Genomic DNA, 41,550 nt, shown 5'->3' on the forward strand with positions numbered 1-41,550 from the left:
TTTTCGACGGCCGCAGCCACGCCGCCGACACGGATCTGGGTCGTGGCGCGCGACAGGCGCCGGTCCTGGGCCGCCCGCTCGGCCGAGGCCAGGGTGTCCTGCCGTTCGGCGAAGACATGGATGGCGATGCGCGGCACCGACACTTCGCCGATGTTGCTGGCCGGGGCCAGACCGGTGAAGGCCAGACCAGTATCCATCAGACTGGCCTGCGCCTGAGCCACCACGTCGCCGACGGGATTGAAGCCGGCGTCGGGCGTATAGGCCGGCCCGGCCGGAACCGGCGCCAGAGGCGCGGCCTGGAGCGTAGTGTGGAGCGGCGTTTGGGGCTGAGGCGCCGTCCCGGCCGGTTGCGCCGACGGCGCGGCCGTGAACTGAAGCGGCGTACGTGTCGCGACGGCTTCGTCAATCGGGGGCGCGAACTCCATATCGACATCGAACGCGTCGTCGAAGGTGTCGAACTCGCGGGGGGCGGGGGCTGTGCTCATGGGTCAGTTCACCGCGCGGGACACGGCGGTATCCCGGATCAGGTCTTCACGCTCTGCCGACGTCGGCTTGCCGCCGCGATAGGCATCGAACACCACGGTACGGCGCCCGGCGTCCGTCGGCGTCATGGCGCGTGGCCGCTGGATGTCGCGCGGATCCTCGATCTGAGCCGCCAGATTGGCCGTCACGGCGCATCCGAAGTTCGATGCCGACTGATTGTCGCTGGTCCGGCTCAGATTGCCCCAGTTCGCGCCGCACCGCGGCACCGCCGCACGGATCGTTTGATAGCCCACGACCACAGGCGCGCGCGGATCCGGCGCGGCGTAACTGACGAGCGTGATCCGGTCCGGCGATACGCCATAAGCTGCCAGGGCCGATTGAACGTCATAGGCGGTCTTCAGCGCCACCGGATCATTTCCGGCCGGAGCTTCGATGACCATCGGCACGGCATCGACGTAGCGATAGCGGCTGACCAATTCCTGCAGCGCGCCGTGTTGCGCCGGCGACAGACCGGTTTCGTGAACCGCGAGGGCGATCCGGTCCAGATCGGGTTCGACCTGAAGCTGATAGCGCGAGGTCGGCGTCAGCGGCGGCTCGCCGCCCAGGCTGGCGGGGCCGCCGACGCAGGCGCCCAGCGCCAGGACCGTGGTCGTCAGAAGCGTGGCAATCAGAGTGCGAGTCATGAATGTGCTCACTCGATCACATAGCCAACCGAACCGGCCGGGGGCGCATTCGGCAGCCCGTAGACCTGGTTCAACTGGCCAAAGAGAATGGTCTGGCTGTCCTCGGCGATCCGCAGGCCATCGGCCGGCGTCTGCATCCGATCCGGCGAGGTCGGACTGACGATATAGGGTTCGACGATGACGACCAGTTCGGTCTCGCCCATCAGATAGTCGCGCGAGCGGAACAGCGATCCAAGCACCGGCAGGTTCGTGACCCCCGGCAGGGAGTCCACCGTCTGTCGGCTGTTTTCCTGAAGCAGGCCGGCGATCATCATCGATCCACCCGAAGGGATTTCTATGGTGTTTTCGCTGCGACGTACCGTCAGACCTGGCAGGGTGATCGACGAAGCCGTTCCCGCGCCAATCGTCAGGCCGCCTTGGGAGGACAGTTCCGAAACCTCCACCTTGACCTGCAGGCTGATGCGACCTCCGGACAGAACCACCGGGCGGAAAGACAGGCCGACCCCATAGGGCTTGTACTGGACGGTGATCTGGCCCTGCGAATCGCGGCTGGCCGGCACGGGGAACTCGCCCCCGGCCAGGAAGCTTGCGGCCTCGCCGTTGACCGAAGTGAGGTTTGGCTCGGCCAAGGTGCGCAGCAGGCCCACACGCTCAAACGCCTTCAGCGTAGCCTCGCCCTTGTTCAGCCCATCCGAGCCAGGGCCCGTGCCGGGTTGCGCGGTATCCCAGTTAACAGAATCCTCCGGGCCTTTGACCGTGAACGGGCACAGGGCACCGGGCTGCCAGCCCGGGCCAATGCAGGGACGCTGCATCTGATAATTCTTCGTCGTGTCGATCGACGTTCCGGCGCTTATGCCGCCCAACAAGGCGCCGTTGACGCCCCACGTCGCCGCATTGCCCAAGAGCCACTGTGCATCACCCAACTGCCCCAGCACCGCCGAGGTATTGAAGCCCAGTTGCTTGATGACATTGCGCTGCACCTCGACCACACGCACCTTCAAGGTCACCTGATCCGAGCCCGGCACGGTAATCAGGTTCAGAACCTTTTCCGGCGCCGAAACGAAGGCGGCGGCGATGCGGCTGGCCTGGGTCGATTGGGCCGGATTTTCGGCGACCCCGCTCAGGATGATGCTGTCGTTGACGGCCTCGGCCCTAACGCCGCCCCCTGGGATCATGCGATCCAGAGTGTCCTGGAGCGCGCTGGTGCCGGCGTCCACCCGAACCCGCAGGCTCAGGATGGTGCGGCCGGCTGCGTCCAAGAAGACGGCGTCGGTTTCTCCTGGCGCGATGCCGATGACGGTGATGCGGCGCGGCGAGTGCAGCATGGCCTCGGCCACCTGCGGATTGGACACGATCACGTCGCGCGCGTCAGCGGGCAGATCCACCGCGAACGAGGTGCCGCGCGGCAGATTGATCAGACGCTGCGCCGCACCCGTCGATACGGCGGCGCGGGTCTGGGCGACGCCGACCGGGGCGGCGGCCAAGGTGGCGAGCAGGGCGCAGGCGGCTGCGGCGGCGGCCTTGCGCATCGTGGATCGGCGCATCGGTTGGGTCCTCATGGCACGGCCACCACTTCCGGCGCGCCGCCGCGATAGATGCGCACGGCCTGGGGTTGGGAAACGGCTGCAACGGGGCGGCGCGTGGCGCCGGACGGTCCGGCGGTGTCGGCATAGGATCGCAGTGACAGCGACAATTCGCCCTCGGACTTGGCCTGGGCCAGCAGCACCGAGTCCTGCGGTCGGACTTCCAGGGTCGCGGTGGCGCCCACGACGGCCTGGGCGTCGTCGCCGACGCGGGTGGCCTGGTCGATGGCCAGGACCTTGATGTTCTGCAGCACAACGCCCGAGGCGAACTTGGACTTGGTGGCCCCCTCGACGGCGCCGTCGCGGTTGGTTTCGGCGGTCAGCACCACATCGACGCGGTCGCCCGGCAGGATGAACCCGCCGGCGGCGGATTCCACCGTCACGGCGATGGCCATCGCCCGCATGCCCGGCTCCAGATAGGCGGCCAGATAGCCGCTGTCGCCGGCCCGCACGATCTTGCGCGACACGATCGGTTCTCCGGCCAGAATGGGTTCGCGGACCACCGAGCCGATATAGTCGGACTTGGCGCCGGTCGTGGCCAGCTCCGTCGCCGCTTTGGTCACGCGGTTCACGGCGTCCGTCGCCTTCTCTGCCGCGCTTTCCGCAGCGGGCTTGGCCGGAACCGGGGTGGAGCCATCGGTGATGAAGACGGGATTCACTTCATCGACGGGCCAATCTTTCCATTCGAGGTCAGCCTCAACCAGACGCTTGCCGGGTTCCAGGTCTTTGGCGGCGACCAGCACCTTGGCCATCGGACGGACTTCGACGGGCGCGGCGGCGGCGGGTGCAGCGGGTTCGTTCGACGACGACCCCATGGCCCGGACCACCAGGGCCAGACCAATGGCCGAGACGGCGGCGATGCAGATGACGACGATGCGGGCGGGCTTCATCCAGGATGTCTCCAGCAGGCGCTGTGTTTCGGATTCATCCCCCGACGCCTACCGTTAACGATCATGGGCCTTGCGGGTTAACGCTTCCTAAGCGCCGCGAACGCCGGTCAACGGGGTGTCAGCGACCCGAGGCGAAGGTCAGCAGCAGCCCGCTCTCGGGCAGGGCCAGCAGGGCGCCGATGGCGATGGCGACGCCGTAAGGAATATCGCCCTTGGGCTGCATCAGAGTGATGACCCAGCCCTGCGACACCGACGGGGCGACCATTGGAAAATACTGACGCGCGGTCATCAGCAGCAGGCAGAAGGCGCCGCCCGCGATGCCGGTGTAGACCAAGAACGGCGCGACGCCGCTCATCCCCATCCACAGACAGCTCGCGGCCAACAGCTTGGCGTCGCCTCCGCCGATCCAGCCGGCGGCGAACATGCCCATGCCGACCAGCAAGGCCGCGAACCCGATGCCGACATGGACGGCGACATCGATCGGCGCGGCGCCGATCAGAAAGGCGATGGGGAAGAAGGCGCCGATCAGGGCCAGCGAGATCCAGTTGGGGATCTTCATCGTGATCAGGTCGTGCAGACCGCCGACGATGACCAGGGCCGGAAAGACGCCGAGCGATAAGAGCAGCAAGATATCCATGGCTAAGATATTATCCGACAGGACTTAAGGTTGGGTTTCCGGAATGCGAAAAGGGCCGAGACTTTCGTCCCGGCCCTCGAAACAGACAGAAGGTTCTGTTGTTATTTGGCGTTGTTCGCCTTGGTCAGTTCGGTTTCAACCTTGGTGAAGGTTGCCTTCAGCTGGCCGCTCATGGTTGTGAGCACAGTGATCAGGGCGACGGCGACCAGGGCGGCGATCAGGCCGTATTCGATGGCGGTGGCGCCCGATTCGTCTTTGGCGAAGCGCGAAATGAACTTGGTCATGGGTGGTTCCTTTTTCAAATGGTCTAGCGAGCAACTTGGCGGGGGGAGCCGGTAGCCCGCTTGACCCCCAAACGCAGGATCAAAATGCACGAGGCCCGTTAAATCTGAGTCACGAGGTTTGGTTACGCACGGATTTACCAAAGAAAATTCTCATACCTGCGCTTCAGCCTTTGTTGAGGATCACGGCTGCATCATGCGCGCGTTCGCGTCTGCACGCGCCACTATCAAGAGCCGCCGATGTCTCGCATCCCATCCTTCCTGATCGCCGCCGCCCTCGTCGTCTCTCCGTTTGCAGCCACCGCCCAGGACGGTGCGCTGAACGTCGAGATCGATCGCTCGGCGCGCGTTCAGCTTCGCGGCGCCGCCGCTTCGATCATTGTCGGCAACCCGCAGATCGCCGATGTCTCTCTGGTCGACGCCAACACCATGTTCATCGTGGGCAAGGGTTATGGCGTCACCGAGGTGGTCGCTGTGGACGGCGTTGGCCGCACCCTCTTCCAGCGTGAGATCGTGGTGACCGGCGGCTCGACCGGTTCGGTTCGGGTCTGGCGGGGCGCCCAGGCGACTGAGATGGCCTGCGGCGCCTCCTGCACGCCCAGCGTCCGATCTTCATCCTCGTCGGCCGCCACCGCTTCGACCGCGCCCTGACTTCTGTCATGCCGGTCTGGAGATCATCGACATCGCATCCGGCGCGCTCGAAGCGCAAACGCGAAGGCGCGGCTGCGGTCGAGTTCGCCATGGTCGCCATTCCCTTCTTCCTCATGATCTTTTCGATCCTGGAACTGGGCGTCGTCTTCATTCTGGATTCCGTTCTGGAAACGGCGACGATGGAGAGCGGTCGCCTGATCCGAACGGGACAGGCCGAGGCGAAGGGGTTCGACAAGGCGGCGTTCAAGACCGAACTTTGCAATCGCATGATCCTGTTCAAGAGCGATTGCACCAGCCGCGCCACCGTCGATGTGCGGGTCATCCCGGCGTTCTCGAAGCCGGACACGACCGATCCGATTGCGAACGGCGGCGTAGATGACACCAAGACCATCTATAATGGCGGCAAGCCCGGCAACATCATTCTGGTGCGTGTCTGGTATGTTCATCCCCTCGCCACGCCATTCGTCAGCCAGGCCGTGTCGCGCGTGGGCGCCGGCAAAGTGTTGCTGACGACAGCGACCGCCTTCCAGAACGAGCCTTGGAATGCTTCGTAAGCCCGGCAGAGATTTTGACTGGCGGATGCTGGCGCACGACACGCGCGGCGTCGCGGCGATTGAATTCGCCTTTCTCGCGCCGATCCTCATTCTCATGTATTTCAGCATGGTCGAATACTGTCAGGCCTATATGGCGCTGAAGCGGACGGACCACGTCGCGGCGATGGTCGCAGACCTGACATCCCAGAACGACAAGATCACCAAGAGCCAGATCGGTGATGTTTTCGCGATCGGCGATGTCATCATGTCGCCGTTCGCCACGGCAACCCTGAAGCAGAGGGTGAGCAGCGTTACCCGCGTTGACGCCACCAGCTACCGGGTGGATTGGAGCATCGGGGATGGGATTGCAAACAAGTTGACAGTGGCGGAGGCGAAGATCCCCGCCGACATGCTGGCCGCCAACGAGTCAGTCATCATCGCCGAGGCCAACTACGACTTCGATTCGCCTTTCGATCAGATCGCGCCCGCCGCCACGCGCTTCAAGCGAATGGCCTATCTGCGTCCTCGCACTGCGGACGTGATCGTCTGCACTGATTGCTAGCCTTATAGGCCGACCAGCGCCTGTCGCATCGCTGACATCTTGACGTCCGTTTCGGCCTCCTCGGCTGCCGGATCGCTGTCCGCGACGATGCCGGCGCCCGCCAGCGTGCGATAACCCCATAAGCCGTCGTTCCGTTCGAAACCGGCGGTTCGGATCAACACCGATGCGGTCAAGGCGCCGTCGTCGCCGATCAGGAACAACGACCCGCACCACGGACCGCGCGGCGGCTCGTGCGCGGCGATCACCTTCATCGCCTGGTGTTTGGGCGCGCCGGTGATCGAACCGGGCGGGAAGGTCGCCTCCAGCAACTCGGCCGGACCCGCTGCGGGCTGGGCCTCGCCCGTCACGGTCGAGACCAGATGATGCACCGTCGGATGGTGTTCGACTTCAAACAGCGTCTCCACCTGGACCGATCCGGGCCGTGACACACGCGCCAGATCGTTGCGCATCAGGTCCACGATCATCAGGTTTTCCGCCCGATCCTTCAGGCTGGCCCGAAGCTCGCTCGCCAGGGCCTGGTCCTGATCGGGGTCGTTCGCGCGCGCGCGCGTGCCCTTGATCGGGCGCGCCTCGATGCGGCGGCTGGCGGGATCGAAGGCGAGAAACAGTTCGGGGGAGTTCGACACCAGCGCCCGATCCCCGACCCGCCAATAGGCCCCGAACGGCGACGCCCGCTCCTTTTGCAGCCGCAGGAACACCTCGAACGGATCCCGGCCGGGGCTCAGTTCCCCGAACCAGGCCCGGGCGATATTGGCCTGAAACAGCTCCCCCGCCCCGATGCGCTCCACCACATCCGCGACCGCGTCGCGATAGGCGCCTGCCGGCGCCTCGGCCTCGAACCGGTCGGCCGGCGCGGAGGGGGTCACGACCGGCGCGGCCGTCGCCAGCCAGGTCAGGGCCCGCTCGGCCGCCGCCGTCGCCTGCTCCGCCGTCGCACCTCTTCCTGTGGCGCACACTGAGCGCTCAAGATGATCGAAACTCAGCATGGCGGGATAGCGCGCCAGCATCAGGTCGGGCCAGATCGTCTCGCGCGGTCCGGTGGCCGGCCGGGCGCCCGCGTCATAGGCGGCCAGACCGACGGCGCCGGCGGCGAACAGCGGATCCCGCAGCGCCTCGAACGGCGCGGCGTCATCCACAGGGCCGACGCGCACCACGTCCGGCGTCTGGGCGACGTGGGACCAGCTCCCGCCCGGCCCGCCGTCCGACAGCAGGGCCAAGGCGCCGTCGCCGCCGCCGAGACCCGCCGCCACGGCGACCGGATCGATCCAGGGTGCGTCGCGCGTGACGGTGTGGCTGAAAACCTCGCTCACGCGGTCAGCCGCTCCACGATCCGATCGCGACGCGCCGTATCGACGCCCAGCGCCTCGCTCAGATAGGCGTCCACCGATCCGTGCCGCGCCTCGACCTCGGCGAAGGCGGCGTCAAGATAGGCGGCCTCGACCCTCAGGAAGGCCACGATCGCGTCGTCCGACGCGACCCGACCCGTCATCTTGTGCAACTGTCTGGCGATGCCGGGCGCCCGGCCCGCCAGATCGACGGCGGTGTTGGTCAGCAGATAGTCCTCGACCATGTCGTCGCGCGACACGCCCAGCAGGTGGTGGGTCAGGGCGGCGAGAAAACCCGTCCGATCCTTGCCCGCCGCGCAATGGATCACCACCGTCCGGTCCTGATCCGCCAGGGCCTGGAAATAGCGGCCGAACACGTCCTGATGCGAGGCGTCGAACGGCAGGCTGCGATAGGTCTGGGTCATGAAGCGCCGCCCGGAGTCCGGCGTCAGGTCGGCGGTCTTCAGAAAGGTGATGTGCGGCGCCTCGGCGCCGTCGTCCACGCCGCCTTCGATGATCTGCCCGCTGAAGCCGTCGGGCCGGCGTGATGGCTGGTCGCGGCGCTCGCCGGGGCGGCGCAGATCGACCACGGCTCCGATGTCCAGCGCCTTCAGCCGCTCCAGGTCCGCCTCGCTGGCCCGGGCGTGGTGGGCCGAACGCAGCAGTCGACCGGGCTTTATGCGCCGCCCGGCCGCCGTGGCGTAGTCGCCATAGTCCCGAAAGTTGTCGATGGCCTCGAAGGCGTGAAGGCGGTCGGTCATGACCGCGCTTCTAGCCTATGTTCACCGCTGTGGCAGCAGGCCTGCCATCGCGTCCAGATAGGCGACGAAGGCGTCGCGTCCCTGATCGGTCAGACTGGCCTCCGTCAGCGGCTTGCGACCGTTGAAACTTTTGGAGACGACGACGAACCCCGCCTCTTCCAGCTTTCGCAGGTGGACCGACAGATTGCCGTCCGTGGTCTGCAACCGGGTCTTCAGGGTGGTGAAGTCGGCCGATCCGGCCCCGGACAGATAGGCCATGATCCCCAGCCGGATGCGCCCGTGAATGACGTCGTCGATCCGGCTGATGTCGAAGTCGTCGGCCATGCTCAGACCACCTCCGACGGTTCCTGACGCATCAGGACGATGCCGGGGACCAGGGCCACGGCCAACAGGATCACGGCGAAGACCGGATAGATCGTGGCGCTGCCCATGAACCAGGCGACGGCGACGGCGCCGACGTAGGAAGCCAAGGCCGTGTAGGACATCCAGCGCGTTTTGGTCATGGCCGCGCCGATCATCCAGGCCGAACCATAGGCGACCAGAACCACTGTGGGCATCACCGCCATCCAGGACCACTGGCCGGTCTTTAGGGATAGAGCGACAAGCGCCAGCCAGGTGACGAAGATCCCGTAACCCACGCCCTCCCACGCCGCTCCGACCGCCTTGTTGCCGGCGGAGTTGACGCCGGGCTTGGACTTGATGCGGCCGATCAGGACGGTCAGGGCGATGGCGAACACCACGCCGGCGACGATCCAAACCCACAGTTGGGACCAGGGGTTCAGCCGAATGAGGCCCGACTGGATGGCCCATTGGATCAGACTGGTCGCTCCGAACACGATGCCGGCCGTCACCAGGATCGGGCCGGCCAAAAGCGGTGCGTGCCGCCCTTCGTGGGCCAGGCTGCGCATATAGGCGATGTCGTCCTGAATGGCTTGGGTCTCGCGGGTCATGATGCTCTCCTCCTCGAACCGTTGAGACAGGATCGCCCATTTGCTTTGTGTTGTAAAGTTCTTTCTTTCGCGTCCACGCTGCGCATGAAAAAGGGGCGAAGCCTTCGGCTCCGCCCCTCATTCGACTTCGTGTCTGCAGCCTAAAGTCGTGGTGCGCCGCGTCCACGCAGTCCGCCGGCCACCAGGGCGATGACGAACAGGATAATGGCCACGACGGCGACGAACTTGGCGATCTCGAACGAGAAGTTCGCAATGCCGCCAAAGCCGAGAACGGCCGCGACTAGGGCCACGACGAGGAAGATAATTGCCCAGCGCATCATGGGTTTAGCTCTCCTGAGTTGATGTTGCCGTCGGCGACCCGGGAGCCGTTCGTCGGTCTGTATCATCAACGCCAGGGTCGCCCCACCGTTCCATCGCCTATCGACGGCGACGCCGCGAATAGCCGCCCTGATCCATCTTGCGATCCGCGACCATGCTGGCGACGATCGCCGCCAAGGCCGGGTTGCGTAGCAGCAGGAAGGCCGCGCCCAAACCGCCCACGGCGCCCACGACCGGACGCTCGCGCACGATGTGGATGATCTTGCCTAGCAGACCTTCCGGCTCGTCCTCTTCGTCCGCCTCGTCGTGCTTGTCGCCCTTCAGGAAGACCAGCGCCACGATCAGGGCGACCAGGGCGAACAGACCGAATGTCACCGCCGCCGCGCCGAGCGGCGTCAGCGCCAGGCTGAGCGCATAGAAGATAGCCACGCCCAGAAACACGACGGCCAGAAACACGCTGGCGGCGACGACAGCCGTCGCCACCAGCTTTTTGACGATGCTCTTGAACATCAGCGGCGGCGGCCGGCCAGCAGCATGCCGAGGATGACGCCGACGCCGAGCGCCACGGCGGTCGATTGCAGCGGACGCTCCTGCACGCGTTCGACGACATAGCGTTGCGCCTCGTCGAAGCGTTCGGCCGCGTCGTCGTAATACTCGCGACCCTTCACGCGGGCCTCGTCGTAATAGCTGCGGGCCTGCTCGCGGACTTCGTCGCTCTTGGCGCGCAGCTTGGCTTCAGCCTCGGCGGCCTTGTCGCGCAGGCGTTGGGTCTCTTCGCGGGCGCCGGTCTTCAGATCCTCCTTGAGGGTCTTCAGGTCGGCCTTGATATCTTCTCGGGCCTTGGTGGTGGCCATGGTGCGCGCTCCGTTGAAAGCTTGGCGGTAGAATAGAGAACCCCGTGTTGCAACGCCACATGCGCAACGAGGTTCCTTTAGTTGGGTCGGACGTGCGCCTCTCGCCACGGGCTTTTCGCCGCACTAGAACGGTCGCCATGACCAAATGGCTGTTCGCGCCCCGCCCCGCCCCGTCCTTGCCGATCGTCGGATCGGACCAGCGCTTCCCCGTTCGCCGCATCCTGTGCGTGGGCCAGAACTACGCCGCCCATGCGCGCGAAATGGGGTCGGACCCCGACAAGCAGACGCCCTTCTTCTTCACCAAGCCGGGCGACGCCATCGTCTCGGACGGCGCAAACCCGTCCTATCCGTCTGCGACCGCAAACCTGCACTACGAGGCCGAACTGGTCGCCGCGATCGGGCCGAGTGAAGACGGCGGAGTCGCCATTATCGGCTGGGCCGTCGGCTGCGACCTGACCCGCCGTGATCTTCAGGCCGAGGCCAAAAAGACCGGCCGGCCCTGGGACGCCGCCAAGGGGTTCGATCAGTCCGCGCCCTGCGGGTCCATCACCCTGGGCGCCCTGCCGTCGCCCGACGGCGCCATCCGCCTGAGCGTCAATGGCGAAACCAGACAGGACAGCGTCCTGAACGACATGATTCTGAACCCCGACCGGATCGTCGCGGCCGCCGCCGCCCTGTGGTCGCTGCAACCCGGGGACCTGATCTTCACCGGCACGCCGTCCGGCGTCGGCCCGGTTCAGGCGGGCGACCGCGTCGTTGTCACCATCGACGGTCTGGAGACGCTCAATTTCGAGATCCAGCCATGATCCTGCACGGCTATTGGCGGTCGGGGGCCAGCTACCGCGTTCGCATCGCCCTGAACCTTAAGGGGCTGGCCTTCGACAACGCCGCTCACGACCTGCGCAAGGGCGAGCAGAAGGCGGCCGACTATGTGGCGCTGAACCCGCAGGGCATGGTCCCCGCGCTTCAGGATGGCGATCTGATTTTGACCCAAAGCCCGGCCATTCTGGAATGGCTGGAGGAAACCCACCCCGCACCGGCCCTGCTGCCGAAGGGGGCGAACGACCGGGCGACCGTGCGCGCCATGGCCGCGCTGATCGGCTGCGACATTCATCCGCTCAACAATCTGCGCGTGTTGAAGGCCATTCGGTCTGAGTTCAACGCCGATCAGGCCGCCGTGGACGCCTGGGCCGCAGGATGGATCGCACCGGGCTTCGACGCACTGGAGGCGCTGGTCGCGCGTCACGGCGCCGGCTGGAGCTTCGGCGACGCCCCGACCCTGGTCGATTGCTATCTGATTCCACAGATGTATTCGGCACGACGCTTCAACATGGACCTGTCGCCCTGGCCCCGCCTGCTGGCGGTCGAACAGACCGCCCTGGCCCACCCCGCCTTCGCCTCGGCCCACCCGGACTTGCAGCCTGACGCCGACGCCTGATTTTCGCCTCAGAGCGCATATCAGCGGTGGATAAGTAGGGTTCGCTTAAGGTCTCGCTCAGCGTCCCTTAAGCATTGGCGATCATAGTGCCGGACGTGTCGTATTCCCCCGCCACACCTTCGGCGTCGTCGCCCATCCATCGCCTGGCCCTCGCCGTGGTGACCGAGCCCGAGCGCGCGCCCGGCGCCTTCATGAGCGCGCCTTCCGGCGCTCGCGAAGAAGCCATGCGTTTCCTGCTGCAAACCGGGGCCGACGCCGGGGTCAAACTGATCGCCACCCGGCCCGAGGGCGACGGCGAACGCCTGCTGGGCCAGGCCTGGCCCTTCCCCTCGCCTTTCCAGGTCACGGTCCGCACCGTGCCGCTCAGCGAAGGTCTGGACCGGGTCGAGGCCCGCGCGCGTCGTTCGCTGGAGCGGATGGGCCTGCCGCGCGGCGATGTTCTGCTGATTTCCAACGCCGCCGATCTGGCCGGCGCCGAGGGCCGCGCCCTGTGGGACCGTGCCCGCAGCCTGAAGGATCGCGGCCTGTTCCGCCGCATCGGTTTCTGCGCCACGATCGAGGACGGGCCCGCGCTTCTGGCGCGTCGTCTGGAAGCCGACGTGGTCCAAGTGCCGTGCAGCCTGCTGGATCAGCGCGCGGCCCAGGACGGCGTGCTGGAAGCCATCGCCGACACGGGCGCCTCGGTCCATCTGTCTTCGGTCTTCGCTGGCGGCCTGCTGTTCGCCGGCGGCGACGATCTGCCCGCCGAACTGGCAAGTCACGCCCAAGCCCTGTCGCGCACCCGCCGGCGTCTGGCCGAGCAGCGTTGCGATCCGATGCAGGCGGCTCTGGGTTACGCCCTGGCCCTGCCCGGCGTCGACAAGGTCGTGGCCAGCGTCGCCTCCGCCGCCGAACTGCGCGCCATACTGGCCGCCGCCCACGCCCCCTGCCCCAATCTGGACTGGGCGGCCCTGGCGCTCGAGGCGCCGGCGGCCTTCACCGCCGACGCCCGCGCCCGGATCAGTAGCGCAGCCTGATCCCGACATAGCCGGACCGTCCCGGCTCGCCGTATCCGAACACCTGCTGATAGTGTTCGTCGCCCAGGTTCTCGATCCGCGCCGTCAGGGTGACCTGGTCGGTCAGTTCATAGGCCGCGTTCAGATTGGCGGTGACGAAACCGTCGCGCGCCACGGTCGAGAAGCCGCCGCTGTCGTCCTGATCGCCTTCCGCCCGCACCGTCAACGCGCCAGACAGACGGTCGCCCGTCCAGCCCAGGGTCGCCGAACCGGCGTGTTCCGGCACGCGCAGCAGGCGCGCGCTCGTCGTGCGATCCGTCGCGTCGGTCCAGGCATAGGCCAGGGTTAGGTCGAACCCGCCGCCCAGCAGGGCGCGGCCTTCCAGCTCGAACCCGTCCGAACGCGTCTTGGCGACGTTGATGTAGCGACCGGCCGAATAGGTGATCTGGTCCTCGACGTTCAGGCGATAAAGGGTCGCCCGCCCGTCGAACCGACCATCGGCCGACGCCCAGCCCAAGGCGAGCTCGACGCTGTCGGCCGTTTCCGGCTTCAGCTCGGGATAGGGCCGAGGCGCAAAGCAGAAGTCGCAGACCGCCTGGCTGACCGTCGGCGACTTGAAGCCCGTGCCGTAGGCGCCCGACAGGATGAAGCCGCCGGCCAGATCATAGGCCGCCGACACCCGCCCCGTCGTCTTGGAGCCGAAATCGTCGGTGTCGTCGTAACGCAGCCCGCCGGTCAGGTTCAGCGCGCCGACATCGTATTGGGCCACGCCGAACACCGAGGTGATCGACAGGTCGCGCGACAGGCCCGACGACAGGGCCGCCGAGGCCTCGTTCCGCTCCACGCCGAACGCATAGTCGATGTCCTGCGCCTGGCCGTTCGCCTGCCAGCGATAGGCCTGACGGTCGCCGGTAAAGGACGAGCCGAAGCCGCCGCTGACCGAGCTGCGATCGAGATCCGACGCCGAAACGCTGAACTGATGCGTCAGGCCAAACGCCTTGGCCGTCACCCGGCCAAGGCCCGACCACTGCTCGCTTTCCTGGGTGTCGTCGGTGTCGGCCAGCGCATAGTTCGGCGCCGGGAAGCCGTCGATATCGGCCTTGGATTTGTTCCAGCGTACCGATCCATCGACCTTGACCGCATCGGACAGGACATATCGCCCCTTGGCGCCGAGCGTCGTGCTGCGGAACCCGTCGGCCTCGGTGTTGCCGTCCGCCTCGTCCGCCGCCGAAATCCCGTCGGTGTCGAAGCGCGACGCATAGGCGCTGAAGGCATAGGTCTCGTTGGCGACCCCAGCGGACACGCGGCCCCGCACGGTGTCGAAGCTGCCGGCCTCGGCCTCGGCGCGCAGGCCCTCGATCTCTTGCGTCGTGAACGAAATCACCCCGCCGATGGCGTCGGATCCCCACAGCGACGACTGCGGGCCGCTCAGCACTTCGATCCGCGCGATATCGGCCAGTTCGAAGCTGGAGAAGTCATAGGCGCCGTTCGGCTCGGCCGAATCGTTGACCGGCGCGCCGTCGACCAAGACCAGGGTCTTGCCGGGCGTCGCCCCGCGCATCCGCACCTGGGCCACGCCGCCGAAGGCGCCCGAGCGCGTCACCGAAAGACCCGGCACATCGGCCAGGATGTCGGCGGCGAAGATCGCGCCGCGCTGCGCGATGGTCTTGCCGTCGATGACGCGGGCGCCGGGCGTGTCGGCGACGATGGCTGGGATGCGGGTGGCGGTGACGATGACCTCGTCCAGCTGGGTCGCGTCCTCGGCAGAGGCAGGCGCGGCGAAGGCGGCCGCAATCGCGGCCGTCGAAAGAAGAATGGAACGCTTCATTGAGCGATACCCCGTGTTCGGTCCCGCGAATGCGCGCGAGAGACCGTCATGAGCGAACCGACCCGCCAGACCGCTTCAGGTCTGGACGGCGCAAGGTCGGGTCGCTTCCACGGAGAAACCGCGCTGCTGTCTGGTCCCGGACAGGAGCGAGCGACGTCGGCGGCCAGGTCTCCTGGCTTGCGGGTCGTAAACCGCCGTCCTCGCCTTCCCAGCTTCCCAGTGGCGCCGGGATTGAAACCCCGGACGGACGACGCTCTCGCCGCCTACAGTTGCGGGCACAGCCACGGCGTCACACCGTGTTCCCTTAACCGCCTGACGCGGCCTATCGCAGGGCCGACAAGCCTGTGCAAGAGCCGGTCAACGGCCTTGAGCCGCCGGGCGCGATCCGTCACCCTGCAGCCACATGAATGCGCCCGTCTCCCACCCCCCGGAAATCGCCGCCTCGCTGGAAGGCGCGACGCCGTTCATGGCGCAATATCTGACGGCCAAGGCGGGCCAGCCGGACGCCATCCTGTTCTTCCGCATGGGCGACTTCTACGAGCTGTTCTTCAAGGACGCCGAGGTCGCGGCGGCCGCGCTCGGCATCACCCTGACCAAGCGCGGCAAGCATCAAGGCGAGGACATCCCGATGGCCGGCGTGCCGGTCCATGCGATGGAGGGCTATCTCGCGCGCCTGATCCGTATCGGCCACAAGGTCGCCATCTGCGAACAGCTGGAAGACCCGGCGGAGGCCAAGAAGCGCGGCGGCAAGGCCGTGGTGCATCGCGGCGTGGTGCGGGTCGTGACGCCCGGCACCCTGACCGAAGACAGCCTGCTGGACGCGCGCGGCGCCAACCGTCTGGCGGCGGTCGCGGTGCGTAAGGGTCGGGCGGCCGTCGCCGTGGTCGAACTGTCGTCCGGCGCGGTCGACAGCGTTGCCTGCGCCATCGAAGACCTGGGCGCGGCGCTCGCCGCCTTCCGCCCGTCCGAAGTCCTGGTCACCGACCGGATGTATTCGGACGAGACCACCCGCGACGCCCTGGACGGCTCGGGCGGCGTGGTCCAGGCGCTGGCGTCGGCCATCGCCGAACCCCACGCCGCGCGCGCCCGCGTCGAACGGCTGTACGGCGTCTCGGCGCTCGACGGCTTCGGCGCCTTCGAGGAGGCCGAGGTCTCGGCGCTGGGTCTGATCGCCGCCTATCTGGAGACGACCCAGGCCGGCAAGGTCCCCGCCCTGGCCCCGCCCCGCCGTCTGGGCGAAAGCGGCTTTCTGGCCATCGACCCGGCGACCCGCGCCAGCCTTGAGATCGACCGCACCCAGCGGGGCGAGCGCGAGGGCAGCCTGCTCGCCTGCATCGACCGCACCGTCACCTCGGGCGGAGCCCGGGCCCTGGCCGAACGGATCGCCCGGCCCCTGCGCGATCCCCTGGCCATCAATGAACAGCTCGACGCCGTCGAATGGCTCTTGGAGCGCCGCGACCTGCGCCGCGACTTGCGCGACGCGCTGAAAGCCTCATCCGACATCGCCCGCGCCGTCGGACGACTGGCGCTGGGTCGGGGCGGTCCGCGCGACCTGGCCGCCGTGCGCACCGGCCTGTCGATCGCCGAGGGTGTCGCCGGCCTGTTCGTCGGTCAGGTCGATCCCCTGACCGGCCAGCCGCGCCGCATCGCCTCGGCGCTGGACCGGCTGACCCTGTCCCCCGACGTCTCGCGGCTGAAGGCCGACCTGATCGACGGCCTGGTGGACGAGCCGTCCCATCTGGCGCGCGACGGCGGCTATGTGCGCCCCGACTATCGCCCCGAACTGGACGCCGCCCGCACTCTGCGCGACGACAGCCGCCGCGTCGTCGCCGATCTGGAGGCCCGCGCCGTCGCCGAGTCCGGCGTGCCGTTCAAGATCAAGCACAACGCCGTCCTGGGCTATTTCCTCGAAACCAGCGCCAAGGCCGCCGAAGCCTTGCTGCGCGCCGGTCCCGATAGCCCCTTCATCCATCGCCAGACCCTTGCGGCCCAGGTCCGTTTCACCACCGTCGAACTGTCGGAACTGGACGCCAAGATCAGCCAGGCCGGCCACCGGGCGCTCGCTATCGAAGGCGAGACGTTCGAGGGCTGGCGACGCGAGGCCGCCCGCCTGGCCCAGCCGCTGCAGGCCGTCGCCGAGGCGCTCGCCGAACTGGACGCCCACGCCGCCCTCGCCGAATGGGCCCAGGAAGTCGGCGCGACCCGCCCCATCGTGGACGACACCCTGACCTTCTGCGTCGAGGCTGGCCGCCACCCCGTCGTGGAGGCGGCGGTCAAGGCGGGCGGCGATCCCTACACCCCCAACAACGCCCGGCTGGACGGGTCGGGTCAGGACGGATCGCGCCTGGCCATCGTCACCGGGCCGAACATGGCCGGTAAGTCGACCTTCCTGCGCCAGAACGCGCTTCTGGTGATCCTGGCCCAGGCCGGCGCCTTCGTGCCCGCTCGCTCGATGCGGCTGGGCGTGGTGGACCGGCTGTTCAGCCGCGTCGGGGCCGGCGACGACCTGGCGCGCGGCCGCTCCACCTTCATGATGGAGATGGTCGAAACCGCCGCCATCCTGACCCAGGCCACGCCGCACAGCTTCGTGGTGCTGGACGAGATCGGGCGCGGCACCGCCACCTATGATGGTCTGGCCATCGCCTGGGCCACGGCCGAGGCTCTGCACGAGACCAATCGCGCCCGCACCCTGTTCGCCACCCACTATCACGAGCTGGCCCAGCTGGAGACGCGGCTCGACCACGTCTGCAACCTGTCCATGGTCGCGCGCGAGTGGAACGGCGAACTGGTCTTCCTGCACGAGGCGGCGCCCGGCGCGGCCGATCGCTCCTACGGCGTCCAGGTCGCGAAACTGGCCGGCGTTCCCGGCGCCGTCGTCGCCCGCGCCCGCTCGGTGCTGAACCGGCTGGAGGGCGAAAAGGCCGCCGCCGCCCGCCTGGACGACCTGCCCCTGTTCGCCGTCGCCGAGCCGGAGCCGATACGCGGTCCCTCGCCCGTGGAACTGGCCCTTCGCGACGTCGACCCCGACGAAATGACCCCGCGCGAGGCGCTGGAGGCGCTCTATCGGCTGAAGGGTCTGGCCTGAAAATCCTCCCCCGAGCAGCGCAGCGAAACGGGGGAGGGGGACCATGCGCAGCATGGTGGAGGGGGCGGATGCCGCATCCATCGCTTAGGTGGCGACGGCAAACCTGGCATCGACGGCGGAGACGTATTCGCCCCCTCCACCGCTTCGCGGTCCCCCTCCCCCGCCAAGGCGGGGAGGATCATCAAAATCAGGCCTGCATCATCCAGCCTTCGACATCCATGGCCGCCTGACGGACGGCTTCCGAACGGGTCGGGTGGGCGTGGCAGGTGCGGGCGATGTCTTCCGACGCGCCGCCGAAGCTCATGGTGATGGCGGCCTCGTGGATCATCTCGCCGGCCTGCGGGCCCATGATGTGGACGCCCAGCACCTTGTCGGTCGCGGCGTCGGCCAGAACCTTCACGAAGCCGTCGGTCTCGTGATTGATCTTGGCGCGGCTGTTGGCGGTGAAAGGGAATTTGCCCTTCTTGTACTGAACGCCGGCCGCCTTCAGCTGGTCCTCGGTCTGACCGACCCAGGCCACTTCGGGGAAGGTGTAGACGACGCTCGGCACCAGCGCATAGTCGACGTGGCCGTATTTGCCGGCGATGGTGTCGATCACGGCGACGGCGTCTTCTTCCGCCTTGTGCGCCAGCATCGGGCCGTGGGTCACGTCGCCGATCACCCAGACGCCGTCCGCCACCTTGAAGTGGTCATGATCGATGAAGCCGCGCTTGTCCGGCGTCACGCCGACGTTCTCCAGGCCCAGACCGTCCGTGTACGGACGACGGCCGATGGCGACCAGCACAACGTCGCCCTTGATCGTCTCGGCGGCGCCGCCGGCCGACGGCTCGACGGTCAGTTCCACCCCGTCCTTGCCCGACTTGGCGCCGGTGACCTTGGCGCCCAGTTTGAAGCTCATGCCCTGTTTGGTCAGGGTGCGCTGGAAGGTGGTGGCCACCTCGGTGTCCATGCCGGGCGTGACCCGGTCCAGGAACTCGACCACCGTCACCTCGGCGCCCAGACGGCGCCAGACCGAACCCAGCTCCAGGCCGATGATGCCGGCGCCGACCACGATCAGCTTCTTGGGCACGGCCGGCAGCGACAGGGCGCCGGTGGAATCGATGACCTTGCCGTCTTCAAAGGCGACGCCCGGCAGCGGGGTCGGCTCCGAGCCGGTGGCGATGACGATGTTCTTGGCGTCCAGCGTCTGGACCGAGCCGTCGGCCGCGGTCACCTCGACCTTGCCCTTACCGACGATCTTGCCCTTGCCCTTGATCCAGTCGGCCTTGTTCTTCTTGAACAGGAACTCGATCCCCTTGGTCAGGGCGGTGACGCTGTCGTCCTTGGCCTTGTGCATCTGGTCCAGGTGCAGCTTGGGCTGGACCTCGATGCCGATCTTGGCGAACTCGGTGTTTGCGGCGTTCCACAGTTCCGACGCATGCAGCAGAGCCTTGGACGGCATGCAGCCGACGTTCAGGCAGGTGCCGCCCAGCGTCGAACGCATCTCCACGCAGGCGACTTTCAGGCCCAGCTGGCCCGCCCGGATCGCGGCGTTATAGCCGCCAGGGCCTCCGCCGATGATGACGACGTCGTAGGCGGCGGTGGCTTCGGCCATGGTATCCTCTGGTCTTTTGGCGCGCGGGGAAAGGCGCGCGGACACTAGCGCCGACCCCGCACGGGTCAACCGCTGGAGCCCATATGGGGCCGCGTTTCGACCAATTGGAGAGGCGGAAACCACGAAAAAGGGCCGGACGTCGCCGCCCGGCCCCTTCGATCATGTCTGATCGCCGCGCTCAGAGCTTGAAGCGCACGCCCAGGAAGACGTTGTAGCCGAACTTCTCGTACTCGTAGGTCCGCTCCTTGACGCCGTAGTAGCGCACGCCCGCGCTGTCGGTCAGGTTCTTGGCCTCGCCGAACACTTCCACCCCATTGCCGAAGTCGTAGCTGGCGGTGAAGTCCAGCTGGCCGCGCCCCTCGACATACAGATCCTTGCCGGGGTTGGTCGCGTCGATCGCCTCCAGGAAGTCGCTGCGATGCGTGTAGGAGACGCGCGCGCTGAAGCCGTACCTTTCGTAGAACAGGGCGGCGTTATAGGTCTCGTCCGACTGACCCGGCAGCACGAAGGTGTCGCGACCGGCGAAGGCGCGGCTGGTTTTGATCTCCGCATCCGTCAGGGTGTAGTTGGCGAAGACGCCGAAGCCCGACGCCCAGCCCGGCAGGAAGTCGAACGTCTGCTGCCAGTTGAACTCGATGCCGGCGATATGGCCGTCACGGGCGTTGCGGGCCTCGGTGACCTGGGCGACCGTGGTGGTCGGGGTGACATAGGGCACGCCGTCCGTCACCAGGGTGAAGCGGTAGTTCGACAGGTCCTTGTAGAAGGCGTTGGCCGAAATCACGCCCAGCGGACGCAGATAGTATTCCAAGCCCAGATCGACGTTGTTCGACAGGGTCGGCTTCAGGTCGGGATTGCCGCGCGTGACCGTCGTGCGGCCGCTGTCGGTGGTTTCCAGAACGCGCGGAACGATGTCGGTATAGTCCGGGCGCGAAATGGCGCGGGTCAGGGCGAAACGACCGACCAGCTGATCGCTGAAGCTGTGGCGCAGCGTCAGGTTCGGGAAGAAGTCGGTCTGGTCGCGCTCGACCTTGACCGGAGTCTGCGCGCCGGACAGGGCCACGCTGGTCGCCGAGCCTTCGAAGTCGGTCTTCTCGACACGCAGGCCGACCAGCACATTGGTCGCACCGATATCGAACCGGGCCTGCCCGTAACCCGCCAGAATATCTTCCTGCGCCGTATAGTCGGCGGTGATCGATTGCGGAATGCGGCGCACGCCGGCGGCCGGATCGGGATTGGTCGAGCCCGCGCGGACGCGATCGAAATAGTCCGTCACCAGACCCGCATCGAACTTGAGACCCAGATTGTAGTCGTAGTTCTGCGACGGACGATCGCTCAGCAGCGGCGCCAGGGCGCCGGCGCTGGCGGCCGCGCTGCGGTCACGGAACCGCTCTTCATCCGCCGTCACGTCGCGGGTGCTGTATTTGGCGCCGAACTTCAGCTCGACCTCGCGGCCGCCGATGACAGTGGGCAGCGACAGATTGGTCTTGAACGCCACATCGTCCTGCTCGGTCGTGTTCGAGCGGAAGGTGTTTTCGCGGAAGCTGTAGTTATTGGCGTTCAGATAGAAGCCGGTCGGCTCGCTGAAGGCCGAATAGGTCGGATGATAGTGGTCGGCCGTGTTGTAGGACAGGGTCGTCGCATTCGAGCGATAGACCAGTTCGTCGCGGTGCGGATAGGTCTGTTTGCTGTTGGCGAACGACAGGGCGCCGTCCCAGACCGCCCCATTGCCGAACGTCTGCTCGCCGCCCAGCACCAGCGTGGAGATGTCGTTTTCCTGGGTGCGGTGACGCAGCTGCTTGTAGATGCGGGCGTTGGTGAAGGTCGCGCTGGTGTCGGTCGAACCCGGCTGCAGCGTGCCGTCGCTATAGGTGAAGTTCAGCGTGTTGCGGAACTCGTCGTCGCGGAACTGGGCGTAGGAGCCCTTGACCCACAGGCGGATCGCGTCGCTGGGCCGCCATTCAAGCGCGCCGGTCACGGCCTTGCGGGTCCGTTCGGTTTCGTAATCCTTGAACAGGGTGTTCTCCAGACCCCAGATCTGGCCGCCGCCCTGCGCGGCGTTGCGATTGATCAGGACCCAGCCGTTCTCGACGTTGTCCGGCCGGCGGTTGGTTTCGGAGAAGCTGACCGACATCAGGGCGCCGAAGGTCTGGTCCGGGCCGAAGACGTTGGAGACGTTCGCGCCCGCACGATAGTCCTGGCCGCCGTAGTCGTTGTAGCTGCCGCCGGCATAGCCGCTGACGGCCAGGCGGCGCTTGTCGAAGGGCGAACGGGTCTTGATGTCCACGGCGCCGGCGATGGAATCGGCGTCCTGGGCGGGCGTCAGGGTCTTGGACACCTCGACGCTGGAGACGATGTCCGACGGCAGGGTGTCCAGATCGACCGCGCGGGTCGTCGGCGACACGGCCGGAATGGCGACCCCGTCCACCGACACGGCGGTGAAGGCGGCCGGCGCGCCGCGCACATTGATGTAGCGGCCTTCGCCCTGGTCGCGCTGGATGGCGATGCCCTGAACGCGCTGCAGCGATTCCGCGACATTGGGGTCGGGGTAACGGCCGATGGCGTCGGACGACAGGACGTTGACCGTGCCGTCGGCGTTCTTCTGCTGGTTCAGCGAACGGGCGACGCCGTCGGTGATCACGCCGGTCACGATCACGTCGGCCACGTCGGTCGCAGACTGCGCGCCCAGCACGATGGCGACATTGGCGTCTTCGCCCGGCGTCGTCACGACCGTCTGGCTGGTCGAGGGCAGGCCCAGATAGTTGACCTCCAGCACCATGGCGCCGCTGGCGGTCGGCAGGGTGAACTCGCCCTGGGTGTTGGTCACGGCCCGCTGGCTGGTCCCGCGCACCAGAACCTCGGCGCCCGGCAGGGGCGCGCCGGCGGCGTTGGTCACCCGGCCGTAGATCACGTCGCCGGCGACCGCAGCTGACGCCGAGGCCACGGCGTCGACATCGGCATGGGCGGGCATGGCCAGCGGCGCCAGGATCATCGGCGCCAAGGCGGCGCCCATCAGCAGGTTCAGTTTCATGTCAGGTCCCCTTCGGCGAGCGACGTTTCGCTTCAGCCGATGGAGGGGCCGCTTAACCTTTTGCGGCGACGCGACCGCGACGATTCCACGACGCGCAGTTCGCGGTTTTCCGACGAAACGGCGACGCTTGATCCCTTGGCGGAACATCAGTCATCGAACCGACGCCGAACCGTCACGCCCACGCCGTTGACCCACGAGCGGCTTGGCCACAGGGACGCGTCCAGATCGTCCGGAGACCGACATGCGCCCTTCCCTCGCCCGCTCGCTGAGCGCCTGCGCCGCCCTGGCCCTGCTCGCCGCCTGCGCCACGCACGAGGTCGATTATCAGGGCGAGGGCGAAGGGTTCGTCGGTCCGGGCGCCCCGGTCATGGCCGTGCTGGAAACCCCGTCGGTCGGCACGGCGGGTCAGGACGCCGCCGACGACCCCGCCGTCTGGGCCTCAGCGAACCCGGTCACGATCATGGGGCGCCAGACGCCCGGCTTCGTCGCCGGCACGGACAAGAAGTCAGGCCTCTACATCTACGGCTTCGACGGCCAGATCCTGCAGTTCTTGCCCGAGGGCCTGCTGAACAATGTTGATGTGGTCGAGGGCCTGTCAGTCGGCGGCCGCCCGCAGGTGGTGCTGGGCGCCAGCGACCGCACGCCGGGCAAGACCGGCATCTCCCTCTACACCTTTGACCCGGCCGGGACCGGCCAGAACGGCGTGCGCTATTGGGGCGCCGTCGCCACCGACGTGGTCGAACCCTACGGCTTCTGCCTCGCGCGGCGCGGGGCCGAGGTTCACGCCATCCTGGTCGGGCACGAGGGCGAGCTGCGCCAGTTCGTCTTGGGCGTGGACGCCGCCGGCCAGCCCACGGCGCGTCTGGTCCGCCGCGCCGAGATCGGCACCATCTCCGAAGGCTGCGCCGCCGACGAAGCCACCGACGCCCTCTACATCAACGAGGAGAACGTCGGCCTGTGGCGCTATGGCCTGAACCCGGCGTCGGGCGCGGCCCGCACCCTGATCCAGCCCATCGCCAAGGACATCCTGGTCGCCGACGCCGAAGGCCTGACCACCATCACCGACGCCTCGGGCCGCTATCTGATCGCCTCCAGCCAGGGCGATTCCACCTTCCCCGTCTGGCGCATCGACGGCCCGGCGCCCGAGTACAAGGGCCGCTTCAAGATCGTGGACGGCGCGGTCGACGGCGTCACCGGCACCGACGGCCTGGCGGCCGCCAGCGGTCAGGTCGGCCCCTTCCCCGACGGCCTTGTCGTGATCCAGGACGACGTCAACGACATCGGCACCCAGAACTTCAAATACGTCGACTGGCGCGACATCCGACGGGCGCTGGGTCTGTAGCGGCCGACCCAGTCATTCTTGGGAGGCTCGCCAATAACGGTATCGGCTCAAGCCGCGGTTTGAAGGTCCAAAAGTTGGTGTCGAAGCGAAGACTGCTCGCGACCCATTGCGGACATCAATTGAAAGGAATTCGAGTGGGTCGCCCGTCTGTCGGAAGGCAGAAAACTCCAGCGTGCGTCTTGGTCTCCCAACCGTAGGCAAAGCCTCTGTTCCTACGCACTTGGCTGACATTGCAGCGCGTCATGTTTCTCGGGATTTGAACTTTGTTCAACTGAGCGTCCGGATATCCCGCAAGGGACAAGTGTTGCCGGGCCGTATCAAGCCGTTCTATCGCCGATCGGTTGAGTAAGTTGGCGAGCAACACCGTGACAATCAGTGCGATTGGCATGGTGATCCAGCGCGACAGTTTCCTTGAGGGCCGCTCGCTATTCATTCGGGAACGGTAGCCCAGAGAATGTCCGCTTCACACCCCCGAGCAAAGAGTCGGAACGGCCGCTGTCTGGCCCCGCGGCCGGCCTTATGAGCTTAGGCATATCCTCGAAGGTAACGGCGGACCTCTACTGATCCTCGTCGAACTTGCGCGCGACCAGGTCGGTCAGGGCCTCCATCGCCTCTTCGGCGTCCGGCCCTTCGGCGGACACGTCGATGCTGCAGCCGATGCCGGCGCCCAGCATCAGCAGGCCCATGATCGAGCGGGCGTCCACCGTCACGCCGTCGCGGGTGACGTGGATCTCGCTTTCGAAGCTGGAGGCCAGTTTGACGAACTTGGCCGAGGCGCGGGCGTGCAGGCCGCGCGTGTTGCAGATGTTCAGGGTCGCGGTGACGGTCATTTTTCGCCTGCGAGCACCCAGGACGCGACGGAGATGTATTTGCGCCCGGCGTCCTGCGCATGGGCCACGCAGGATTCCAGCGTCTCGCGCCCGCGCACGCTGGCCAGTTTGATCAGCATCGGCAGGTTCAGCCCGGCGATGACCTCGGCGCGAGTCTGTTCCATCACCGAGATGGCCAGGTTCGACGGCGTGCCGCCGAACATGTCGGTCAGCAGGATGACCCCTTCGCCGTCGTCCACGGCGGCGGCCGCATCGACGATGTCGCGACGCCGACGCTCCATGTCGTCGTCAGGCCCGATGCAGATGGCCGCGACGCCGCGCTGCGGGCCGACCACATGCTCCATGGCGGAGAGAAACTCGGACGCCAACCCACCGTGGGTGACGATCACCAGACCGATCATGAGGACTTCACTCGCATCCCGCCCCGAACCGTCCCAGGCATTCCCCCGCCCGGCAAGGGAGGCCGGACGCCGCCCTCTATGGACCGCAAGGGGCGTGTCATAGACCCGTCTTTCGGGGTTTCAAAGCGTCTCCAACGCCGCTGCGACCACATCGACGGCCGAGGCGGGTCGCGGATCCAGCTCAAGGAGGGGCAGATCGACCCCCGCGAAAGCCCGTGTCTGCGGCTCCGGAAGCCGTTCGACTCCCTCCGCCACACAGGCGACAGCCAGCGCCACGCGACAGACCGGGCGTGTTCTGGCGGCCACGATTCCCAGGCCGCGCACCTCGATCCGACCGGCGATGGCGGCCGGCGCTGACGCATGAACGGCCCCGTCCGAGGCCCAGACCTGGGTGTAGTCGTCGCTGACCAGCCGCCAGCCGCGCCCGATCAGCCGCAGCGCCAGATCGCTCTTGCCCGCGCCCGACGGCCCCAGGATCATCACACCCTGCCAGGCCCCGCGACGGCGCACGGCGACGGTGGTGGCGTGGATCGGCTGGCCAGGGCTCACGACCAGCGGCCGACCGCCGGGAAGACGATCTCGAACCGCGCCCCGCCTTCGGCCTTGTTTTCGGCGTGGACGCGACCGCCATGCGCCTCGACGATCTGACGCACGATGGACAGCCCGAGGCCCGAGTTGGAGCCGAACACCGCCCCCTTGGGCCGAGAGGTGTAGAACCGCTCGAACACTGTCTCCAGGTTCTCGGCCGGAATGCCTGGCCCCTGGTCCTCGACCCGCACGCGGATCGGCAGATCGTCCCCGATGTCCTCCAGCGTCACCCGCACCACGCCGCCTGCGGGGCTGAACGAGCGGGCGTTGTCGATCAGGTTGCGGAACACCTGCCCCAGCGGCCCGTCGCGCCCCATGACCCGCAGGGCCTGTTCGGGCGCCGTCAGCACGACCGGAATGTCGCCCGGCTTGGCCGTCGTCTCATAGACGCCGACGATATCGACCAGCAGCCGGTTCAGGTCGACCGGCCGCGGCCGATCGCGCGACAACTCCGCATCCAGCCGCGAGGCGTTCGAGATGTCGGTGATCAGCCGGTCCAGCCGACGCACGTCCTGCTGCAACAGCGCCGTCAGCTTCTCGCGGTGCGCATCGGTCTTGACCAGCGGCAGGGTCTCCAGCGCCGACCGGATCGAGGTCAGGGGGTTCTTGATCTCGTGCGACACATCGGCCGCGAACCGTTCGATGGCGTCCATCCGCGTCGACAGGGTGTCGGTCATGGATTCCAGCGACCGCGCGAGGTCGCCGATCTCGTCCTTGCGATCCTCGAGGTCCGGCAGGGAGATGGCCCGCGCACGCTGCAGCTTCACCTGATCCGCCGCCGCCGACAGCCGCATGATCGGCCGCGCCACGAACAGATGCAGCAGCAGCGACCCCAAGAGATTGACCCCCAGCGCCACCAGGGCGAACGGGAACAGCGCCTGCCGCTGGGCGCCCAGGATTTCGTCCACGTCCCCGGATTCGACGGTCAGCACGCCCAGCACCTGACGCACATGGCGCACGGGAATGGACACGGAGACGACGCGGTCGCCGGATTCATTGCGACGCAGGGTCGATTGGGGCGAGCCGTCCAGCGCCGCCGCCACCTCGGCCGCCAGTTCGCTGTCGGCGCGGGCGACGCGGCGCTCTGACAGCAGATTGGCCTTGGCGGCGTCCTCGGTCGCCGTCCCCGCCGGTTGCGCGTCGGGCAGGGGCCGCCCGCCGATGGCCTCGGTCACCTGATAGCTGTCGACCAGCAACAGGCCATTCACATCATACAGCCGCACCCGCTGGCCCGCCGGAATGAACCGGTCGGTCAGCCAGATCGACGCGCGGATGGGGTCCAGTTCGGGCGTCGGCTCGCCCCGCGTCACGCCTTCTTCGCGCAACACATTGGCCAGCAGCTCGGCCTGGACCGTCAGCGATTCCTGACGCGCCTCGATCAGGCCTGGACGCCATTCGTTGATCGCCAGGGCCCCGCCGAACAGGATCAGCAGGCTGAGCAGATTGAGCACCAGGATGAAGCCGCCCAGCCGCGATCCGCCGAAGCGGAACAACGGCCGGCGCTGGGGCTCCTCGTCGGGCTCTCGCCCGCCCGGTTCAGCTCTCGCGGTAGCGGTAGCCGACGCCATACAGGGTCTCGATCGCGTCGAACTCATTGTCCACGGCGCGGAACTTCTTGCGCATCCGCTTCACATGGCTGTCGATGGTGCGGTCGTCGACATAGACCTGGTCGTCGTAGGCGGCGTCCATCAGGTTGTCGCGGCTCTTCACGAATCCCGGACGCTGGGCCAGGGCCTGCAGCAGCAGGAACTCTGTCACAGTCAGCTTGACGGGCTTGCCGTCCCAGGTCGACTCGTGGCGCGCCGGGTCCATCGACAGCTTGCCGCGCTTGATCGCCCGGCCCGAGACCTCGGCCGCCGATTCCGGTTCGCCGCCGTCGGCGCCCGTGCGGCGCAGCAGCGCCTTGACCCGCTCGATCAGCAGACGCTGGCTGAAGGGTTTGTGGATATAGTCGTCGGCGCCCAGGTTGAAGCCCAGGATCTCGTCGATCTCCTCGTCCTTGGACGTCAGCATGATGACCGGGATCTGCGAGGTCTGGCGCAGGCGACGCAGCACCTCCATCCCGTCCATGCGCGGCATCTTCACGTCCAGGATCGCCAGATCGGGCGGCGAGGATTCCAGCGCGGCCAGGCCCGAGGCCCCGTCGTGATAGGCGGTGATCTTGTGGCCATGGCTTTCCAGCGCCAGCGAAACGGACGCCACGATGTTCTCGTCGTCATCGACCAGAGTGATGTTGGCCAAGGGTGTTTTCTCCTGAACTTTACGTTCCCGCGAGCAAGAACGCACAGCAAGCGTAACCGTTCGATCTCGGTCACATTAGGGCTAAGGCGTTTCGGCTCGAATGAAAATCGCCTGCAACCCGAAAGCGGTTCGGTGACATCCAGATGGTCACGGCGCTGCCTCATTTCAACGCGCGCACCGCGTCGCTCCGGCGCGGGCAGAAACATTCCGCCTTCGAAAACCTCGCCTTAAAGGCTTGGGATGCAGGATCGGCCCATGGCGGGTCCGATCCATTACGAAGTCTATGTCCGCAAGAGCGCCCCGTCGTCGTGGACGCTGCTGATCGCGACCGAAGACCGCAAACACGCCATCGAGACCGCCGAGGAACAGCTTCGGGACCGTCTCGCCATCGCCTCGCGCGTGACCAAGGAGACGCTGGACCCCGAGACGATGGAGTTCAGCTCCCTGACCATCCTGACGCTGGGCGCGCCGGAGGAGCGAAAGAAGAAGGTCGCCGACAAGGCGGTCCCGCCGGCCTGCAGCAGTCCGACCGAACTCTATTCGCCCCATGCCCGCGCGCTGATCGGCCGGGTGCTGGAGGACTGGCTGAAACGCGAGGGCGTGACCGCCTTCGAACTGCTGCATCGGCCCGATGTGGCCGAACGGCTGGAGGCGGCCGGGGTCGAGCTTCAGCACGCCATCCAGAAGGTCGCAGTCCCCGAAAGCCAGGCCACGGGCCAGGAGGTGCACGGCGTCGTGCGCCACTACCAAAAGCTCACCGAACAGGCGATGGCCCGGCTGCGCAAGGCCGGACGCGACGGCCTGTTCCCCGCGCTGGACGACCGCTCCATCGCCGATCTGGCGCATCGGCTGACCGGCGCGCCGGATCGGGCGCTGCGCATGGGCGGGGTGGTCGCCGGCGCGCTGAAGGGTCGGCGCGGCGCCCGCGATCGCCTGACCGTGCTGATGGACCTGATGGACGCCGCGCCCGCAGACGGCCCGCCGCGCGCCCTGGTCGTGGTGGTGGTCGAGCAGATCGTCGCCGAAATGCTGGCCGTGCGCACCAACCTGACCGAGATTCTGGGTCCGTCCTTGGACCAGGGCGCCAATCTGGCGGCCATCGTGCGCATGGTCGCGCCGGAGGAGATGGACGCCCTGTTGCGGATGGACCCGCGCCTCGCCCTGATGATGCCGCAGGTCGAGGGACCGGCCGCGCGCCTGGGCCTGCATCTGGCCTCGGGCGAGTTTCCGCTTCTGGCCGCGTCCCTGGCCCGTCTCGTCACCCGCGAACTGACCAGCCAGCGCCGCCTTCGCCCCCACGATCCGGTCGGAGAGATCGACATCCTGCGCCTGTTGGCCATGGCCCTGACCGCCTCGGCCGGTCGTCTGCTGACGCTGGAAGAGGTCCAGATCGCCTTCGTCGAACGCTCCAAGAGCCTGGTCACGGCCGATTTCGTCGGCGCCTACGTCAACCCCTGCCCCACGGTTCTGGTCGAGGCCGAGCAGCTGACCCGCCTGTGCGAGAACGTCACCGGCGGAGCCAACAAGCGCGCCGCCGCGCGCTGGCTCAGCGCCTGCATCGGCTCGCTGCGCTTCGAAACCGAGATCCGCCAGTCCGTCCCGGGCGGCCCCAGCGCCTCGCACAAGCTGGCCACTCTGGCCCGGCTTCAACGCTCGGTTCAGGCCGCGCATCTGGCCGATCACGACCAGACCCAGATCATGGACGCCATCGGCGCGGTCGGCGCCAATCTGGAGGCCGACGCCCATCTGATCGCGCAGATCGTCCGCGCCCAGGCGGCTGCGCCTCAAAAGCTGACAGCCCTGCTGAAACTGGCCACTGGGGAAGCCGGCCCGCTCGGCCCCGTCGCCGACCGCGCCCGCGCTGAGGCCATCAAGCTGCTGCGCTCGCCCGACGTCCGCACCGCCCTGACCGCCGCGCCGCAAAACCTCGCGGCGTTGCGAGGCCTGATGCAGCAAGCGGGTCTGGCGGCCTAGCCAGCCTCAGTCGAAGATGTCGAAGATGCTGTCGCGCTTCTTTTTCTTGTAGCGATAATCGTCGTCGCGATGCCGGTCGTCGCGGTATTTGTCGCTCCGGTAGCCTCGATCGTCGCCGCGATACGGCTGTGACGCCCCGCCGCCCCACGGTTGGGCCTGAGGTTGGGACTGGGGCTGGGCATAGGGCTGAGGCGGCGGCGCATAGGCCTGCGGCGCGGGCGCGACCGGGGCTGTGGCGCGGCCCTCCTCGACGGCGGCGGCCATCAGCTTTTCCAGCTCGCCGCGATCCAGCCAGACGCCCCGGCACTCGGGGCACATGTCGAACTGAACGCCGTTGCGCTCCAGCGTCTGCATCGCGGCGTTGTCGTTGGGGCACATCAGAAGGGGCATGTCGGGCTCCGATCGAAAAGGACTGGGCGGTCGATGCGACAGGCCAGGAGGGGAAAGCTTCGCCGCAACGACACGCCCGTGCGGTCCGACATCGCGTCGCACGATCCGACGCAAGGAAGGGGGACGCCGGACCGCGAGAACGCCAGAGGGGCCCGTTCCGCCTCTTCAAGCTAGGCGCCGTCGCCGCCCGCCGCCATGCGTCGCGGGGCCGCAGGGGGCTTGGGCCATCCCCGCCATCCTATCAGCGACGACGATTGCGAGATTTTACCACGGCTTACGACTGACCAGCGACCACTCGCCTTTCATGGTCCTGCACCGGGTTAGAATGGCGACCCGGTCTTTGACATCTTCGCGTCCCGCCAGAACGCGCGCCGAAATAGACAGATTAGACGAATTAGACGGTGTTTTTGCCAGCGGACCCGCCGGCTAAAGTGCACAGATTGCACCTCAAAAAATCTAGCAGACCTGCCCGGCGGCCCAGCCCGACGACCAGGCCCACTGGAAATTATAGCCGCCCAGCCAGCCGGTCACGTCCACCGCCTCGCCGATGAAATATAGGCCCGGAACCGCCTTGGCCTGCATCGTCTGCTGGTCCAGCGCGGCCGTATCGACCCCGCCCAGCGTCACCTCGGCGGTCCTGTAACCTTCGGACCCCACCGGCTTGACCGCCCAGGCGTTGACCGCCTGATCCAGCCGCCGCAGCACCTTGTCCGACAGGTCCGCCAGATTGCCCGACGCCCCTTCGCGGTGGCATAGGCTCTCGGCCAGACGGCGCGGCACGATATGGCCCAGCGCCGTATGCACAGCCTGTTTGCCGTTCGACGCCTTGGCCGCCTTCAACTCCTCGAACACGTCGCGGCCGGGCGCCATCGAGGCCACCACCGCCTCGCCCTCGCGCCAGTAGGAGCTGATCTGCAGAATGGCCGGCCCCGACAGACCGCGATGCGTGAACAGCATCGCCTCGTTGAAGCTGGCCTTGCGCGCCTTGGCCCCTTCGGGCGCCGAGGCGACCGAGGCGTCCACCGCCACCCCCGCCAGCGGCGTCAGCGTCTCCAGCAGTCCCGCCTCGAAGGTCAGGGGAACCAGCGCCGGTCGGGTCTCGGTGACGCGAATGTCGAACTGCCGCGCCACCTCATAGGCCCAGCCGGTCGCCCCCATCTTGGGGATCGACTTGCCTCCGGTCGCCACGACCAGCGACGCCGCCGTAACCTGCGAGCCGTCCGACAGGATCGCCGTGAAGCCCTCGCCGGCTCGTTCGATCCGCGACACCCCGGTCTTCAGGCTCAGGACGACGCCCGCCGCCGCCATGTCGTCGGTCAGCATACGGACGATCTGCTTGGCGCTGTCGTTGCAGAACAGCTGGCCCAGCGTCTTCTCGTGCCAGGCGATCCCGGCCCTATCGATGCGCTTGACGAAATCGTGCTGGGTGTAGCGGCGCAGGGCCGAGGTCGCGAACCGGGGGTTCTCGCCCAGGAAATTCGCCGGTCCGCAGCCCAGATTGGTGAAGTTGCAGCGCCCGCCGCCCGAGATGCGGATCTTCTCGCCCGGCCGGTCGGCATGGTCCACGACCCTGACCCGCCGCCCGCGTCGCCCGGCCTCGATGGCGGCCATCATCCCGGCCGCGCCGGCCCCGACCACAAGGACGTCGACGAGGGCGTCCGAAGACGCCCTCGTCACTTGGAACCCCGCGGTTCCAGCCTCGGGGAGAGCTTAGTAACGGTAGTGATCCGCCTTGAACGGGCCTTCGACCGGCACGTTGATGTAGTCGGCCTGATCCTTGGTCAGCACGGTCAGCTTGGCGCCCAGCTTGGCCAGGTGCAGCATGGCGACCTTCTCGTCCAGATGCTTGGGCAGGGTGTAGACCTTGTTTGCGTACTTGTCGGCGTTGGTCCACAGTTCGATCTGGGCCAGCGTCTGGTTGGTGAAGGACGCCGACATCACGAAGGACGGGTGGCCCGTGGCGTTGCCCAGGTTCACCAGGCGGCCTTCCGACAGCAGGATGATCTTCTTGCCGTCCGGGAACTCGACGTGGTGGACCTGCGGCTTGATCTCGTCCCACTTGAAGTTCTTCAGACCGGCGACCTGAATCTCCGAGTCGAAGTGGCCGATGTTGCAGACGATGGCGTTGTTCTTCATCTGCCGCATGTGGTCGACGGTGATGACGTCCTTGTTGCCGGTCGTCGTCACATAGATGTCGGCGCGGCCGGCGGTGTCGTCCAGCGTCTGGACTTCATAGCCTTCCATCGCGGCCTGTAGGGCGCAGATCGGGTCGATCTCGGTCACGATCACGCGGGCGCCGCCCTGGCGCAGCGAGGCGGCCGAGCCCTTGCCCACGTCGCCGTAGCCGCAGACCACCGCGACCTTGCCCGACAGCATGACGTCGGTGCCGCGACGGATCGCGTCGACCAGCGATTCACGGCAGCCGTACAGGTTGTCGAACTTGGACTTGGTGACGCTGTCGTTGACGTTGATGGCGGGGAAGGGCAACTCGCCCTTTTCAGCCATTTGATACAGGCGGTGCACGCCCGTGGTCGTCTCTTCCGACACGCCGCCGATGGCGTCGCGGATGGCCGAATAGAAGCCCGGCTTCTCAGCCAGATAGCGTTTCATAACCTTGAAGAGAGCCTCTTCTTCTTCGTTCTGGGGATTGGCCAGAACCGAGATGTCCTTCTCGGCCTTCGGACCCAGCACGCACAGCAGGGTCGCGTCGCCGCCGTCGTCCAGGATCAGGTTCGGATAGCCGCCGTCGGCCCATTCGAAGATCTTGTGGGCGTAGTCCCAGTATTCTTCCAGCGTCTCGCCCTTGGTGGCGAAGACCGGGGTGCCGTTGGCGGCGATGGCGGCGGCGGCGTGGTCCTGGGTCGAGAAGATGTTGCAGGAGGCCCAGCGCACTTCGGCGCCCAGGGCTTCCAGCGTCTGGATCAGAACCGCCGTCTGGATCGTCATGTGCAGGCTGCCGGCGATGCGGGCGCCCTTCAGCGGCTGGCTGGCGCCGAACTCGTCACGCAGGGACATCAGGCCCGGCATTTCGGTTTCAGCGATCTCGATTTCCTTGTTGCCCCAATCGGCCAGGGTGATGTCGCGAACGATGTAGTCGGTCATGGCTTGGGCTCCCGGCCGCAATGAGTTTGGGCCCTCATAGCCCGGCGCGCGCCGAGTATCAACAAACACATAAAGATATCCTTATGCGATCCCGGCTCAGCAGTTTCTTAAATCCTGGCCGGTATAGACCTTATCATGGAACGCCGCGCTCTACTCGGTCTCGCCGTCGTCGCGACGGCCGCCGCCTCGACCTCCGCCCGCGCTTCGAGCGGCGGCGCGGCGCCGTCGGCCGACACCTATATCCGGCTGCCAGTCATCACCGCCTCGATCCTTCAGGCGAACGGTCGTCGGGGTGTGCTGACCATCGAAACCGGGGTCGACGTGCCCGATGCGGCCCTTCGCACCCGCGCCCAGCAGTCTGCGCCGCGCCTGCGCGCCGCCTACAACACCGCCGCTCAGCGCTTCGCCAACGGCCTGCGTCCCGGCGTCGTGCCCGACATCGACCAGCTGTCGGCCGCGCTTCAGGCGGCGACCAACGCCACCCTGGGCCGCGCCGGCGCTCGCCTGCTGCTCGGCACCGTCATGGCGGTCTGACTTCCGCCTCTAGAGGAACGAATAGGGGTCCACGTCCACCGTCAGGCGGACCGACCCCGGCACCTTCACCCGCTGAAGCCAGGCGCGCAGGAACGCTTGGAGGTTCACGTCCCGGTCGGCCCGCACCAGAAGCCGCTTGCGCCGCCTCCCCCGCACCAGAGCCAGCGGCGCATCGGCGGGGCCATAGACCTCCAGCCGCTCGGCGTTGGGAATGGCCTGGGCCAGGTCGTTCGCCGTCTTCTCGACGGCGGCCGCATTCTCGCTGGACAGGATGATCGCCGCCAGCCGGCCGTAGGGCGGCAGGGACGCGGCCTCGCGCTCGGCCATTTCCGCCTCGACGAAGGCGTCGCGATCGCCGGCCGCCAGGGCTGTCAGCACCGTATGCTCGGGCGTCCAGGTCTGAAGCAGCGCCCGCCCCGGCCGATCCGCCCGACCCGCTCGCCCGGTAGCCTGGGCCAGCAGTTGGTAGGTCCGCTCGGCCGCGCGCAGATCGCCGCCCCGCAGGCCGAGGTCCGCATCCACCACGCCCACCAGCGTCAGGCGCGGGAAGTTGTGGCCCTTGGCTGCGGCCTGCGTCGCCACCAGAATGTCGATCTCGCCGTCCGTCATCTTCTGGATCAGGGCGCGCGCCGACCTGGCGTCCGGCGCGGTGTCGGAACTGAACACCGCCGTGCGCGCCTCGGGGAACAGCTGGCGCACCTCTTCCTCGACCCGCTCAACCCCCGGCCCGACCGAGACCAGCGAATCCTCGGCCCCGCACGAGGGACACAGTTTGGGACGCGCCATGGAGAAGCCGGTCAGGTGACAGACCAGCCGCCCGGTATAGCGATGCTCGACCAGCCAGCTGTCGGTGTCCGGCGCCGTCAGCCGATGGCCGCAGGCGCGGCACAGGACGACGGGCGCATAGCCGCGCCGGTTCAGGAACAGCAGGGTCTGCTCACCCCGCGCCAAGGTTTCGCCGATGGCCAGACGCAGCGGCTGCGACAGCCAGGTTTGGGGGTCGGGCGTGTTCTGCCTCAGGTCCAGCAGGCCGATGTCCGGCAGGACCGCCGTTCCGTGCCGCGCGCCCAACTTCAGCCAGTCGTAGCGTCCGCTCTGCGCGTTCCACAGCGTCTCCAGCGACGGCGTCGCCGAGGCCAGGACCACCGCAGCTCCCTCGATCCGCGCCCGCGCCACGGCCAGGTCGCGGCCGTGATAGACCAGGCCTTCCTCTTGTTTGAACGAGCCATCGTGCTCCTCGTCCACCACGATCAGGCGCAGGTTCGTAAAGGGCAGGAACAGGGCCGAGCGCGCCCCGACCACGATGTTGCAGCGCCCGGCGACCACCGCCTCCCACACCTGGCGGCGGCGCGGCGGAGCGACGCCGGAATGCCATTCGGCCGGAGCGGCGCCGAAGCGCGCCGCGATCCGCTCGATCAGGGCCTGGGTCAGCGCGATCTCGGGCAGCAGGATGAGGATCTGCGCGGCCGGATCGGCCCGCAGCACCCGCGCGATGGCCTCCAGATAGGCCTCGGTCTTGCCCGATCCCGTCACCCCGTCCAGCAGGAAGGGGCGGAAGCCGCCGCCCGCCACGCCCTCCGCCATCGCCGTCGCCGACGCCGCCTGGTCGCCGTTCAGCGCGGCGGGCGCGTGGTCGGGATCGGGCCGGTCGAACGCCGCCTCGGCCGCGATCTCGATGATCTCCAGCACGCCCTCGTCGATCAGGCCCTTGACCACGCCCGACGACACGCCCGCCGCCCGCGCCAGATCGGCCGGCGGCATGGCGCGATCGCCCAAGGCCTCCAGCACGCCGGTCCGCGCCGGGGTGGCGCGCGAGGGCGACCGCTCGCCCACCCGTCGCACCCGGCGTTCCGGCCGGGGCCGGGGCGCGCGCAAGCCCTTCAGCGCCGTCGCCGCCATCTCGCCCGGCGCCGACAGGGTCCAGCGCCCGGCCCATTCGACGAAATCCATCACGCCCGCCGGCAGGGGCGGATCGTCCAATCGGCTGTCGATCGCCTTCAGGCGCCGGTTCGAGCCTGTGGTTTCGAACACCTCAGACACCACGCCCCGGATCAGGCGCGGCCCCAGCGGCACAGCGACCTGATCGCCCCGCGCCAAATCTCCGTGTGCCAGGCTCAGCGCCTCGGGAACCTCGTAGTCGAAGGCCTCCGGCACCGGCAGGGGAATGAGGACCGAGGCGACTTTCACCGAACTGCGCCCTCGGCTATGAAGCCGCCCATGAAACTCTTTCTCGATACCGCCGACGTCGCCGTCATCAAGGACATGGTCCCCACCGGAATGGTGGATGGCGTCACCACCAATCCGTCGCTGATCGCCAAGTCGGGTCGGAACATCGCCGAGGTCATCGCCGAAATCTGCGCCCTGGTCGAGGGGCCGATTTCCGCCGAGGCCGTCTCGCTTGATTTCGAGACCATGGTCAAGGAGGGCGACAAGCTGGCCGCCATCGCCCCGAACGTCGTGGTGAAACTGCCCCTGACCTGGGATGGCCTGCGCGCCTGCCGCATCTTCACCGACAAGGGTATCAAGACCAACGTCACCCTGTGCTTCTCGGCCGCCCAGGCCCTGCTGGCCGCCAAGGCCGGCGCCACCTTCGTCTCGCCGTTCGTCGGACGTCTGGAAGACAACGGCGCCGACGGCATCGGCCTTCTGGAAGAAATCCGCGTCCTGTATGACGTGCACGGTTTCGAGACCCAGATCCTGGCCGCGTCCCTGCGCAATGTGGGCCATGTCGCCGCCGCCGCCGTCGCCGGATCGGACGCCGCCACCTTCGGCGCCGACACATTCAAGGCCTTGGTGAACCACCCGTTAACCGACAAGGGTCTTGATGCCTTCGTGTCGGACTGGGCCAAGACGGGTCAGTCTATTCTGTAGCATCGCGGTTCCCGGAGAGGTCTGTTTGAGCGGCTCATTGGACCTTTTCGAAACGTCGGAATCGGACGCAACGCCCCATATCGGCGACGGCTTGCATTGGCCCGACGTGCGCGGCTGGCTGCAGACCCATCCCCAGACCCTGCTGGACGACCGGTCCCTGCTGGAAGAGATCGGCCTGCGGCCGCACGGCCGCAACGTGGTCGAGTTCGGCGCCGCCGCCCTGACGCGGCTGGAGGCCGTGGTCGAGCGCGAGACCGGCGCCCGGCGCGAGATCGAACTGGTCGCCCGCGCCAACTTCGCCGCCCAGACCCAGACGCACGTCGCGACCCTGGACCTGATGGAGGCCAAAAACCATTCCGACCTGGCACGGCGGCTGGATGCGGCGGCGCAGGGGCGGTTCGGCTTGGCCGGCACCGCCATCGCTCTGGAAAAACCCGGCGGCGTACCCTTCGGCTGGCGCGCCCTGGAAGAAGGCGACGTCGACAACCTGCTGGGCGAGCACGGCCTGACCTGGCTCGGCCCGATGATCCAAGGTCTGAATTTCTTCGGCGCGGCCGAGGATCAGGTGAGGTCCATCGCCCTGGTCCGCATGGCACCCCACCTGACGCCGGGCGGGCCGCCGCGCCCCTGCATCTGCGCCTTCGGCTCGCCCGAGCCCGAAGGCTTCACCCCCAACATGGGCTGCGAACTGGCCGCCTTCCTGGCGCGGGTGACGGAGCGGATGGCCGAGCGATGGCCCGTCCTGAACTGAAAAGCCCTGAACTGACCGCCTCCGACGCCCTGCGCGCCTGGCTGGATCATCTGGCGCACGAACGTCGGCTGTCGCCGCGCACGCTGGAGGCCTATGGCCATATCGGCCGGCTATATGTCGCCTTCCTCGAACACCATCGCGGCGAGGCGCTGTCGCTCAGGGACATGGGCACGATCACCGCCGCCGAGGTCCGCGCCCACATGGCCGAGCGGCGCTCAGGCGATCACCCGCTGGCGGCCCGGTCGCTTAGCCAGAGCTTATCGGCCATTCGCGGTTTTCACGCCTTCCTCGACCGGCGGCTGGACACGCCCGCCCCGCAGTTGGCCCTGGTGCGCGGCCCAAAGGTCAAGCCGTCCCTGCCCCGGCCGGTGACCGAGGATCAGGCGCGCGCCCTGCTGGGCGAACCGGACGTCGATCCCGACGCCGAACCGTGGGAGGCCGCGCGGGACCGCGCCGTCCTGACCCTGCTCTACGGCTGCGGGCTGCGGATCTCCGAGGCCATGTCCCTGACCCGCGCCGATGCGCCGCTGGGGGAGACGCTGCGCATCGTGGGAAAGGGGTCCAAGACGCGGATCGCCCCGATCCTGCCCGCCGTGCGCGATGCGGTGGACGCCTATCTGGCCCTGCTGCCCTTCCCGCTCCAGCCTGCCGACGCTCTGTTTCGCGCGCGCCGCGGCGGCCCTTTAAGCCCCCGTCATGTCCAGGCTTCGGTCCAGAATCTGCGCGGGCGGCTAGGCCTGCCCGAACGCACCACGCCTCACGCCCTACGCCACAGTTTCGCGACCCACCTGCTGGGCGCCGGCGCCGACCTGCGATCGATCCAGGAACTGCTGGGTCACGCCAGCCTGTCGACGACCCAGAAATACACCGGCGTCGATGCGGATCGCCTTTTGAACGCCTATGCGGCCGCCCATCCGCGCGCCTAGCGACGCGGCGCGGGCGGAGCCGGCGGCACGCCGACGTCGGGCTGGGCCGGCATCAGGTTTCGACCCAGCGCCCGTTGATCGGGCACAGCGTAGCTTATCGGCAAGGGACAGTTGTTCTGGTCGCGCCGGTCCAGCAGCAGATATCGCCGGACCTGTCCGTCATCGAGCGAGCGATCCAGCGTCATGGCGCCGGCGCCGTCTTGCCGAGCCTGCATCAGCGGATCGCCGCAACGCTGCGCGTTCTCCCTTGGGGCGGAAACAACGACAAGATCACGACTGGTGATCGCGCTGGAAGACGCCGCCGCAGGGTCGGACAAGGCCAGCATAAGCAAGGTCAGCATCGCATCCTCCTGAATAGGCTCCGACGATACGCCGACAACCCCCGATCGGCCAGACGACACCGAACGCTTGGCGAACAGGCGCGGCTGCGATGAGACGCATTGCGCCCGTTCAAACTCGTCCTCCCAGATCAGATCGCCTTGATCGCCCCGCCGTCCAGCCGGATCAGCGAGCCGGTCACGTAGGCCGCCAGCGGACTGGCCAGGAAGGCGGCGGTGGCGCCGAACTCCTCGGTCGTGCCGATGCGGCCGACGGGGATGGATTTGACGGATGCGGCCCGCGCCTCTTGTGGCGTCGTGCCGGTGCGCTCGGCGGTCGCCTGGTCCAGCCTTTCGATGCGCGGCGTGTCGATCCGACCCGGCAACAGGGTGTTGACCGTCACCCCGTCAGGTCCGACCTCATTGGCCAGCGTCTTGGCCCAGGCCGCGACCGAGGCCCGCAGGGTGTTGGACACGCCCAGCGCCGCCGACGGCTCGACCACCGTGATCGAGGCGACGTTCAGGATCCGCCCCCAGCCGGCCGCCCGCATGGCCGGCAGCACCCGGTCAGTCAGGCGGAAGATCGACAGCACCATCGACTCGAAATGATCGCGCCACACCGCAGGCTCCAGTCCCGACACGCCCGACGGCGGCGGCCCCCCGGTGTTGTTCAGCAGGATTTCGATCGGCCCGCCCAGCAGATCCTCGGCCCGATCCACCGCCTTCAACAGCGCCTCATGATCCGCCAGATCCGCCGCCGCCACGACCGCCTTGCCCGGTCCGGTCGCGTTCAGCGCATCCGCCACGGCCTGAAGCTTTTCCGCATCGCGCGACAGCAGGGCGACGTGCGCGCCCTCCGCGACCAGGGCCGTCGCCACGGCGCGACCCAGGCCGGACGAGCCGCCGCAGATCAGGGCGCGCTTGCCGTTCAGTTTCAGGTCCATGGCCATCTCCGATCCTGTGCAGCCTCCGATATCGGATGCGTGGGTTCCCAGCGCAACGCGGCGTTAACCGAGACGGCGCACCTTCTTTGTCGAGCGGCCGCCTAGACCGCCAGGACAGGCCGGGGAGGGCTCGCCCATGTCGACCAAGATGACGTCCAGCACCCGCCGCCACAGCGACCATTTCGAGCCGCAGGACACCGATCCCCACGAACAGCGCCGCCTGCGCGGGCAGCTGGAGCAGATCGACTACGCCGCCTATGTCGCCAACAAGGAGGTGATCGGGCACGCCCTGACCGGCGTGGACGCCGGCTCGCTGCAAAAGCTGGCGGTCATGACCGCCACGGCCCGCGCCAAATGGGTGGCGGAATCGCTGCGCCTGGCCCACTCCGGCTCGGCCGTCACGCCGGACCAGGTCGCCCGCCTGACCGCCGCCCGCACCGCCTACGACGAACTGGCCGAAGCCTACGAGGCTCTGCGCCGGGTCATCGAACGAGGCTACGTCGCGCTGCGGTGATCTGACGAGATCGAGTGTCCGGAACCGGGCGCCCTCATCGTCGTTCTGCGGCCATGAAAATCGCTCGCATCGCTTCCATCGCCCTGATCGCCGGCGCCGCCCTGGCGCTGGGCGCCTGCGCCACCCTTCAACGCGGCCCCGTCGGCAACGCCGCCGTGCCCCAACCCACGAAGCCGGTCGACCTGAACCGCTACGCCGGCCTGTGGTATGAAATCGGGCGCTACGAAAACGGGTTCGAGCGCGGCTGCGAAGGCGTGACCGCCCAATATTCGGTGCGCGATGACGGTCTGGTCGGGGTGCTGAACACCTGCCGACAGGGTGCGGTCGATGGTCCGGAAAAGACCTCCGAGGGCAAGGCGAAGATCGTCGAGGGCAGCGACAACGCCAAGCTGAAGGTGTCCTTCTTCGGCCCCTTCTACGTCGGCGACTATTGGGTGCTGGACCATGCTGACGACTATTCCTGGTCCATCGTCGGCGAGCCGTCGGGCCGCTACCTTTGGCTGCTCAATCGCACCGCGCAACCCTCGCCCCAGGTCCGCGAGACCATCCTGAACCGAACCCGCGCCCTGGGCTATGACCTGACCTTGGTCCGGCCGACCCAGCACTGATCGCTAGCCCTGGCGGCTGGCTTCTTTGGTTCAGCGCCAGGGAGGGTTTTCGGAATAGGCGCTCCTGAAACGCTCCCGCGCCCTTTTTACCGGCGGTAAAAAGTGTCCCGCCAGGGTGAAGCCAGCGCAAAGCGCCAATATGGGCGTGAAGAAGCGACCGTCATCCAGATCACTGATCGAACTGGCGAAAAGCAGCGCCAAAAAACGGGATGGCCGGAACATTCATCACCGCGATGTCCCTGAAACGATCAAACTTCGTGCCGGGATACCGGCGATGGCTATCGTCGGACGCTACCGCGACCCCGACGAAGGCGGAGATCGCCACAAAAGCGGCTACGACGACAACGATCAGCAAGATATCCGGCGCAGCCATATACACCCTAGACGAGACAGACCGCAGACTGAAGGGTGCGCCGGATGATGTCCAGCCAGTAACGCTCTGTCTGATCAGGAACGCCTGGTGGAGCCGAGGGACGCCAAACCCCTCGTCCTGGCGCGTCCCAGATTGTTTTTTAACCTATTGATACTTGACCCATTTTCCTAGGGACGCTCCATAGCAGTCCAGAACGAACCATGATCGTCGCCATTCATTTTTAGGGTGAGATTTAGGGCCGACACATGTGGCCGTTCTGTTTGCGTTCATTGACGTGACCCCCATTTCTCATCCAGCCATAACGAGAGTCCTTTGGTGATCTGAGCTGGGGTTGTCGGGGTTGGCAAGAGGCCGGTCAGCGCAGC

General features: G+C 67.5%; 43 protein-coding genes and 1 riboswitch (1 of these 44 only partly in view). Of the genes, 15 read left to right on the top strand and 28 right to left on the bottom strand.

The genetic code is table 11. From position 1 onward, the window contains the following. The 6 genes from ABIB58_RS11415 to ABIB58_RS11440 form a co-directional block, all read right to left on the bottom strand. Positions 1-485: the 5' portion of a CpaE/TadZ family protein gene (locus tag ABIB58_RS11415; protein WP_354040982.1), read on the bottom strand. Its footprint begins 1,111 nt before the window's first position; only the first 485 of its 1,596 coding nucleotides appear in the window; it begins with the start codon at positions 483-485; its stop codon lies beyond the left edge, outside the window. 3 nt (positions 486-488) lie between these two features. After that, on the bottom strand, positions 489-1,166 hold the full coding sequence (locus ABIB58_RS11420) for a CpaD family pilus assembly protein (RefSeq protein WP_354040984.1): 678 nt from the start codon (positions 1,164-1,166) through the stop codon (positions 489-491). Positions 1,167-1,174: 8 nt separating this feature from the next. After that, positions 1,175-2,710, bottom strand: coding sequence for a type II and III secretion system protein family protein (locus ABIB58_RS11425; protein ID WP_354040986.1), 1,536 nt, complete (start codon positions 2,708-2,710; stop codon positions 1,175-1,177). Positions 2,711-2,721: 11 nt separating this feature from the next. After that, a complete protein-coding gene (gene cpaB, locus ABIB58_RS11430) occupies positions 2,722-3,639 on the bottom strand; it encodes a Flp pilus assembly protein CpaB (RefSeq protein ID WP_185225269.1) in 918 nt (305 codons plus the stop codon). 118 nt (positions 3,640-3,757) lie between these two features. After that, positions 3,758-4,276, bottom strand: coding sequence for an A24 family peptidase (locus tag ABIB58_RS11435; RefSeq protein ID WP_354040988.1), 519 nt, complete (start codon positions 4,274-4,276; stop codon positions 3,758-3,760). Between the two features lie 101 nt (positions 4,277-4,377). Then, positions 4,378-4,560 (bottom strand): Flp family type IVb pilin, encoded by a 183-nt coding sequence (locus ABIB58_RS11440; RefSeq protein ID WP_354040990.1) that lies wholly within the window; start codon positions 4,558-4,560, stop codon positions 4,378-4,380. A gap of 237 nt (positions 4,561-4,797) precedes the next feature. On the opposite strand from ABIB58_RS11440, the gene ABIB58_RS11445 reads away from it, so the two are divergent. From ABIB58_RS11445 to ABIB58_RS11455, 3 genes are read left to right on the top strand one after another with little or no spacing between them, the layout of a single operon-like run. Next, a complete protein-coding gene (locus tag ABIB58_RS11445; protein ID WP_354040992.1) occupies positions 4,798-5,208 on the top strand; it encodes a pilus assembly protein N-terminal domain-containing protein in 411 nt (136 codons plus the stop codon). Between the two features lie 8 nt (positions 5,209-5,216). Next, complete coding sequence (locus tag ABIB58_RS11450) at positions 5,217-5,762, top strand: TadE/TadG family type IV pilus assembly protein (RefSeq protein ID WP_354040994.1); 546 nt, start codon at positions 5,217-5,219, stop codon at positions 5,760-5,762. After that, a complete protein-coding gene (locus ABIB58_RS11455) occupies positions 5,752-6,303 on the top strand; it encodes a TadE/TadG family type IV pilus assembly protein (protein WP_354040996.1) in 552 nt (183 codons plus the stop codon). The genes ABIB58_RS11450 and ABIB58_RS11455 overlap by 11 nt, the downstream gene beginning before the upstream one ends. Before the next feature lie 2 nt (positions 6,304-6,305). Here ABIB58_RS11455 and ABIB58_RS11460 read toward each other — a convergent pair whose 3' ends face one another. The 7 genes from ABIB58_RS11460 to ABIB58_RS11490 all read right to left on the bottom strand — a co-directional run bounded on the left by ABIB58_RS11460 (position 6,306) and on the right by ABIB58_RS11490 (position 10,511). Next, entirely contained in the window at positions 6,306-7,613 is a 1,308-nt protein-coding gene (locus ABIB58_RS11460) for an anthranilate synthase component I family protein (protein WP_354040998.1), read from the bottom strand. After that, the gene (locus ABIB58_RS11465) at positions 7,610-8,389 is read right to left on the bottom strand and encodes a tyrosine-protein phosphatase (protein WP_354041000.1); all 780 of its coding nucleotides are present in this window, start codon (positions 8,387-8,389) and stop codon (positions 7,610-7,612) included. Before ABIB58_RS11465 ends, ABIB58_RS11460 begins: the two co-directional genes overlap by 4 nt. A 21-nt stretch (positions 8,390-8,410) precedes the next feature. Beyond that, positions 8,411-8,713, bottom strand: coding sequence for a winged helix-turn-helix domain-containing protein (locus ABIB58_RS11470; RefSeq protein ID WP_354041002.1), 303 nt, complete (start codon positions 8,711-8,713; stop codon positions 8,411-8,413). Positions 8,714-8,715: 2 nt separating this feature from the next. Next, the gene (locus ABIB58_RS11475; protein WP_045810671.1) at positions 8,716-9,339 is read right to left on the bottom strand and encodes a hypothetical protein; all 624 of its coding nucleotides are present in this window, start codon (positions 9,337-9,339) and stop codon (positions 8,716-8,718) included. Positions 9,340-9,479: 140 nt separating this feature from the next. Further along, positions 9,480-9,659 carry a DUF1328 domain-containing protein gene (locus tag ABIB58_RS11480; protein WP_039243970.1) on the bottom strand — a complete coding sequence of 60 codons (180 nt, stop codon included), beginning with the start codon at positions 9,657-9,659 and terminating at the stop codon, positions 9,480-9,482. A 97-nt stretch (positions 9,660-9,756) separates the two neighbouring features. Continuing rightward, positions 9,757-10,167: a hypothetical protein gene (locus tag ABIB58_RS11485; protein WP_045810672.1), complete on the bottom strand. Its 411-nt coding sequence runs from the start codon at positions 10,165-10,167 to the stop codon at positions 9,757-9,759. Then, complete coding sequence (locus ABIB58_RS11490) at positions 10,167-10,511, bottom strand: ElaB/YgaM/YqjD family protein (protein WP_017506144.1); 345 nt, start codon at positions 10,509-10,511, stop codon at positions 10,167-10,169. The genes ABIB58_RS11485 and ABIB58_RS11490 overlap by 1 nt, the downstream gene beginning before the upstream one ends. Positions 10,512-10,648: 137 nt before the next feature. Here ABIB58_RS11490 and ABIB58_RS11495 point away from each other — a divergent pair, with 137 nt between their 5' ends. The 3 genes from ABIB58_RS11495 to ABIB58_RS11505 all read left to right on the top strand — a co-directional run bounded on the left by ABIB58_RS11495 (position 10,649) and on the right by ABIB58_RS11505 (position 12,965). Beyond that, positions 10,649-11,317, top strand: a complete 669-nt coding sequence (locus tag ABIB58_RS11495; RefSeq protein WP_045810673.1) for a fumarylacetoacetate hydrolase family protein — start codon at positions 10,649-10,651, stop codon at positions 11,315-11,317. Further along, complete coding sequence (gene maiA, locus ABIB58_RS11500; RefSeq protein ID WP_045810674.1) at positions 11,314-11,949, top strand: maleylacetoacetate isomerase; 636 nt, start codon at positions 11,314-11,316, stop codon at positions 11,947-11,949. The genes ABIB58_RS11495 and maiA overlap by 4 nt, the downstream gene beginning before the upstream one ends. Before the next feature lie 86 nt (positions 11,950-12,035). Then, complete coding sequence (locus tag ABIB58_RS11505) at positions 12,036-12,965, top strand: aldo/keto reductase (protein ID WP_137720763.1); 930 nt, start codon at positions 12,036-12,038, stop codon at positions 12,963-12,965. Here the strand turns inward: ABIB58_RS11505 and ABIB58_RS11510 are convergent. Continuing rightward, entirely contained in the window at positions 12,949-14,772 is a 1,824-nt protein-coding gene (locus ABIB58_RS11510) for a TonB-dependent receptor plug domain-containing protein (RefSeq protein ID WP_354041007.1), read from the bottom strand. The two genes, ABIB58_RS11505 and ABIB58_RS11510, sit on opposite strands and share 17 nt — an antisense overlap. A 144-nt stretch (positions 14,773-14,916) precedes the next feature. Beyond that, positions 14,917-15,125, bottom strand: a riboswitch (cobalamin riboswitch). Positions 15,126-15,175: 50 nt separating this feature from the next. On the opposite strand from ABIB58_RS11510, the gene mutS reads away from it, so the two are divergent. Next, positions 15,176-17,857 (top strand): DNA mismatch repair protein MutS, encoded by a 2,682-nt coding sequence (gene mutS / locus ABIB58_RS11515; protein WP_354041009.1) that lies wholly within the window; start codon positions 15,176-15,178, stop codon positions 17,855-17,857. A gap of 187 nt (positions 17,858-18,044) precedes the next feature. On the opposite strand, the gene lpdA is transcribed toward mutS, so the two are convergent. Both lpdA and ABIB58_RS11525 read right to left on the bottom strand, forming a co-directional pair. Beyond that, entirely contained in the window at positions 18,045-19,451 is a 1,407-nt protein-coding gene (lpdA, locus tag ABIB58_RS11520; RefSeq protein WP_295189129.1) for a dihydrolipoyl dehydrogenase, read from the bottom strand. 178 nt (positions 19,452-19,629) lie between these two features. After that, positions 19,630-22,479 carry a TonB-dependent receptor gene (locus ABIB58_RS11525; RefSeq protein WP_354041011.1) on the bottom strand — a complete coding sequence of 950 codons (2,850 nt, stop codon included), beginning with the start codon at positions 22,477-22,479 and terminating at the stop codon, positions 19,630-19,632. A gap of 241 nt (positions 22,480-22,720) precedes the next feature. Between ABIB58_RS11525 and ABIB58_RS11530 the strand changes: the two genes are divergently transcribed. Continuing rightward, positions 22,721-23,821 carry a phytase gene (locus ABIB58_RS11530; RefSeq protein WP_354041013.1) on the top strand — a complete coding sequence of 367 codons (1,101 nt, stop codon included), beginning with the start codon at positions 22,721-22,723 and terminating at the stop codon, positions 23,819-23,821. Positions 23,822-24,378: 557 nt separating this feature from the next. On the opposite strand, the gene ABIB58_RS11535 is transcribed toward ABIB58_RS11530, so the two are convergent. From ABIB58_RS11535 to chvI, 5 genes are all read right to left on the bottom strand, one after another. After that, a complete protein-coding gene (locus tag ABIB58_RS11535; RefSeq protein WP_017506134.1) occupies positions 24,379-24,651 on the bottom strand; it encodes an HPr family phosphocarrier protein in 273 nt (90 codons plus the stop codon). Then, positions 24,648-25,052: a PTS sugar transporter subunit IIA gene (locus ABIB58_RS11540; RefSeq protein ID WP_017506133.1), complete on the bottom strand. Its 405-nt coding sequence runs from the start codon at positions 25,050-25,052 to the stop codon at positions 24,648-24,650. The genes ABIB58_RS11535 and ABIB58_RS11540 overlap by 4 nt, the downstream gene beginning before the upstream one ends. 120 nt (positions 25,053-25,172) lie before the next feature. After that, complete coding sequence (locus ABIB58_RS11545) at positions 25,173-25,601, bottom strand: HPr kinase/phosphorylase (RefSeq protein ID WP_354041016.1); 429 nt, start codon at positions 25,599-25,601, stop codon at positions 25,173-25,175. After that, the gene (gene chvG / locus ABIB58_RS11550) at positions 25,598-27,208 is read right to left on the bottom strand and encodes a two-component sensor histidine kinase ChvG (RefSeq protein ID WP_354041018.1); all 1,611 of its coding nucleotides are present in this window, start codon (positions 27,206-27,208) and stop codon (positions 25,598-25,600) included. The genes ABIB58_RS11545 and chvG overlap by 4 nt, the downstream gene beginning before the upstream one ends. Next, positions 27,177-27,881 carry a two-component response regulator ChvI gene (gene chvI / locus ABIB58_RS11555; RefSeq protein ID WP_039243953.1) on the bottom strand — a complete coding sequence of 235 codons (705 nt, stop codon included), beginning with the start codon at positions 27,879-27,881 and terminating at the stop codon, positions 27,177-27,179. The genes chvG and chvI overlap by 32 nt, the downstream gene beginning before the upstream one ends. Before the next feature lie 255 nt (positions 27,882-28,136). Between chvI and ABIB58_RS11560 the strand changes: the two genes are divergently transcribed. Next, a complete protein-coding gene (locus ABIB58_RS11560; protein ID WP_265151318.1) occupies positions 28,137-29,855 on the top strand; it encodes a hypothetical protein in 1,719 nt (572 codons plus the stop codon). Positions 29,856-29,861: 6 nt separating this feature from the next. Here the strand turns inward: ABIB58_RS11560 and ABIB58_RS11565 are convergent, their stop codons facing one another. The 3 genes from ABIB58_RS11565 to ahcY form a co-directional block, all read right to left on the bottom strand. Continuing rightward, on the bottom strand, positions 29,862-30,245 hold the full coding sequence (locus tag ABIB58_RS11565) for a TFIIB-type zinc ribbon-containing protein (RefSeq protein WP_265151316.1): 384 nt from the start codon (positions 30,243-30,245) through the stop codon (positions 29,862-29,864). A gap of 456 nt (positions 30,246-30,701) precedes the next feature. Continuing rightward, entirely contained in the window at positions 30,702-31,922 is a 1,221-nt protein-coding gene (locus ABIB58_RS11570; protein WP_265151315.1) for a BaiN/RdsA family NAD(P)/FAD-dependent oxidoreductase, read from the bottom strand. 33 nt (positions 31,923-31,955) lie between these two features. Continuing rightward, a complete protein-coding gene (ahcY, locus tag ABIB58_RS11575) occupies positions 31,956-33,347 on the bottom strand; it encodes an adenosylhomocysteinase (RefSeq protein ID WP_265151313.1) in 1,392 nt (463 codons plus the stop codon). Between the two features lie 135 nt (positions 33,348-33,482). Here ahcY and ABIB58_RS11580 point away from each other — a divergent pair, with 135 nt between their 5' ends. Then, positions 33,483-33,881, top strand: a complete 399-nt coding sequence (locus tag ABIB58_RS11580; protein WP_295175621.1) for a Tat pathway signal protein — start codon at positions 33,483-33,485, stop codon at positions 33,879-33,881. A gap of 9 nt (positions 33,882-33,890) precedes the next feature. Here the strand turns inward: ABIB58_RS11580 and ABIB58_RS11585 are convergent, their stop codons facing one another. Further along, positions 33,891-36,068 (bottom strand): primosomal protein N', encoded by a 2,178-nt coding sequence (locus tag ABIB58_RS11585; RefSeq protein ID WP_354041022.1) that lies wholly within the window; start codon positions 36,066-36,068, stop codon positions 33,891-33,893. Between the two features lie 30 nt (positions 36,069-36,098). On the opposite strand from ABIB58_RS11585, the gene fsa reads away from it, so the two are divergent. Genes fsa through ABIB58_RS11600 form a run of 3 tightly spaced genes read left to right on the top strand, consistent with a single transcriptional unit; the run spans position 36,099 to position 38,429 of the window. Then, positions 36,099-36,752, top strand: a complete 654-nt coding sequence (gene fsa / locus ABIB58_RS11590; protein ID WP_354041024.1) for a fructose-6-phosphate aldolase — start codon at positions 36,099-36,101, stop codon at positions 36,750-36,752. Between the two features lie 37 nt (positions 36,753-36,789). Further along, positions 36,790-37,503: a DUF484 family protein gene (locus ABIB58_RS11595; RefSeq protein WP_354041035.1), complete on the top strand. Its 714-nt coding sequence runs from the start codon at positions 36,790-36,792 to the stop codon at positions 37,501-37,503. Next, on the top strand, positions 37,485-38,429 hold the full coding sequence (locus ABIB58_RS11600; protein WP_354041026.1) for a tyrosine recombinase XerC: 945 nt from the start codon (positions 37,485-37,487) through the stop codon (positions 38,427-38,429). The genes ABIB58_RS11595 and ABIB58_RS11600 overlap by 19 nt, the downstream gene beginning before the upstream one ends. Here ABIB58_RS11600 and ABIB58_RS11605 read toward each other — a convergent pair. Continuing rightward, entirely contained in the window at positions 38,426-38,770 is a 345-nt protein-coding gene (locus tag ABIB58_RS11605; RefSeq protein WP_354041028.1) for a hypothetical protein, read from the bottom strand. The two genes, ABIB58_RS11600 and ABIB58_RS11605, sit on opposite strands and share 4 nt — an antisense overlap. 128 nt (positions 38,771-38,898) lie before the next feature. Beyond that, positions 38,899-39,690: an SDR family oxidoreductase gene (locus tag ABIB58_RS11610; RefSeq protein WP_265151301.1), complete on the bottom strand. Its 792-nt coding sequence runs from the start codon at positions 39,688-39,690 to the stop codon at positions 38,899-38,901. Between the two features lie 136 nt (positions 39,691-39,826). Here ABIB58_RS11610 and ABIB58_RS11615 point away from each other — a divergent pair, with 136 nt between their 5' ends. Together ABIB58_RS11615 and ABIB58_RS11620 are read left to right on the top strand one after the other, a co-directional pair. Beyond that, complete coding sequence (locus ABIB58_RS11615) at positions 39,827-40,204, top strand: hypothetical protein (RefSeq protein WP_055754368.1); 378 nt, start codon at positions 39,827-39,829, stop codon at positions 40,202-40,204. 53 nt (positions 40,205-40,257) lie between these two features. Further along, on the top strand, positions 40,258-40,812 hold the full coding sequence (locus tag ABIB58_RS11620) for a lipocalin family protein (protein ID WP_265151298.1): 555 nt from the start codon (positions 40,258-40,260) through the stop codon (positions 40,810-40,812). Positions 40,813-40,981: 169 nt separating this feature from the next. On the opposite strand, the gene ABIB58_RS11625 is transcribed toward ABIB58_RS11620, so the two are convergent. Next, positions 40,982-41,185, bottom strand: coding sequence for a hypothetical protein (locus tag ABIB58_RS11625; RefSeq protein ID WP_265151296.1), 204 nt, complete (start codon positions 41,183-41,185; stop codon positions 40,982-40,984). Positions 41,186-41,550: the final 365 nt, after the last annotated feature.

It is taken from the genome of Brevundimonas sp. UYEF29 (genome assembly GCF_040546195.1).
GTDB classification, from domain to species: domain Bacteria; phylum Pseudomonadota; class Alphaproteobacteria; order Caulobacterales; family Caulobacteraceae; genus Brevundimonas; species Brevundimonas huaxiensis.

What these genes read in the sequence shown, in the direction of transcription:
- ABIB58_RS11420 (WP_354040984.1), bottom strand. Translation starts at nt 1,166, where the DNA reads ATGACTCGCACTCTGATTGCCACGCTTCTGACGACCACGGTCCTGGCG.
- ABIB58_RS11425 (WP_354040986.1), bottom strand. Translation starts at nt 2,710, where the DNA reads ATGCGCCGATCCACGATGCGCAAGGCCGCCGCCGCAGCCGCCTGCGCC.
- cpaB (WP_185225269.1), bottom strand. Translation starts at nt 3,639, where the DNA reads ATGAAGCCCGCCCGCATCGTCGTCATCTGCATCGCCGCCGTCTCGGCC.
- ABIB58_RS11435 (WP_354040988.1), bottom strand. Translation starts at nt 4,276, where the DNA reads ATGGATATCTTGCTGCTCTTATCGCTCGGCGTCTTTCCGGCCCTGGTC.
- ABIB58_RS11440 (WP_354040990.1), bottom strand. Translation starts at nt 4,560, where the DNA reads ATGACCAAGTTCATTTCGCGCTTCGCCAAAGACGAATCGGGCGCCACC.
- ABIB58_RS11445 (WP_354040992.1), top strand. Translation starts at nt 4,798, where the DNA reads ATGTCTCGCATCCCATCCTTCCTGATCGCCGCCGCCCTCGTCGTCTCT.
- ABIB58_RS11450 (WP_354040994.1), top strand. Translation starts at nt 5,217, where the DNA reads ATGCCGGTCTGGAGATCATCGACATCGCATCCGGCGCGCTCGAAGCGC.
- ABIB58_RS11455 (WP_354040996.1), top strand. Translation starts at nt 5,752, where the DNA reads ATGCTTCGTAAGCCCGGCAGAGATTTTGACTGGCGGATGCTGGCGCAC.
- ABIB58_RS11465 (WP_354041000.1), bottom strand. Translation starts at nt 8,389, where the DNA reads ATGACCGACCGCCTTCACGCCTTCGAGGCCATCGACAACTTTCGGGAC.
- ABIB58_RS11470 (WP_354041002.1), bottom strand. Translation starts at nt 8,713, where the DNA reads ATGGCCGACGACTTCGACATCAGCCGGATCGACGACGTCATTCACGGG.
- ABIB58_RS11475 (WP_045810671.1), bottom strand. Translation starts at nt 9,339, where the DNA reads ATGACCCGCGAGACCCAAGCCATTCAGGACGACATCGCCTATATGCGC.
- ABIB58_RS11480 (WP_039243970.1), bottom strand. Translation starts at nt 9,659, where the DNA reads ATGATGCGCTGGGCAATTATCTTCCTCGTCGTGGCCCTAGTCGCGGCC.
- ABIB58_RS11485 (WP_045810672.1), bottom strand. Translation starts at nt 10,167, where the DNA reads ATGTTCAAGAGCATCGTCAAAAAGCTGGTGGCGACGGCTGTCGTCGCC.
- ABIB58_RS11490 (WP_017506144.1), bottom strand. Translation starts at nt 10,511, where the DNA reads ATGGCCACCACCAAGGCCCGAGAAGATATCAAGGCCGACCTGAAGACC.
- ABIB58_RS11495 (WP_045810673.1), top strand. Translation starts at nt 10,649, where the DNA reads ATGACCAAATGGCTGTTCGCGCCCCGCCCCGCCCCGTCCTTGCCGATC.
- maiA (WP_045810674.1), top strand. Translation starts at nt 11,314, where the DNA reads ATGATCCTGCACGGCTATTGGCGGTCGGGGGCCAGCTACCGCGTTCGC.
- ABIB58_RS11510 (WP_354041007.1), bottom strand. Translation starts at nt 14,772, where the DNA reads ATGAAGCGTTCCATTCTTCTTTCGACGGCCGCGATTGCGGCCGCCTTC.
- mutS (WP_354041009.1), top strand. Translation starts at nt 15,176, where the DNA reads ATGAATGCGCCCGTCTCCCACCCCCCGGAAATCGCCGCCTCGCTGGAA.
- lpdA (WP_295189129.1), bottom strand. Translation starts at nt 19,451, where the DNA reads ATGGCCGAAGCCACCGCCGCCTACGACGTCGTCATCATCGGCGGAGGC.
- ABIB58_RS11525 (WP_354041011.1), bottom strand. Translation starts at nt 22,479, where the DNA reads ATGAAACTGAACCTGCTGATGGGCGCCGCCTTGGCGCCGATGATCCTG.
- ABIB58_RS11530 (WP_354041013.1), top strand. Translation starts at nt 22,721, where the DNA reads ATGCGCCCTTCCCTCGCCCGCTCGCTGAGCGCCTGCGCCGCCCTGGCC.
- ABIB58_RS11535 (WP_017506134.1), bottom strand. Translation starts at nt 24,651, where the DNA reads ATGACCGTCACCGCGACCCTGAACATCTGCAACACGCGCGGCCTGCAC.
- ABIB58_RS11540 (WP_017506133.1), bottom strand. Translation starts at nt 25,052, where the DNA reads ATGATCGGTCTGGTGATCGTCACCCACGGTGGGTTGGCGTCCGAGTTT.
- chvG (WP_354041018.1), bottom strand. Translation starts at nt 27,208, where the DNA reads ATGGCGTCGGCTACCGCTACCGCGAGAGCTGAACCGGGCGGGCGAGAG.
- ABIB58_RS11560 (WP_265151318.1), top strand. Translation starts at nt 28,137, where the DNA reads ATGGCGGGTCCGATCCATTACGAAGTCTATGTCCGCAAGAGCGCCCCG.
- ABIB58_RS11565 (WP_265151316.1), bottom strand. Translation starts at nt 30,245, where the DNA reads ATGCCCCTTCTGATGTGCCCCAACGACAACGCCGCGATGCAGACGCTG.
- ahcY (WP_265151313.1), bottom strand. Translation starts at nt 33,347, where the DNA reads ATGACCGACTACATCGTTCGCGACATCACCCTGGCCGATTGGGGCAAC.
- ABIB58_RS11580 (WP_295175621.1), top strand. Translation starts at nt 33,483, where the DNA reads ATGGAACGCCGCGCTCTACTCGGTCTCGCCGTCGTCGCGACGGCCGCC.
- fsa (WP_354041024.1), top strand. Translation starts at nt 36,099, where the DNA reads ATGAAACTCTTTCTCGATACCGCCGACGTCGCCGTCATCAAGGACATG.
- ABIB58_RS11600 (WP_354041026.1), top strand. Translation starts at nt 37,485, where the DNA reads ATGGCCCGTCCTGAACTGAAAAGCCCTGAACTGACCGCCTCCGACGCC.
- ABIB58_RS11605 (WP_354041028.1), bottom strand. Translation starts at nt 38,770, where the DNA reads ATGCTGACCTTGCTTATGCTGGCCTTGTCCGACCCTGCGGCGGCGTCT.
- ABIB58_RS11610 (WP_265151301.1), bottom strand. Translation starts at nt 39,690, where the DNA reads ATGGACCTGAAACTGAACGGCAAGCGCGCCCTGATCTGCGGCGGCTCG.
- ABIB58_RS11615 (WP_055754368.1), top strand. Translation starts at nt 39,827, where the DNA reads ATGTCGACCAAGATGACGTCCAGCACCCGCCGCCACAGCGACCATTTC.
- ABIB58_RS11620 (WP_265151298.1), top strand. Translation starts at nt 40,258, where the DNA reads ATGAAAATCGCTCGCATCGCTTCCATCGCCCTGATCGCCGGCGCCGCC.
- ABIB58_RS11625 (WP_265151296.1), bottom strand. Translation starts at nt 41,185, where the DNA reads ATGGCTGCGCCGGATATCTTGCTGATCGTTGTCGTCGTAGCCGCTTTT.